Annotated in this window: 53 protein-coding genes and 2 pseudogenes (1 of these 55 running past the window's edge); 24 read left to right on the top strand and 31 right to left on the bottom strand. The window is 44.9% G+C overall.

Annotated elements, in window-relative coordinates; genetic code table 11:
* Together QUA56_RS01635 and dxr are read right to left on the bottom strand one after the other, a co-directional pair.
* A protein-coding gene (locus QUA56_RS01635) for a Uma2 family endonuclease (RefSeq protein WP_333352293.1) crosses the window boundary here: on the bottom strand, positions 1-95 show its beginning. 580 nt of this gene lie to the left of the window's left edge; 95 of the gene's 675 nt are visible here — the first part of the coding sequence; it begins with the start codon at positions 93-95; the stop codon falls past the left edge of the window.
* Between the two features lie 498 nt (positions 96-593).
* Positions 594-1,784, bottom strand: a complete 1,191-nt coding sequence (dxr, locus tag QUA56_RS01630) for a 1-deoxy-D-xylulose-5-phosphate reductoisomerase (RefSeq protein ID WP_333352290.1) — start codon at positions 1,782-1,784, stop codon at positions 594-596.
* Positions 1,785-1,911: 127 nt separating this feature from the next.
* Here dxr and QUA56_RS01625 point away from each other — a divergent pair, with 127 nt between their 5' ends.
* The 3 genes from QUA56_RS01625 (at position 1,912) to QUA56_RS01615 (ending at position 6,611) form a co-directional block, all read left to right on the top strand.
* Complete coding sequence (locus QUA56_RS01625; protein WP_333352667.1) at positions 1,912-3,495, top strand: DUF2079 domain-containing protein; 1,584 nt, start codon at positions 1,912-1,914, stop codon at positions 3,493-3,495.
* A gap of 8 nt (positions 3,496-3,503) precedes the next feature.
* Positions 3,504-5,054, top strand: a complete 1,551-nt coding sequence (locus QUA56_RS01620) for a DUF2079 domain-containing protein (protein ID WP_333352287.1) — start codon at positions 3,504-3,506, stop codon at positions 5,052-5,054.
* 63 nt (positions 5,055-5,117) lie between these two features.
* Complete coding sequence (locus QUA56_RS01615) at positions 5,118-6,611, top strand: DUF2079 domain-containing protein (RefSeq protein WP_445242865.1); 1,494 nt, start codon at positions 5,118-5,120, stop codon at positions 6,609-6,611.
* Between the two features lie 162 nt (positions 6,612-6,773).
* Here QUA56_RS01615 and QUA56_RS01610 read toward each other — a convergent pair whose 3' ends face one another.
* Positions 6,774-7,103 carry a hypothetical protein gene (locus QUA56_RS01610; RefSeq protein ID WP_333352283.1) on the bottom strand — a complete coding sequence of 110 codons (330 nt, stop codon included), beginning with the start codon at positions 7,101-7,103 and terminating at the stop codon, positions 6,774-6,776.
* A 300-nt stretch (positions 7,104-7,403) separates the two neighbouring features.
* Between QUA56_RS01610 and QUA56_RS01605 the strand changes: the two genes are divergently transcribed.
* The 5 genes from QUA56_RS01605 (at position 7,404) to QUA56_RS01585 (ending at position 11,414) form a co-directional block, all read left to right on the top strand.
* Positions 7,404-7,766 (top strand): ferredoxin-thioredoxin reductase catalytic domain-containing protein, encoded by a 363-nt coding sequence (locus QUA56_RS01605; RefSeq protein ID WP_333352280.1) that lies wholly within the window; start codon positions 7,404-7,406, stop codon positions 7,764-7,766.
* A 146-nt stretch (positions 7,767-7,912) separates the two neighbouring features.
* Entirely contained in the window at positions 7,913-8,320 is a 408-nt protein-coding gene (locus QUA56_RS01600; RefSeq protein WP_333352277.1) for a DUF309 domain-containing protein, read from the top strand.
* 442 nt (positions 8,321-8,762) lie between these two features.
* Complete coding sequence (locus QUA56_RS01595; RefSeq protein ID WP_333352275.1) at positions 8,763-9,272, top strand: LptA/OstA family protein; 510 nt, start codon at positions 8,763-8,765, stop codon at positions 9,270-9,272.
* Between the two features lie 172 nt (positions 9,273-9,444).
* Positions 9,445-10,173, top strand: a complete 729-nt coding sequence (gene lptB, locus QUA56_RS01590) for an LPS export ABC transporter ATP-binding protein (RefSeq protein ID WP_333352273.1) — start codon at positions 9,445-9,447, stop codon at positions 10,171-10,173.
* Between the two features lie 74 nt (positions 10,174-10,247).
* The gene (locus QUA56_RS01585; protein ID WP_333352270.1) at positions 10,248-11,414 is read left to right on the top strand and encodes an LptF/LptG family permease; all 1,167 of its coding nucleotides are present in this window, start codon (positions 10,248-10,250) and stop codon (positions 11,412-11,414) included.
* Between the two features lie 1,240 nt (positions 11,415-12,654).
* Here QUA56_RS01585 and QUA56_RS01580 read toward each other — a convergent pair.
* From QUA56_RS01580 to QUA56_RS01565, 4 genes and pseudogenes are all read right to left on the bottom strand, one after another.
* Complete coding sequence (locus tag QUA56_RS01580) at positions 12,655-12,999, bottom strand: DUF1815 family protein (RefSeq protein ID WP_333352267.1); 345 nt, start codon at positions 12,997-12,999, stop codon at positions 12,655-12,657.
* A gap of 319 nt (positions 13,000-13,318) precedes the next feature.
* Positions 13,319-14,050 carry a RadC family protein gene (gene radC / locus QUA56_RS01575; protein WP_172193060.1) on the bottom strand — a complete coding sequence of 244 codons (732 nt, stop codon included), beginning with the start codon at positions 14,048-14,050 and terminating at the stop codon, positions 13,319-13,321.
* Positions 14,051-14,172: 122 nt separating this feature from the next.
* The gene (locus QUA56_RS01570; RefSeq protein ID WP_333352265.1) at positions 14,173-14,799 is read right to left on the bottom strand and encodes an excalibur calcium-binding domain-containing protein; all 627 of its coding nucleotides are present in this window, start codon (positions 14,797-14,799) and stop codon (positions 14,173-14,175) included.
* A gap of 283 nt (positions 14,800-15,082) precedes the next feature.
* A pseudogene (locus QUA56_RS01565) lies at positions 15,083-15,807 on the bottom strand (IS1 family transposase).
* Positions 15,808-15,956: 149 nt separating this feature from the next.
* Here QUA56_RS01565 and QUA56_RS01560 point away from each other — a divergent pair.
* The 4 genes from QUA56_RS01560 to QUA56_RS01545 all read left to right on the top strand — a co-directional run bounded on the left by QUA56_RS01560 (position 15,957) and on the right by QUA56_RS01545 (position 17,991).
* Positions 15,957-16,082, top strand: coding sequence for a hypothetical protein (locus QUA56_RS01560; protein ID WP_333352262.1), 126 nt, complete (start codon positions 15,957-15,959; stop codon positions 16,080-16,082).
* Positions 16,083-16,185: 103 nt separating this feature from the next.
* A complete protein-coding gene (locus QUA56_RS01555) occupies positions 16,186-16,383 on the top strand; it encodes a hypothetical protein (RefSeq protein WP_333352260.1) in 198 nt (65 codons plus the stop codon).
* Between the two features lie 305 nt (positions 16,384-16,688).
* Positions 16,689-17,705 (top strand): succinate dehydrogenase/fumarate reductase iron-sulfur subunit, encoded by a 1,017-nt coding sequence (locus tag QUA56_RS01550; RefSeq protein WP_333352258.1) that lies wholly within the window; start codon positions 16,689-16,691, stop codon positions 17,703-17,705.
* Positions 17,706-17,799: 94 nt separating this feature from the next.
* Positions 17,800-17,991: a chlorophyll a/b-binding protein gene (locus QUA56_RS01545; RefSeq protein WP_172191677.1), complete on the top strand. Its 192-nt coding sequence runs from the start codon at positions 17,800-17,802 to the stop codon at positions 17,989-17,991.
* Between the two features lie 537 nt (positions 17,992-18,528).
* On the opposite strand, the pseudogene QUA56_RS01540 reads toward QUA56_RS01545, so the two are convergent.
* The 10 genes and pseudogenes from QUA56_RS01540 to QUA56_RS01495 all read right to left on the bottom strand — a co-directional run bounded on the left by QUA56_RS01540 (position 18,529) and on the right by QUA56_RS01495 (position 28,824).
* Positions 18,529-20,194 (bottom strand): annotated as a pseudogene (locus QUA56_RS01540) (IS1634 family transposase).
* 231 nt (positions 20,195-20,425) lie between these two features.
* Positions 20,426-21,052, bottom strand: a complete 627-nt coding sequence (locus tag QUA56_RS01535; RefSeq protein WP_333352255.1) for a pre-peptidase C-terminal domain-containing protein — start codon at positions 21,050-21,052, stop codon at positions 20,426-20,428.
* 143 nt (positions 21,053-21,195) lie between these two features.
* Positions 21,196-22,644: a trypsin-like peptidase domain-containing protein gene (locus tag QUA56_RS01530; RefSeq protein WP_333352252.1), complete on the bottom strand. Its 1,449-nt coding sequence runs from the start codon at positions 22,642-22,644 to the stop codon at positions 21,196-21,198.
* A gap of 109 nt (positions 22,645-22,753) precedes the next feature.
* Positions 22,754-23,878 (bottom strand): redoxin domain-containing protein, encoded by a 1,125-nt coding sequence (locus QUA56_RS01525; RefSeq protein ID WP_333352249.1) that lies wholly within the window; start codon positions 23,876-23,878, stop codon positions 22,754-22,756.
* Positions 23,879-24,598: 720 nt separating this feature from the next.
* Positions 24,599-25,207 (bottom strand): fasciclin domain-containing protein, encoded by a 609-nt coding sequence (locus tag QUA56_RS01520; protein ID WP_333352248.1) that lies wholly within the window; start codon positions 25,205-25,207, stop codon positions 24,599-24,601.
* Between the two features lie 165 nt (positions 25,208-25,372).
* Entirely contained in the window at positions 25,373-26,155 is a 783-nt protein-coding gene (locus tag QUA56_RS01515) for an MBL fold metallo-hydrolase (RefSeq protein ID WP_333352663.1), read from the bottom strand.
* A 261-nt stretch (positions 26,156-26,416) separates the two neighbouring features.
* On the bottom strand, positions 26,417-27,004 hold the full coding sequence (locus QUA56_RS01510) for an aminodeoxychorismate/anthranilate synthase component II (protein WP_333352245.1): 588 nt from the start codon (positions 27,002-27,004) through the stop codon (positions 26,417-26,419).
* A 180-nt stretch (positions 27,005-27,184) separates the two neighbouring features.
* Positions 27,185-27,697, bottom strand: coding sequence for a diacylglycerol kinase family protein (locus QUA56_RS01505; RefSeq protein ID WP_333352242.1), 513 nt, complete (start codon positions 27,695-27,697; stop codon positions 27,185-27,187).
* Positions 27,698-27,858: 161 nt separating this feature from the next.
* Entirely contained in the window at positions 27,859-28,395 is a 537-nt protein-coding gene (gene ybeY, locus QUA56_RS01500) for an rRNA maturation RNase YbeY (RefSeq protein ID WP_333352239.1), read from the bottom strand.
* 207 nt (positions 28,396-28,602) lie between these two features.
* Positions 28,603-28,824 (bottom strand): DUF3285 domain-containing protein, encoded by a 222-nt coding sequence (locus tag QUA56_RS01495; RefSeq protein WP_333352237.1) that lies wholly within the window; start codon positions 28,822-28,824, stop codon positions 28,603-28,605.
* A gap of 433 nt (positions 28,825-29,257) precedes the next feature.
* Here QUA56_RS01495 and QUA56_RS01490 point away from each other — a divergent pair, with 433 nt between their 5' ends.
* Both QUA56_RS01490 and QUA56_RS01485 read left to right on the top strand, forming a co-directional pair.
* Positions 29,258-30,073 carry a hypothetical protein gene (locus QUA56_RS01490; protein WP_333352235.1) on the top strand — a complete coding sequence of 272 codons (816 nt, stop codon included), beginning with the start codon at positions 29,258-29,260 and terminating at the stop codon, positions 30,071-30,073.
* A 216-nt stretch (positions 30,074-30,289) separates the two neighbouring features.
* Positions 30,290-31,225, top strand: a complete 936-nt coding sequence (locus tag QUA56_RS01485) for a DUF1350 family protein (RefSeq protein WP_333352232.1) — start codon at positions 30,290-30,292, stop codon at positions 31,223-31,225.
* On the opposite strand, the gene QUA56_RS01480 is transcribed toward QUA56_RS01485, so the two are convergent.
* The 4 genes from QUA56_RS01480 to QUA56_RS01465 all read right to left on the bottom strand — a co-directional run bounded on the left by QUA56_RS01480 (position 31,222) and on the right by QUA56_RS01465 (position 34,942).
* Positions 31,222-32,034, bottom strand: a complete 813-nt coding sequence (locus QUA56_RS01480; protein ID WP_333352229.1) for a DUF4058 family protein — start codon at positions 32,032-32,034, stop codon at positions 31,222-31,224. The genes QUA56_RS01485 and QUA56_RS01480 overlap by 4 nt on opposite strands.
* A 32-nt stretch (positions 32,035-32,066) precedes the next feature.
* Complete coding sequence (locus tag QUA56_RS01475) at positions 32,067-32,861, bottom strand: DUF4058 family protein (protein WP_333352226.1); 795 nt, start codon at positions 32,859-32,861, stop codon at positions 32,067-32,069.
* A 139-nt stretch (positions 32,862-33,000) separates the two neighbouring features.
* Positions 33,001-34,806: a threonine--tRNA ligase gene (gene thrS, locus QUA56_RS01470; RefSeq protein WP_333352223.1), complete on the bottom strand. Its 1,806-nt coding sequence runs from the start codon at positions 34,804-34,806 to the stop codon at positions 33,001-33,003.
* Positions 34,799-34,942: a hypothetical protein gene (locus QUA56_RS01465; RefSeq protein ID WP_333352221.1), complete on the bottom strand. Its 144-nt coding sequence runs from the start codon at positions 34,940-34,942 to the stop codon at positions 34,799-34,801. The genes thrS and QUA56_RS01465 overlap by 8 nt, the downstream gene beginning before the upstream one ends.
* A 254-nt stretch (positions 34,943-35,196) precedes the next feature.
* Between QUA56_RS01465 and QUA56_RS01460 the strand changes: the two genes are divergently transcribed.
* From QUA56_RS01460 to QUA56_RS01425, 8 genes are all read left to right on the top strand, one after another.
* Positions 35,197-35,526, top strand: a complete 330-nt coding sequence (locus tag QUA56_RS01460; protein ID WP_333352218.1) for a DUF2605 domain-containing protein — start codon at positions 35,197-35,199, stop codon at positions 35,524-35,526.
* Between the two features lie 606 nt (positions 35,527-36,132).
* Positions 36,133-36,444, top strand: a complete 312-nt coding sequence (locus QUA56_RS01455; protein WP_333352660.1) for a DUF2973 domain-containing protein — start codon at positions 36,133-36,135, stop codon at positions 36,442-36,444.
* Positions 36,445-37,009: 565 nt separating this feature from the next.
* On the top strand, positions 37,010-39,022 hold the full coding sequence (locus QUA56_RS01450; protein ID WP_333352215.1) for a DICT sensory domain-containing protein: 2,013 nt from the start codon (positions 37,010-37,012) through the stop codon (positions 39,020-39,022).
* Between the two features lie 1,012 nt (positions 39,023-40,034).
* A complete protein-coding gene (locus tag QUA56_RS01445) occupies positions 40,035-40,535 on the top strand; it encodes a peptidoglycan-binding protein (RefSeq protein WP_333352213.1) in 501 nt (166 codons plus the stop codon).
* Positions 40,536-40,833: 298 nt separating this feature from the next.
* Positions 40,834-41,259: a photosystem I reaction center subunit II PsaD gene (locus QUA56_RS01440; protein WP_333352210.1), complete on the top strand. Its 426-nt coding sequence runs from the start codon at positions 40,834-40,836 to the stop codon at positions 41,257-41,259.
* 176 nt (positions 41,260-41,435) lie between these two features.
* A complete protein-coding gene (locus QUA56_RS01435) occupies positions 41,436-42,299 on the top strand; it encodes a GNAT family N-acetyltransferase (protein ID WP_333352206.1) in 864 nt (287 codons plus the stop codon).
* A 146-nt stretch (positions 42,300-42,445) separates the two neighbouring features.
* Entirely contained in the window at positions 42,446-43,993 is a 1,548-nt protein-coding gene (gene trpE, locus QUA56_RS01430) for an anthranilate synthase component I (protein ID WP_333352203.1), read from the top strand.
* A gap of 197 nt (positions 43,994-44,190) precedes the next feature.
* Complete coding sequence (locus tag QUA56_RS01425) at positions 44,191-45,075, top strand: PhzF family phenazine biosynthesis protein (protein ID WP_333352201.1); 885 nt, start codon at positions 44,191-44,193, stop codon at positions 45,073-45,075.
* Between the two features lie 283 nt (positions 45,076-45,358).
* On the opposite strand, the gene QUA56_RS01420 is transcribed toward QUA56_RS01425, so the two are convergent.
* From QUA56_RS01420 to QUA56_RS01405, 4 genes are all read right to left on the bottom strand, one after another.
* Positions 45,359-45,985, bottom strand: coding sequence for a hypothetical protein (locus tag QUA56_RS01420; protein ID WP_333352198.1), 627 nt, complete (start codon positions 45,983-45,985; stop codon positions 45,359-45,361).
* Positions 45,986-46,100: 115 nt separating this feature from the next.
* The gene (locus QUA56_RS01415) at positions 46,101-46,826 is read right to left on the bottom strand and encodes a cadmium resistance transporter (protein ID WP_333352195.1); all 726 of its coding nucleotides are present in this window, start codon (positions 46,824-46,826) and stop codon (positions 46,101-46,103) included.
* A gap of 140 nt (positions 46,827-46,966) precedes the next feature.
* Positions 46,967-47,095 carry a hypothetical protein gene (locus QUA56_RS01410; RefSeq protein ID WP_333352192.1) on the bottom strand — a complete coding sequence of 43 codons (129 nt, stop codon included), beginning with the start codon at positions 47,093-47,095 and terminating at the stop codon, positions 46,967-46,969.
* A 105-nt stretch (positions 47,096-47,200) separates the two neighbouring features.
* Positions 47,201-47,506: a DUF1003 domain-containing protein gene (locus QUA56_RS01405; RefSeq protein ID WP_333352190.1), complete on the bottom strand. Its 306-nt coding sequence runs from the start codon at positions 47,504-47,506 to the stop codon at positions 47,201-47,203.
* A gap of 512 nt (positions 47,507-48,018) precedes the next feature.
* Here QUA56_RS01405 and QUA56_RS01400 point away from each other — a divergent pair.
* A complete protein-coding gene (locus tag QUA56_RS01400) occupies positions 48,019-48,495 on the top strand; it encodes a hypothetical protein (RefSeq protein ID WP_333352187.1) in 477 nt (158 codons plus the stop codon).
* 17 nt (positions 48,496-48,512) lie between these two features.
* Here the strand turns inward: QUA56_RS01400 and QUA56_RS01395 are convergent, their stop codons facing one another.
* The 3 genes from QUA56_RS01395 to petH all read right to left on the bottom strand — a co-directional run bounded on the left by QUA56_RS01395 (position 48,513) and on the right by petH (position 52,572).
* Positions 48,513-49,364 carry an alpha/beta hydrolase gene (locus tag QUA56_RS01395; RefSeq protein ID WP_333352185.1) on the bottom strand — a complete coding sequence of 284 codons (852 nt, stop codon included), beginning with the start codon at positions 49,362-49,364 and terminating at the stop codon, positions 48,513-48,515.
* Between the two features lie 369 nt (positions 49,365-49,733).
* A complete protein-coding gene (locus tag QUA56_RS01390) occupies positions 49,734-51,050 on the bottom strand; it encodes a homoserine dehydrogenase (protein ID WP_333352658.1) in 1,317 nt (438 codons plus the stop codon).
* 316 nt (positions 51,051-51,366) lie between these two features.
* Positions 51,367-52,572 (bottom strand): ferredoxin--NADP reductase, encoded by a 1,206-nt coding sequence (petH, locus tag QUA56_RS01385; RefSeq protein ID WP_333352655.1) that lies wholly within the window; start codon positions 52,570-52,572, stop codon positions 51,367-51,369.
* Between the two features lie 586 nt (positions 52,573-53,158).
* On the opposite strand from petH, the gene QUA56_RS01380 reads away from it, so the two are divergent.
* Complete coding sequence (locus QUA56_RS01380) at positions 53,159-54,163, top strand: phosphoribulokinase (RefSeq protein ID WP_333352183.1); 1,005 nt, start codon at positions 53,159-53,161, stop codon at positions 54,161-54,163.
* 91 nt (positions 54,164-54,254) lie between these two features.
* Here the strand turns inward: QUA56_RS01380 and QUA56_RS01375 are convergent, their stop codons facing one another.
* From QUA56_RS01375 to QUA56_RS01365, 3 genes are all read right to left on the bottom strand, one after another.
* Complete coding sequence (locus QUA56_RS01375) at positions 54,255-55,451, bottom strand: 5-methylcytosine restriction system specificity protein McrC (protein WP_333352182.1); 1,197 nt, start codon at positions 55,449-55,451, stop codon at positions 54,255-54,257.
* 56 nt (positions 55,452-55,507) lie between these two features.
* Complete coding sequence (locus QUA56_RS01370) at positions 55,508-57,160, bottom strand: AAA family ATPase (RefSeq protein ID WP_333352180.1); 1,653 nt, start codon at positions 57,158-57,160, stop codon at positions 55,508-55,510.
* A 73-nt stretch (positions 57,161-57,233) separates the two neighbouring features.
* Positions 57,234-57,671 (bottom strand): transposase (locus QUA56_RS01365; protein WP_333352178.1); only part of this gene is annotated, 438 nt, incomplete at its 5' end.

Here is a 57,671-nt window from a genome sequence, read left to right as displayed (position 1 = left end):
ATTTCCCAGCTAACGTTTTGTAACTGCACTTTATTGCCGGGGGGGACAATTAGTTGATTCAGTTCAAATACTATTGATTTGGTTTCAGTTTGCATAGGTTGCTTCTAGGAATGGGACTTATAGCTCTATTTTATCAAGGGATTGAAGAATGAGATGGCAAAACTTTGATTTGGTTTTAACTGATATTTTGCACTTTTTGGCATAGTCCGCCAGGAGTTAAAAACCCCTGTCTCATAGCTAAAGTCCTCTGAAAGAGGACTGGATATTGATCCAGGTTGGGCAGTCGGTTTCAACTGAGATATTGTAGTATTGTCAGGAACAGGCAAGATGCCTGTTACACAAGAAATTCATTCTTTGTGGAACGGGCATCTTGCCCGTTCATAAAAGCCTTATTGAAAATGGTGCAATATCTCAGTTACAACCAAATTTAGCTATAGCAATCCTCGCATCAGTCGCAAAATCGAGCGAGACCAGAATCCTTGCAGTGCGAGCCAGAAAGCTCGCGTATAATGCAAGCAAATCATTTAGGATTGCTATATGAGACGGGGAATTCCCCGGCGGGCTTGTGGGTAAGTGCAAGTCTGCTGATACAATTAGCGAACCGAAAGAATGCGATCGCCCAATTCCACACTCTCTGCCAAAACTTCCTGTCTCGCCCACCGATCCGCCGCCAAAATATCATCTAAAGCCGGACTTTTACAGTTATCAGCTTGATGTTTGTCGCACGCCTTCTCAATCAACTTCGGAATATCCAAAAACTGAATTTTCTCCTCCAAAAATAGCGCTACAGCCTGTTCGTTTGCCGCATTCAGCACCGCAGGCATCGAACCGCCCGCACGTCCAGCCGCATAAGCCAACTGCATACAAGGATACTTTTCGTGGTCGGGTTCTCGGAAAGTCAAATCCCCAGCTTTTACCAAATCCAGCCGTTCCCAATCTGTATGAATTCGCTCCGGCCAAGACAAAGCGTAAAGCAGCGGCAATCGCATATCCGGCCAGCCCAATTGCGCCAAGACAGACGTATCTTGCAGCTCAATTAACGAGTGAATTATGCTCTGGGGATGGATGACAATATCAATGTCGTCATAATCCATCCCGAACAAGTAATGAGCCTCAATTACTTCTAATCCTTTATTCATCAAAGTAGCAGAATCAATTGTGATTTTCTGCCCCATCGACCAATTCGGATGTTTCAAAGCATCGGCTACTGTTACTCCTGCTAATTTGTCGATCGGCAAATCTCGAAAAGAACCCCCCGAAGCTGTGAGAATAATTCGCCGCAACCCGCCAACCCGAACACCTTGGAGGCACTGAAAAATAGCCGAATGTTCCGAGTCAGCAGGCAATATTTTAACGCCGTATTTTTCGATGAGGGGGTTGACAACGGGGCCCCCTGCGATTAATGTTTCTTTATTGGCTAAGGCGATATCTTTACCTGCTTTGATAGCCGCAATTGTTGGCAGCAAACCGGCACAGCCAACTATGCCGGTGACGACGGCTTGAGCGTCGCCGTATTTGGCAACTTCAACAACGCCTGACTCGCCAACAAGTAAAATAGGTTGAGGATCGATGTCTGCGATCGCCTCCTTCAATTCCTGTAATTGATCTTCGTCGCAAATCGCCACAATTTCCGGTCGAAACTGGCGAATTTGCTGGGCCAGCAACGTTACATTCCGTCCGGCGGTTAACCCGACAATCCGAAATTGATCGGGGTATTGAGCTACAATATCCAGAGTCTGAGTGCCGATGGAGCCTGTGGAGCCGAGAAGAGTTATTGCTTTCACAACTTTTTAATGTTTTGTGGATTATTCTAATATTACGATTGCGGGGATAAAAATTAGTGGTTAACTATTGCGTGGAAAGCACCTTCGATGGAATCATATTTTGAGTGACCACCTAGTGCCAGATTTCATGCAGAATAGGGAAAATTTTGCTGATTCCAGTGAGGACATCAGTGTCTCGATCGCGGAAAATATAGAGGAAAGCCGATCGCAGCTACCGTCGAGTTTGGTTTGGGCGATCGCTACTGCTGCGGCAATCTTCTTTTTGTTTAGCAGTTTACGGCACGGTTTATTCCAATCCACTGCTTTCGATTTGGGAATTTTTGACCAAGCAATTTACTTGATCGGCCAAAACCAAACGCCTTTTTCTTCTTTAATGGGGATTCATATTTTGGGCGATCATGCAGCGGTAATCTATTATCCGCTAGCTTTGCTGTACAAAATCTACCCGGATGTGCATTGGCTGCTGTTGGTACAAGCAGTTGCTTTATCCCTGGGGGCTTGGCCTAGCTGGAGTTTAGCGCGTTTGGCCGGTTTGAATCAAGAACAATCCCGTGCGATCGCATTGATTTATTTGCTTTATCCCGTGGTATTTAACATCAATTTATTTGATTTTCACCCGGAAGTAATCGCTTTACCCGCACTTTTGGCAGCAATTTTGGCGGCGCGTTTAAATAAAATTGTGTGGTTTTGTACCGCTATTTTGTTAGTTTTGAGTTGCAAAGCGGTTTTGTCCCTAACAGTTGCTGCTATGGGTTTCTGGCTGTTTTTTTGCGAGAAAAAGCAACGGTGCGGGGCGATCGCACTTTTGCTCGGTGCAGCTTGGTTTTTGATTGCTTCCCAGAAAATCATCCCCTTCTTTAGCGGCAGCGAAGTAGCTGGAGTCGGGCGCTACAGCTATTTAGGCAAATCCGTACTAGAAATTGCCATCAATCTCATCTTAAAACCACAGTTAGTATTAGGAAAAATCCTTTCCTTCGATACATTCAAATATTTATTTATCCTCACCTTACCTGTGATTTGGCTGCTGTTTCCATTCTCCCGCAAAATAGGGCTGCGATATTTAACAGCGCTAATTCCTGCCATCCCTACCCTGCTCATCAATATCCTCTCTGACTTGCCATTTCAACGCAGCTTAGCCTATCAGTATTCAGTGCCTGTAATTCCATTCTTATTTTTAGCCGTTATCGCCAAAGAAGAAACAAGGAACAGAGAAGAAATAAAAGGCAACAAAGAAGAATATCAAGCAAATCAGCAACTATTTTTAACACGAGTCAATCTGCCACAATTTAAAAACTTCCGAATTTCTCAACTCTGGCGCGGAATTCAATTGCCGAGACTCATGATAATTTGGTCGTTAATAATTTTCCTGTTTCTGGGTGAATATAAAGATTTTTATCTGTACTTAAATAGACTAGATACCTGGCAAGCTACACGCGAAGCAGTCGCACAAGTTCAACCCCAAAGCAGTATTTTAACAGACAATAGACTTGCGCCTCACTTTGCCCACCGCCCAATAGTAAAATTGCTTTCACAAATTTCGCCCCAAACAAATTTAGTTGAATTTCAATACATATTATTAAACCTGCGCCATCCGTGGCCAGATACTGAAAAAAATGGTTATACCTTAGCAAATCAACTAAAAAACTCTCCAGATTTTAAATTAACTTATCAAAAAAACGAAGTTCTGCTATTTAAACGCATCGCTGATTAACCCATAAAATGCTAACTTTAAAATCCCTCAAATCCCATCCAGTATTTTTAATGATTGTCGTGACAACGATAGTCTTATTTGCCGCCAGCAGCGCGCGGCACGCTTTGTTTCATTCAACTGCATTCGATTTAGCAATTTTTGACCAAGCAATTTATTTAATATCTCAAAATCAAACCCCATTTTCCTCTTTAATGGCAATCAACATTTTGGGCGATCACGCAGCCTTTATTTTCTACCCGCTAGCTTTACTTTACAAAATATATCCCGATGTTCATTGGCTTTTATTAGTGCAAGCTGTTGCCCTAGCGTTAGGTGCTTTGCCTAGTTGGAGTTTAGCGCGTCAAGCGGGATTAAACGAACCAAAAGCAATTGCAGTTGCAGCAGTCTATCTGATTTATCCCGCAGTATTTAATGTCAATCTTTTTGACTTCCACCCCGAAGTAATAGCTTTGCCCGCAATTTTAGCAGCCATTTTAGCAGCTAGACTCGATAAAATATTGTGGTTTTGTGCAGCCATTGTATTGATTTTAAGCTGCAAAGCTGTGCTATCTTTGACAGTTTTGATGATGGGATTCTGGCTGTTTTTATTTGACAAAAAGCGCAATTACGGACTCATTGCTATATTTCTCGGTGCCGCTTGGTTTTTGATAGCAACTCAAACCATTATACCCTACTTTAATCAGGGCAAGCAACACGCAGGTGTGGGGCGATATCATTATTTGGGCAACTCAGTTTTTGAAATTGCGATTAACTTAATTTTGAAACCTCATCTAGTAGGAAGCCGGATTTTTTCGGCAGATACTTTGGAATATTTGATTTTGTTATTTTTGCCTGCAATTTGGTGGCTTTCCCCGCGACATCTCGCGCCGTTAATTGGTGCTTTACCCATGCTAGTGATGAATATTCTGTCGGATATTGAGGCTCAACGAGATTTGATCCACCAGTATTCTGTGCCAATATTTCCATTTCTGTTAACTGCCGTAATTTCTACCCTAGCAGACAGACAAACCAGAGGCTTGAACTTTTGGAAAAACGCAACTAATTATCTCTGGAATCGTCGCGGCTGGATTCACAAAATTTGGCATCGCATTTCTCTTCAACATATCTGGAATCACCGCATTTGGCTGCACCGCGGTTCGAGATGGGGAAGATCGCTATTCGCCAATTCTTTATTGTCAAAGTTGTTGATTTTGTGGTCGATCTTAACCTTTTTAGTTTTGGCTAAGTACGGCTATTTTTGGACTGTTTATTTAGACTCGATGGATACTTGGCAAGCAACGCGACAGGCGATTAATCTCGTGCAAACTCAAGGCAATGTTTTAACAGATAATTCCCTAGCAACTCATCTCGCTCACCGTTCAACAATTAAATTGCTGCATCAAGTTGCCAACGGACAAAGTTTGAATGAATTTGAGTACATACTGCTAAATTTGCGCCATCCTTGGCACGATACGGCGGATACTGCTGCGAGTATAGGTGCTCAACTTAAAAAATCTCCTTTGTTTCAAATAAGTTATCAGCAAGATGATGTTTTTTTGTTTGAAAAAATCCGCAATTAGTATGATAATAAGTCATATAAAGTCCGGTGAATCAACCGCAATTTCTGTAGGGCTGGTTCACCAATGTCTTTCAAAAAAGCCCATCAATTTAGTAAACCCGCCCCGGCAAAGACTGTGAGCAATTTTAAACATCTAAAATATCATCCTGTAATTTGGTCGATCGCCCTCGTATCCCTAATATTTTTCCTTTGCAGCAGTATACGGCACGCTTTGTTTGAATCCAACGCTTTTGAACTAGGAATTTACGACCAAGTAGCGTATCTAATCAGTCAGGGACAAACGCCATTTTCCTCATTTCTAGAAATTCACCACATGGGAAATCATGCTGCTGGGGTGATGTATCCTGTGGCTTTGCTTTACAAAATATATCCCGACGTTCATTGGCTGTTGTTAGTGCAAGCTGTTTCCCTAGCTTTAGGTGCTTGGCCAGTTTGGAGTTTGGCGCGTCAAGCCGGATTAAATAATAGCATATCTCGGGCGATCGCCTGTATTTACCTCCTCTATCCATTAGTATTTAATGTCAATCTCTTCGACTTCCACCCAGAAGTAATTGCTTTACCAGCACTGCTAGCAGCAATCTTAGCCGCAAGACTCAATAAAACCTTGTGGTTTTGTGCTGCTATTGTATTAGTTTTGAGCTGCAAAGCCGTGCTATCTCTAACTGTGGCTGCGATGGGATTGTGGCTGTTGTGTTTTGACAAAAAACGCAATTGTGGGCTGATAGCTCTATTTCTCGGCGCGGGTTGGTTTTTGATAGCTACTCAGGCAGTTATACCGTATTTCAATCAGGGAAGAGAACACGCTGGAATCGCGCGCTATGGATATTTGGGTCATTCAGTTTTAGAAATTGCTGTTAATTTAATATTGAAACCTAATCTAGTTTTAGGGCGTTTGTTTTCTTTGGATACTTTTGAATATTTAGCGTTATTGGTATTGCCTGTAATTTGGTGGCTTTCGCCACGTCACTTGTCACCTTTAATTAGTGCTGTGCCGATGTTGGCGATGAATATTCTTTCCGATATCCCCGCTCAGCGAGATTTGATTCATCAATATTCTATTCCAATATTGCCATTTTTATTGGTTGCCGTAATTTCCAGTTTAGCAGCTAGTAATCAGGAAAAAGGAAAGACTATATTTGATACATTGCCAATTTCTAATTATCCATTGCCTAGAGTCATTGTAATTTGGTCGGTGATTGGTTTCTTAGCTTTAGCAAAATACGGCTATTTTTGGACTATTTATTTGGATTCGCTCGCCAGTTTGCCAGCTACCAGAGAGGCAATTTCTCTTGTGGAAACCAAAGGCAGTGTTTTAACAACTTCTCACATTGCTCCGCACTTAACGCACCGCCCTGTAGTAAAATTAACTCAGGCTCACGCGCCGCCGACAAATCTCGCAGAATTTGAGTATGTATTGCTGAATTTGCGCTATCCCGGCTGGATGAGCGATCGAGAATTTGTTAAAAACTTAGTAACTAAACTACAAAACACCCCTCAATTTCAACTCAAATATCAGCGAGACGACATATATCTATTTACCCAAAATCCTCACAAATAAATCAGGTTTTCCTCCTGCGCGCCCTTTGCGCCTTCGCGGTTCGTAAAACAAATCTCATTCAGTCCTGGACGCACGCTAACCAGGACTGTGTAAAAAACTTTTTCTATAACTGGCAAAGGGAAATGATTGCCTTTGCTACGAAACCTTGTAGGAGTAACAAAACTAAGAAAGTCCTGTTACGTACCAGCGATAAATTCGATCGCCCAAAAGCTGAAATTCTTTGCCGCCGATTCGCAAATCACCTTCCAATCCCGAAATAGTAAAGGCTTTTTCTGATTGTTCATCGTGCAGAAGTTGCGATAAATCCGGGTCAGTTTGGTGTACTTGACCTAAAAACCAAGCGTGCAAACCCATAGCATATTGCGCGTACAGATAGCTAGCAGCGCGGGGAGTCAATTCAAACACTAATCCGACTAACTCCGCCTCAGCGGGCCAAATCAGCCCAGAGAAAGGAGATTGTCGATCGCGGGTGCGGTTTGGGGAAGTTGCCATCAGATGCCGTGCCTATAGCCGTCACAGAAAGAGCGCCGTGCTATTTTATCCCGCCAAGGGGATGATTTTTGAGGGCGATCGATTGCCCAAATCTTTGGGCTGCTCCAAAAACCGGGTCTGCAGCCAGTTTCCCGCACCCTCCGGGATAGAGAAAAACCACTAAAAAAGCGACAACCTAAAACTAAATCTTTGTCAAGGTTTTTCTCCTTGTAAGTAAACAGAAATATACAAGTGTTTAAAATCACATTCTGCGCTACAATTATCAAAAGCTCGTAGCATCCTCAACTCCGATCCTAAACTATGAACACAACAGAAAAATCTAAACTCTCCAACGAAAAAACTTTGGAGGCGATGAAGAATTTCTCCGAAACCTACGCCAAGCGCACCGGAACTTACTTTTGTTCCGAGCCTTCCGTCACTGCTGTCGTGATAGAAGGACTAGCAAAACACAAGGATGAACTAGGCGCTCCCTTATGCCCTTGTCGCCATTACGAAGATAAAGAAGCCGAAGTAAAAGCCGCCTACTGGAACTGTCCCTGCATTCCCATGCGCGAGCGCAAAGAGTGTCACTGTATGTTATTTCTGACGCCAGATAACGATTTCGCTGGAACTAATCAGGAAATTGCAATGGATCAGATTAAAGCTGTCAGAGACACTATGTAATCGGTTAAGTAGGCGGTCGTGAAATGGCAGCAGTTTGGAAAACAGGTCGTTATTTTTCCTCTTTTTAAGACTTAGCTATTTAAAAAAACCGATCGCCGCCTACTCAAACACACACCCTCAATCGAAAATCCCCAATCTCCAATCGAATGACAGAGGAAATCCCGCTCGAATTTTGGCAAGGTATCGAACAGTTTAACAGCCAAGAATTTTACGCTTGTCACGATACTTTAGAGGCTTTGTGGATGGAAGCTGGCGAGCCGGAAAAAAGGTTTTATCAGGGAATATTGCAAATTGCAGTCGCGCTTTATCACTTAGGAAATCAAAACTGGCGCGGGGCAGTAATCTTGCTGGGAGAAGGAATAAATCGGCTCAGTTATTATCAGCCGAGTTATGCCGGAATTGCGGTTGAAGACTTGCTCGGACAAAGTGCTAAACTTTTGAACACTTTGCAACAAGCTGGCCCGGAAGAAGTAGCTAAATTTGTACCGTTGTTCGCAGGTACAGAAGTTGCAGGCTTGCAATTGCCGCGAATTATCAAAGTACCAAAAAGTTAAATTAAGGTTAAATAAATGTTTGTATTAGGGTGTGCAGCAGACTTTGCCTCTACACAGAGGAGGGATCGCTTTCTTGCCCGCTCTACAAGCAGATTGATTTGCTGTGGAACGAGCATCTTGCCGGTTCCCGGTAAAGACAGTTCCAGCCACTCAGCAAAACAGCCAATAAAATTCGCTGCAGTCTTGCTAGGATAATTGGTTGAGACTCTCGGGTCAATCGATCGACAAGTCCGAAAGTCTTTCCAGCCGTTAAAATAAAATATCTAACTGATAAGCTGTTGTGGATCTAATCTCCATCCAGAAAAATGTCCCGGTTGCCGTGTCCGCCGTACTTCACTCAGTCTCAACAGGCAAGTTAAATGCTCCCGGTTGCCGATCTGTCAGTGTCATAACTGGAGGTAATGCCCTTCAGCAGTTTTACAAATTTTGAGGCTTGCAAGCTATGATGCCCTCCGCTAAACTACTCAATTCCCGAATATTCAAAGGATTATCGCTGCTGTTGCCCCTGACTCTGGCAGGCGCGATCGCCTCTCCCACCTACCCGCAAGCCGGGCCGCCGCGCACTCTCAGCGTGCGATCGGACATTCAAGAAGCCGACTCCAAAACCGGCATCGTGACAGCCCGCGGCAACGTCCAAATCAACTATCCAGCCCGCCAAATACAAGCAACTGCGGCTCAAGCTCAATATTTCAGCCGCGAGCGCCGGATCATTCTCAGCGGAGATGTTTACGTATTGCAGCAGGGCAACAGCCTGCGCGGCGAAACCATAACATACTTAATCGACGAAGGGCGGTTTATTGCCCTGCCAGACAACCCAGGACAGGTAGAATCGGTCTATCTGGTTGCCCCGGAACAAGATGCAGCAGCCCAAAATTCAGTTGGCCCCAAACCAGCCCCGGTTAATCCCAATCCCGGTGTTAAACCGCCTGCAAGTCGAACAGCTCCCAAGTAAAAGCCGCTGGTAGCAGCGAAATTTCGCATCGGCAGAAACATACTACTTGGGATAGATGCGAAGTTTCGTATTGAATAAGTAAAAAGCTGGAGATTGTAAAATATCAACTTAAAACTCGATCGCACAAAGCCGCAGTCTGAAATTTAGCTTGTAGAGGTTGCCGGGAGCGAAAATGAAAATTGTACTCGAAAATATTCACAAATCCTACGGAAAACGCAATGTAGTCAGTCGCGTCAACCTGTCGGTAGCCCAAGGAGAAATCGTAGGACTGCTCGGCCCCAACGGTGCCGGTAAAACCACAACATTTTACATAGCAACCGGATTAGAAAAACCCAATCAAGGGACTGTTTGGCTCAACGATTTAGACATCACTAAATTGCCGATGCACCAGCGAGCGCATTTGGGAATTGGCTATCTCGCTCAAGAAGCAAGCATTTTCCGCAACATGAGCGTGCGCGACAACATTTTGTTAGTCCTAGAACAAACTCAAGTGCCGCGCTGGGAATGGCGCGAGCGAGTCGATTTCCTGTTGCAAGAATTTCGCTTAGAAAAAATAGCATCCAGTTTGGGAATTCAAATCTCGGGGGGAGAAAGGCGGCGGACTGAACTGGCCAGAGCATTAGCCGCTGGGCGAGACGGGCCGATGTTCCTATTATTAGACGAACCGTTTGCAGGCGTCGATCCGATCGCCGTAGACGAAATTCAAACCATTATTGCTAAACTGCGCGATCGTAAAATCGGCATCCTGATCACCGATCACAACGTCCGAGAAACCCTCGAAATTACCGATCGAGCCTACATCATGCGAGACGGCCAAATTTTAGCCTCCGGGGCTGAAGAAGAACTCTACAGCAACCCTTTAGTGCGGCAGTATTACTTGGGCGACAGCTTCGTGCGATAGTCTTTTGAAAACATTCCACATTCTGCATAATTTTAGATTTTAGATTGAGGAGCAATCTGCGAGAACGCGCAACTATGAAAATAGCAATATCCAAATCTTTCAATCCCATCAACTGGCTGCCGAGAATTTCTGTAATGGACTGGTACATTACCAAAGAACTAATCGGCCCATTTCTGTTTGGCGTCGGACTCTTTACATCCGTCGCCGTCACAGTTGGAGCCTTATTTGAATTAGTCCGCAGAGTCACAGAATCCGGCCTCCCCTACGGCGCCGCCATAGAAATTTTTCTGCTGCAAATTCCCTACTTCGTAGTATTGGCTTTCCCGATGTCAATGCTGCTAGCAACGTTAATGGCATACAGCCGAATGTCCAGCGACAGCGAACTCATCGCCCTCCGCAGTTGCGGAGTTAGCGTTTACCGATTAATACTGCCCGCAGTGATTATGAGTTTAATTGTTGCCGGCTTCACCTTTGCTTTGCAAGAGTTAGTCGTACCCGCCGCCAGCTACAGAGCTACTCTGACTTTAGACAGAGCCCTAAAGCGAGAAAAACCGACATTTCAGGATAGAAATATTATTTACACAGAATTTAGCAAACCACAAAAAGGCGGCGACGAAACCCTAGCCCGCTTTTTTTATGCAGAACAGTTTGACGGCAAGCGAATGAAAGGTTTAACAATTATCGATCGCTCCACCCCAGGCCTCAATCAAATTGTTTCTTCAGAATCAGCTACTTGGAATCCCTCAGAAAACACCTGGGATTTTTTCAACGGAACCGCTTATCTAGTCGCTCCTGACGGCTCTTACCGCAATATAGTTAGGTTTCAACACCAGCAGTTGCAACTCCCCCGCACGCCCTTAGATTTAGCTGCTAGAGTGCGGGATTTCAAGGAAATGAACATTGCCCAAGCTTTAGAGCGTTTGGATATCATTAAAAACAGCGGCGACGAACCGCAAATTCGCAAACTAAAAGTGCGAATTCAAGAAAAATATGCTTTTCCTTTCGTGTGCATGGTATTTGGTTTAGCGGGAGCCGCTTTGGGAACTCAACCGCGCCGCTCGGGCAGGGGTACGAGTTTTGGTATTAGCGTGGTTGTGATTTTCACTTACTATGTATTTTCTTTCATCACCAGTTCTATGGGCGTGAAAGCTGTTTTGACTCCGATTCTGTCGGCTTGGCTGCCGATCGGGTTTGGCTTGGGAATCGGGGGATTGTTATTGGTAAGAGCCGCGTCGCGCTAGTGAATTAACAGATATTAGTCTGAGTCTTCTAAGTCTTCTGACTTCTCAGATTCCTCTGAATTCTCTAATTCCACAATATCTTTCACTCACCGCATACTCTTTGGCTAAAGTGGCAAAGGGGAAGGGGAACGCCAGATAAACTGCATCCGCAAAACACGGCCAGCGGTCTCTAAAATTGTGGACGAAACAAGCTAATTTGCTGCCCTCAGTTCCTGGGAATGAACGACGGCAATCTCTAAAGGTTTGGGATTTCCAGCTTGTCTGCTGCTACGATCGAGTCGAGACTGTAACTGACTTAATAACTCACATTCCGCACCCCCAACTGGCACGCTGCTTGAGGGGGTAAAAGTGAATCAGGAGAGATAATAGTCAGTAAAAACACCAAAAAATCTGTGCAACTAAGCATCACCCAGTTAGGAATTCCTAAAAATTCACGTTCGGGCGTCAATTAAAGATTCTTAATCTATAAGTTTTTGCGGCATTTAAATTGTCTGTCAAAAAACAATCAAACAATGAGTGGGGTGTCCCGCCCGCCTCTAATATACAATTTAAATGCGCGACAGCTTAACATATTTTTGATATAGGCTAGCGTATAACAACACAGGCTGCCTATCTTTTTTTAGCACAACGCTGCTCAATCTTTACCCCGTATGGGTTTGGGGCGGGTTGTCACCCCCAGAGATTTACACAAAACTTAGCCGGCTTTAGCCGGCTGTGAGATTTTTACAGCAGTAATGCTGCTTCAAGTTAATTATTAGCCTTATCGGCTAAATCTAAAAGCAAAAATAAACGCAATTTACCCGCACGTCACAGCCAGTGGGCTGCCTTTCGCCCAATCTTCACAGCCTGATCCTCACTCTGGATGTTAAATTTTACCTGCCTGCTCAAAGTTAATTTCAATTCCTTGACTTTTGAATGCCAAAGTGAGAAATTAACATCGCCGACGAGCAGTCGCACTTCTACATTTTGCTAATGGCTCTCAATGGAAAATCAACTGCTGAAAAAAAACTAGAGGTTCCAAGTTTGACACTTTTTGCATAAAGTATGCCGTCTGCTCGGGCCCACTTCGATCGACTGAGCGCTAAACAGAGCATCTGAAGGCACCCTGGAAGCACCCTTGTCTGTTAACTTGCCATCGCTGTGCAAGGCGTGAACCCTCTCAACAAAGTTGCTGGGGATTCGCTCGCTTCGCACGCAAGCAGGGACTTTCGCTGTCGCCTTCCTCGGAACCGTGCAATCGCTAAACTCGCTGCGCCGTCGTTAAAGTAGCTTCCGAAGGTTGGATTTGATACTTTACGAGATTAGCCAGTTCTTGTAACTGACTAATAGCTTCTGCACCTTCAAGTTTCATCAGTTCGCGGTCGTCCCGCATCTCAGTCCAAGTGATACCGTAATCTGACACTAAAAATCGAATCAGATGGTTGTCCGTCAAACTGACCATAAATGAGGCACTGTTCATCTGACCGCCGCAAGTGTAGCAGGATGCCAGATAACCCCGATGCTCTAGCACGATCGCTAAAGCTTGGAGGTTCATTACCAAATCTTGGACGAATTTACGGTGTTGTTCTGCAAGTCTCAGAAACACGTTCTCCTCCTATCACCACACCGTGTGTTTTACATCCCATTTAAGAATTTCTTAATAACTGGGTATTTATTTAGGTGCTGGTTCAGTATACGTTTAGTATGCTCAAAAAAAATCGGATTAGCGACCTCTTCAGCCTACCTATACTAGATTAACCGAGTTGCGCTAGAAACTAAGTATCAGCAGCGACATTCAGCCAAAACACGCTCTCGCTGAGGACTCCAGCCCGAGCATTCGCCTGCTGTCACGGGTGATTCAGCCGTCGGCAGCCCAAAGATACAAATAACTAATGACAGCCATCAAATTAGTTAAGTATAAGAGTTCAATCCCCCTGGGGATACTCGTCCCAAAGCGTCGTAGTCTGCCGCAAGCTCCGAAAATCGCCATTCCCCAAAATCAAGTGATCCAGTAGCGGAATCGACAAAAACTGCGCTCCCGCCAGCAACTGCCGCGTCAAAGCAATATCCTCCGGGCTCGGCTCCACTATTCCCGAGGGGTGATTGTGCGAGATAATCGCCCGCGTCGCCCCTTGGCGGATCACCTCCCGAAATATATCCCTCGGGTGAGCCAAAGTTTCCGTGGCTGTGCCGATCGTAATTACCTGAGTACCCAGCAGCCGATTTTTCACATCCAGCAGCACCACAGCAAAACGTTCCTGAGACTGCCACATCAAATCCTGACTCAGAGCATCCGCCGCCGCTTGCGGAGAGTCAACCACAGCCATTTCCGGCGGCCGCGACTGAAACACCCGCTTCCCCAACTCCACAGCAGCCAAAATCGAAGTCGCCTTAGCAGGGCCAATCCCGTGAATCTGCGTCAACTCCTGAACGCTAATACTGCGTAGCACAGCCAGAGGATCGCGGGAATGCAAACTCAACTGATTTAAAATATACTGTCCGAGCCCGACGGCCGAAAGTTTGCCTTGTCCCTGTCCGGTACCCAGCAGAATCGCAATCAATTCCGCAGTCGCCAAACTTTTGGGGCCACCCGCCATCAGCCGCTCCCGCGGCCGTTCACTCGTTGGCAAATCCACAATTCTCAAGCTGTAAGTCATAGCTGCACCGGCACCGCAAGCTCAACAATTACACAATTTTAGCCGATCGATTTGGGTTCTTAAAATCAGTACGATCACCGAAAAAAGCCAAAGCATTAACCGAGGTTTTTGGCAGATCAAATCTAACGCAACGTTTCACAAGCGATCGAGTCTTTATCTCGATCGAGCTTAAACGGATCGCCCGGATATGCCTCTAACACTTGTTGCGCTTGGGCTTGAGTCGCAAAGTCAGAACAGTTGCAATCCGAGTTAACGCAACTCGGAAAATCGGCACTTTTAACCTTGGGTTTAGAAGACTCGTAAATAACTTTCTTGGTATCTTCCTTTGGCTGCTGTGGTGCATCAAGAGCAATCTCTGCGGTTCGTTCAACAGATTTGACTGAAGATGGCAATTTGCGATCGGGCTCTGGTTTGGCAAGTGCAGGTACCTCCGCAGAAATTGCAGGTTTCGGTGTTGGTGTCGGCGTTTTCACAGTCTCCGGCTTCAGTGTCGGCGCTGCCGAAAGCGGTGACGGCTTAGCGGTTTGAGATGATACTAGCGGATCGCTTGGGGCCGGAAGCGCCACTGAAACTTCCTGAGACGGAGGGGGTGCGGTGACGCCAACAAGTACAAACGAAGCCGCCATCAACCCGCCGTACATCGCGGCCGATCGCTTGCGGGTTGGTGCGGCCACCCATTTCGGATTAACAATGCCCAGAAAGAAGGCAGGGATCGACAATAAAAAGCTTAAAACGAAAAAATTAGACATAGCGACCTTTACCAGTAAAAATATAGAAGTAGTTCAGGACGCAGAAACCGGGTTTTTTTTACCAAAATACGAGGTGAAGCACGAAGGATATCTGTTTAAAAAACCCGATTTCTTTAATCCCTGTGCGTAAGTCCTGAGAAGTTAACTTCCTTCTTTATCGGTAGACCCAATCCCAAATCCCTATGATTTACAAAGTAAATAGAACGCTGGATATCCTACGCGGGTGAAACCCGGCTGATGAGTGTATTTCTCGGGTAGTGATAAATATGTAGTGATTAGATATTCATTGGCTCAAAACATAGTTGTAATGATGGATAAAATACCAAATAGCACCAATATGGTTTTCTAACTTTTTAGAAAATGAAAGAGTCTTTCTTACTAGACGACAAACACGTTGGCGCAATGTATTATTAAATCTTTCAATGTGATTAGTTTTTCCACTGTCTTTACCAACTGGCTGATGACGTAGCGAAGGAAAAATACAAGCATATGCCGCCCAAAAATCTGTATAGCAAACAGCACATTGTCTATATACAGGAGGTAGAGAATTCCATAATTGTTTGGCTCCTTCTTCGCTACGATCGCCAATATAAACACCAATAATTTCTCTGGTCTCTCTATCCATTGCGGCGCCACACCCATTGCTTGTTTTCTTTACAATCTACAAATGACCACAGTTCATCACATTCAACATTCAATCTGACTTTTTTTTTAGGTTTAACCTTTACTGTGCGCTCGATTGAGGCATATTTATTATTTACGTAATCCTGTAACCATTTTTGAGAAACACCCGTGCTTCTAGCTATACCAGCCAACGAAATCTTCTCCAAAAGAAGTCGATCGATTAAATATGATTGTTTGTGAGCTAATTACTTTGTTTGTCGGATTTTCTACAAATTGGCGGCCGCAACTTTGACATTTGTATTTGGGTTTTTTATTATGAATTCTACCATTTTTAACTATGTGATTTGAACCACAATCAGGGCAGTCTGGTCGTAAAAATAGCATATTACATGACTAAACTAATGTTGGCAGGTATCAAGGATTCCAGCAATAGTTACTTATGATAGCATAAGTGTAACTAAATCTACATTCGAGCGCGTAAAAAAAAATATTAAAATCACAAAATTTGATTGTGTTATTTATAAAATTATCCTATGTATTCAATTACTGTAATTAAACTTCACTACATATTTATTACTACCTATTTCTCGTTACTAAACCCGCGACTTTTTCCTACAGTTCGCGATCGCACTCCGACGCCGAGAAACCGGGGTTTTTAATTGCAGTAAATGAAGAGAACCAAGTATTTTCCTTAAAAAACTAGGTTTCTCGCCCCAACCGGGCGTAAGTCCTGGTAAAATTTCTTGTAACGCTGCCATAAAAGTGATATGCATACCCAGCTACGTTCAGCGCAAAAGTGCGCGTACCCTAAATTCTGGCCATTCAGTTGAGGCCAGCAGCCCCGAGGAAACTGGTTGCGGCGGCTTAGATGCTGTAACCCCAAGCAAAACGAACGAAACTGCCATCAACCCGCCGTACAAGGCAGCCGATCGCTTGCGAGTTCCCTGTCCCACCCATTGAGGATTTAGCAGACCCAGACAAAAGGCCGGCGTTGAAAACATGAAAGTTAATACAAACAAGCTGGACATCACGCACCTCCGACTCGCGAACTGCAGCGATTAATTACTTTTATATCCAATTAAAATCTAAAAAATCCGCTTAAAAAAGTTGCTATTTAGGATTTATAACTTTAGGATTATTGCTGTTTATCAAACAAAAATAAAAGTGGTTCAATCTACTACTTTAGGTAGTTGTTAAAAAATACTAGCTTTTTGTAAAGCCAGAAAATCCTGCTTAAAATAGAAACTAAATTCTTCACTCAAAATATGCAAGTCCGTTTTAACGTAGTCCGCCAAAATCAAAATGAGGTTCCCCGGGTTCACGCTTACACCCTAGACGTGGAAGAGAGCAATACCATCCTCGACTGCCTCAACAGCATCAAGTGGGAACACGACGGTACTTTAGCTTTTCGCAAAAATTGCCGCAATACAATTTGCGGCAGTTGTTCTATGCGGATTAACGGTCGATCGGCATTAGCTTGCAAAGAAAATGTGGGCAGCGAACTCGCCAGACTGCAAAAAATAGCCCATTCCAGTTCAGCAGAAAAGCCTGCCGATTCGATTCCCGAAATCACCGTCGCCCCAATGGGAAATATGCCAGTAATTAAAGATTTGGTTGTTGACATGACCAGTTTTTGGGACAACCTAGAAGCGGTTGAACCCTATGTCAGCACCTCCTCGCGAGCAATTCCAGAACGCGAATTTCTGCAAACTCCCGAAGAGCGATCGAAACTCGACCAAACCGGCAACTGCATCCTCTGCGGCGCGTGCTATTCTGAGTGCAACGCCCGCGAAGTCAACCCGGAATTTGTCGGCCCCCACGCCCTCGCCAAAGCTTACCGCACGATCGCCGACTCCCGCGACAGCGAAACCGAAAATCGGCTCGAAAAATACAACGAAGGCACTGCAGGCGTTTGGGGATGCACCCGCTGTTACTACTGCAACTCGGTTTGTCCGATGGAAGTCGCGCCGATGGATCAAATTGGTAAGATTAAACAGGAGATTCTCGATCGCAAAGACGACCAAGCCAGCCGATCGATCCGCCACCGCAAAGTCTTAATCGATCTCGTCAAAGAAGGCGGCTGGATAGACGAGCGCAAGTTTGGCATCGAAGTAGTAGGAAACTACTTCCGCGACGTTAAAGGTTTGCTGAGTCTGGGCCCGTTGGGTTTGAGAATGATCGCTCGCGGCAAGTTCCCGCTGTTTTTTGAGCCTTCAGAAGGTACCGAAACCGTGCGAAATCTGATCGAATCGGTTCAAAGTTTAGAAAAGTCAGCAGATTAGCGATCGGCTGTCATTTTCCTGGTAAATTACAAGTTGTGCGATCGCCAAGCTTCCCAAAAATCATCACTCAAAACTCGAAACTCAAAACTTTTAAATGACTGCGAAAACTCCTCCATCCCCAAAACCGACAACCCCAAATACCCCAAAACAACCAGAACCAGCGTTTGGGTGGAATGCCTATGCAGAACAAATCAACGGCCGATTTGCTATGGTGGGATTCGTGGGACTTTTGCTGCTAGAATTCTTCACCCGCCAGGATTTTTTCACCTGGCTGGGTCTGCGTTAAATTAGTCAAAATCAATTAAAAAGGGAAGCTGAAAAATTATCTATATTTCAGCTTCCGTTTGATTTTTAAGACTTATTTAAAATACAGTTTATCAAATTAGAGGTAGAAGATTATGACTTTTATAGTTGCACGCAAACATACAGCGTATCCCAGGTTTATTAACAGCAGTAGGGACACGGCGAGTGCCTAAGTCCCTACGGGGATTGAGCGATCGGCGGGTGTCCTTCCTCAACGTGGAATCTGCTGTATGAATTTCCAACCCACATTCCGCAGATGTGGGTCGGATTTTTTTATCAGTTGTGAAAACTTGGAAACCAAAGGATTTTGGGTTGAACTTATAAGGTCTTAGCGTTACAGAATCTTGTCAAATTTACCTAAATTAAGTAAGTTGAAATAATTGACTTTTCCTCACATATTTATGTTGCTATTTTATTGCTATCGCTCATCTTTTTAAGCAAGACAACTTATGCCAAGAGCAATTTGTCTTGACTAATTAATGAAAATTATTCACAAATATCTACACCTAGTTATCGATCGCTATTCACTTGAAAACATTAAATAGTATTGACAGCAATACTCTCCTAAATGCCGCAAGATATCTTGACGTTCTTGGGTTAAATTGCTGACCTGCTTCGCTCCATTTATCGTCACTAAATGCACCGCCTGAAACACCTGAAATATCCAGCGCATTGTCGGCCGATCGGTCAATTTCTTTACCTGATTTTTCACTTGCTCATTGGTAGCTGATAATTGTTGTCTCAATTTCCTTTGCGCTAGATTATACACTAACAAACACAGTCCCATTATCATTCCGATTGCTTCAACTCGCTCCGGCTTTTTCACGAATACGCTGGAAGTAAAAAATAACGGATCTTTGATAAATCTAAATCCTCTTTCATTACTTTGCTGCGCTTTGTATTCCGATAATACCTGTTGATTGCTCACTGCTTCAGTCTCTAAGATATTTGTGGCTAATATAAATCTCCCAGCTTTGACTTGTTCCACTTCAATCGCTGAACTTCGGGGTTCTATTTCACCCGTTACTTGATAAACTTTTGTCTGTGTCTGGTTCAATTTGTTGAGCTTACTTTTTGTTGCTTTAACTGATTTTTCTTGGGATTTGATTTCTGTTATTTGGTGATATTTCCATGAGTCTGATAACTTTATTTAGTGCAACTTCCGCATCGGCAATACAAGCAAAGTTTTGCCTGGATAGCCTATGCAGCTTGGTTTTAGCTGATTCTAATTGTTTCTCTACTTGCTGGGTTATTTTTTTAAGGTCTGCTTGCTTTCTGATTTCACTTTCTATCACCAGCCATCTTTGTTTTATGTCGGTATATTCACTCGTTCTGGTTGCTATTTTATAGCCTTTTATTTGAGAGTCTTCCCAGTCACTATCTTCAATGTTGCAGATTTTATTTTGAGCTTCTTTTATGCTTAATGGTACTCTGGTTATCCATTTCATTCCTGCCATTGCTGACAAATTTTCTGCTGTGTATAAGGCACTGTCTGCCACACAGATCCCGTCAAATGTCCACTGATTTTTAAATTCTTTCAATCTCGCAACAAAGACACTTTTATCATCGGCGTTTCCGTCATCTATTTTGAGATACAATGGTACATCTCCATCCCCACTTACGATCGTGTCAATCATAAATTGTTTGAGGTCTGGTCTTTTATCTCTTGAATAGCCGTGAACGATTTTTATGGTTTTCATGGAAGATTCTATATCCTCAGATTCTATCTCAACTTCCTGGCTTTTTCCCTGACAGTTTTTGTATGCTCCTTCTACTGATATTGAACTGCTGTCTAGGTGAACGCTTTTCATTTCTACTTGAAATTTTAGAGCCGCTTTCATGGCAATTGCTGTGAATAATTTTGTCGTTCCAGCTTGATGATATTTGTCTAATGCTCTCCCGATTCTGTCATCATTTAATTGTTCGGGGGTCACTCCTTTTCCAATTAAATGTTCTGTTGCTTTTCCGACAAAAAACCTGTCGAATAGGTAGATTGGGGCACTCAAAAATCCTAGTCCGTTCAAAATCATTGCTTTCATTACTTGTCCTGGACTGATGGTTTCTTTTATTCTTAATCCCACCTTTTTGTTGACTTCTTCTACCAATTCCATTTCATCTATTATCCCTGCTACTATTCCCAAATGGTCTAAATTTACGATATTTATAGCTTCAGATGGCTTTTTCATGATTTTTATGGTTGGTCTACTTGCACAAATTATTATACCTTAAAAAAACCTCAAATGATTGCATAGCAATCATTTGAGGTTTTGACAACTCTGAATCTTTTTGAAATTAAATCCGATCGAATATCTGCGGAATGTGGGTTCCAAAGTCGATCGCAGTTACTGGTAGTGCGATCGTCCTAGAATTATAGGGACACGGCATTGCCGTGTCCTGACTCCGAAGTTTCGTTCAAACTAATTTCCAGTTGTTTCGCGGACAGTCAAACTGTACTTGCCTCTACCTTTTGGAGGCGGATCGTAAGCATTGACAATGACGCGGTAGCGACCGTTCGCAGACAAGGTAACAGTAAGCTCAGAATTGGAATTTTGCTGCGTGGCATCATCATTTTCTGCAAGTAGCTCGCCTTTGGAGTTAAAAATAGCGAGATAAGTATCAAACTCGGTACTTTCTACGGTAACAACCACTTTCTGACCCTGAGTTCCTTCAAAGGTATACTCGTCGTACAAACTGCTGTCCGAGGGCAGTACAGAAGACTTAGCAGGGGTGAGTTCTCCGTTTTGCTCTAAAATGACCTTAGATGAACCCGGATCGGGACTCGGCGAAGGTTGTACAGTTGGACTTTGAGTTGGCGAACTCTGTGGAGATGGAGATGGCGACGGCCTGGGGCTTGCTTGAGCTAAAACAGCCTTGCTCGCAAGGGTCGCATCAAGTGACTTTTGAGGAAATTCTGCTGAAATGAAGGTGGAACTGCTGTTAGCAACTCCACTTGAATTTGAAACTGGCAGAGAGAGAGTCGGTTTGCCAGAAAAAGTAGCTAGTAGAGCAATTGGCGCGATCGCCCAAAATCTAACTTGACGCATGAATTACCTCGATTTGCAACGAAGAAGGAAGGAAGAAGTCAGTAGTCAGTAGTCAGTAGTCAGTAGTCAGTAGTCATGAGTTATTCGTTAGGTGCTACCAATGCCCAATGCCCTGTTTGGCCAATGCCCTGTTTGGCCAATTTTCACCGGACAGTTAGAGCGTAACGACCCCGGCCCGAAGCATCATAAGCATTGACAATTACGCGATAGCGACCCGTAGCGGGCAAAGTAACACTCAGAAACGCATTTTTAGTCGAATCGCTCGCATCGTCATTTTCTGCCACTAATCGGCCGTTAGGGCCAAAGATAGCCACATAGGGATCGAAATCTGTACTTTCGAGGGAAATGGCTACAGACTGACCCGATCGACCTTCAAAAGTATACTCGCGATACAGACTGTTGTCAGACGGCAATACCGGGCCGCCTGCGACTAAAGCGCCTTCTTCTTGCAAAATCGCCCGAGAAGGCTCGGTAGGAGCACTCGCTTTCAGTTCTAACGTATAAGCCCCAGACTGCCTAGCTTCGTAGGAATTTGCCACTAACGTGTAAGTCCCGTCTGCTGGCAGCCTGACTGTAATTCTGGCGTCTTTACTGCCGGCCCCGTCATCGTCTTGCGCGATTTCGCGCTGGTTGGGCCCGAGCAAAATTAAATAAGGGTCAATTTCTTGACTTTTCATTTCTATTGTGATTTGCTGGCCCGCTTTTCCTTCAAAGGAGTAGAGGTCAAAAAAGCTGTTGTCGGTGGGCAGAACGCTAGACTTGTCGGTTAGCAAGCCGCTGACGGCGGGCCCGTTTAACGGAACTTTTTGAGGTGATTTGCTGCCAAAGGGCGATCGGGCTTGAGCCACGCGGGGAGCTCGCCCTTCTCGCACCGCTGTCAGGAAAGCGGGTACTTTGTCTGCTGAAATTGCAAAACCGATACCGATACTGCCACCGCCCCGACCGCGAGTAAAAATAGAAGTATTGACGCCGATTAATTCTCCTGAACTGTTGAGCAGCGGGCCTCCTGAATTGCCGGGATTGATGGCGGCGTCGGTTTGAATTAAGCCCCGAGAAAGGTCGATGCGGCTGACGATTCCGACTGTAAAAGTACCTTGAAATTGACCGAATGGATTGCCGATCGCAAATGCTTGTTGCCCGACTTTCACCGAACCGGGAGGGGCTAAAGGAATTGTGGGCAAATTGTTTTGACCGCGAATCTTAACCACGGCTAAGTCTAGACCTTCTTCGCCGAATCCGACGACATCGCCGACAAGTTTTCTGCCGTCTGACAAAATGATATTGACGGTACCGCCGGCGGACACAACGTGGGCGTTCGTTAAAACCATGCCGTCGGGGCTGATAATTGTGCCGCTGCCGTTAGATTTATCGGTATCGACGGTAACAACGGCCGGACTGGCCTTTTCGTAGACCCGAATATTGGTTTGTTCTTCGACATTTTGGGCGATCGCACCTCGGGAATGCACCGAGTTAAATTCCGTTAAATCTGCCTCCGACCGTCCAAGGGGCGCCGTAACAACCGCAGCAGCGCTGGCTGTTACCCCAACGGTTAAAATTCCCGATACTGCTAAACTTAGAAGTTTTAAATTCATGGCGATCGATTATTATTTAGCGATCGGCAGCTAGGAATTAGGTTTGGTTGCTAACCGCTAACTACCTTCTGTAATTATTTTAGGACTTGCACTGCGGTAGTGACTTTCCTCACGCCGGTTCTCCAATTCGGGAATCTGAGTCAGCAGCAAGATACTTAAAATTAGCTTGTCGTACTGCAGCATCCTCATTGCCGTAGAAAAAAGACAGCAAAGCAAAACGCTGGCCGCTAATCACGGGAGTCGCTTCGTGCAGCAAAGAACACGAAAAAATAATTGCCGTGCCAGAATCGCCTTTATAACCGTGCGGCGCGTACTCTGGAAACCGTAAAAATCCCCCCGTGTACTCCCCCACATTCAAGTTCAGCGTCATCGCAAACCGGCGGTGCAGCGTAGCTTTGCTCGTGTTGTCGCGGTGCGGCTGAAAATAACCGCCAGTCTCGGCATCATAACAACCTATCAAATACCGTTCAAACCTGGTAATTGTAAACTGAAAAGCTTTTTCTATTTCCGGCCGCACCCGGCGGAAAATAATCGCACTCAATTGTCGCTGGAAATCCTCATCTTTAATAAAGAAATCTCGGCGCTTCTTGAAAGTGTCGTCGTGCAGGCCAACAGTTTTCCCGTCTATTTGCCTCATAAAGCCCGATGGACTGCCACCGTCAGCTTTGTAAATATCGATCAAACTACGGCAAAAAGCTTTGTCCAAAACGTTAGGAATTACTAACACCGGGGCGTGGCGAGTGGCGGCTCGGGCTTCCTCAATTGGGGGCCAAGTTTTGAGAAAATCTAATACTTGCTGGGCGTGTTGGTGCGGTTCGCCGATCGGGAAAATGTTAATTACCTGAAGGTTCTCGTTGAGAACAAAAGTTTGGGGTGCATAGTGAACTCCGGCAACTCCATTTTGTTCGACATCTCGGCAAACACCGTACTGTTGGCTGAGTTTTTTATCAAAGTCCCAGAAAAAGATGAATGACGGAGCAATTGTTGTCGGTCTGTTTTGTTCTTTGTCTGCTGGGTCAACGCTGACTCCGAACTGCGGTACTTGCAAGCTTTGGAAGTCCTCTGATAGCTCTTGAAAGCTTTTGAGGATAACTTGGATTTGTTCAAAAGCTGTGCTGGCAAAGAAAAACAGCACGACTCGCCGGCCGCCAACCGTCGAGAAATGAAATAAGGGGTTATTTGTCGAAGGAATGGAAAACCAGGGAGCCGGATCTCCTATTTCGAGTAATGGCATCTTGATGATTTGAGATTTTAGATTTTAGACTGTGGTACTTTTGCTTGGTTCCGCAGGTTGTATTGTGTGCGATCGAACAAGCGCAATCAAAACTGCTGATAGTAGGCTTTGAAATTCCGATAGCAAGATTGGTGAAAGCCAATTAGAATCGTCACGATCCGCTCAAGCATAAGCTGCGACTGCGATGAAGTTTTTGCAGTCCGTTGTCTAACAGTTGGGGTTCCCACTGCGGTTCAAAACTTTGGCATTCGTCATCGACGGAGCACAATAGTTCTTCTAGACTCAAAATTGGGCAAGCAGATGGATGAGAATTTAGCACTTTCAGCCTATCTGTTTTCCCCCTTCTTTATCCCGAACTCACGTTATAGCCTTTCTCAGGTAGATGAGGTATGAGTATTAATTGGTAATCGGAGTTGTTAGGTAGGTGCTTACCTCACTTATAGCGGTTCTCAGATAAATGAGGTATACAGAAACCCTGTATTGTCAAGCTTTCCAGGTCAAAATTCGTACCTCACCTTTTTGAGAAAGGCTATAGCTCTACATAAGCACAATTAAGAGGGCTAGAGCATCGACTACGTACCTCACTTATTTGAGAACTGCTATATCTATATTAATTCTGAATTGCCTACCATAAAAATAAGGACACAATAATAATGTTGTGTCCTTACTTCGCGTTCATTTAACCGAATCTGATATCATTCGATCGAAAAAACGCTAGTCCTACTTGACATCAGGGGGCATCAACACCTTGTCAATTTCGTGAATAACGCCGTTGCTAGCTTTGATATCAGCTTTCACAACATTAGCGCCGCTGACAGTAACTTTGCCTGCGCTAACAGCCACCTTCAGCGAGCTGCCTTCGACACTTTTAACATCGCCGGATTTCAGGCTAGTAGATAAAACCGAACCAGGAACAACGTGGTAAGTTAAAATCTTAGTAAGTTTGGCTTTGTTGGCCGGTTTGAGCAAATCATCCAAAGTTGCTTTTGGCAAAGCAGCAAATGCGGCGTCTGTCGGTGCGAAAACAGTGAAGGGGCCTTTTCCTTGCAAAGTTGTCACCAAGCCTGCTGCTCCCAAAGCCTTTGTCAGAGTCTTGAATTGAGCGTCGCCAGATGCAATAGCGACAATATCCTTCGCTTGAGCCATTGGTGCCGGTGAGGCAGCGGTTTTCACATTTCCTGCAACTTGTTGAGTTTGAGCTGCATTAGCAACATTGGTGTTGGAGGTGATGTGAGCCCAAGCTGGGAAACCAATCAACGCGCTAGCGCCGATTACTCCTGCGAAACCTGTGAGTTGTTTGATCCAGCTAGGTAAATTTTGATTTTTCATTGCGCTTGCATTTCCTTATGAGATAAAACAGTGAACATGAATTGTTATGTTAGCCAAATCTCGACAAAAAGCAAGGTTGCCAGAGGCTAAGATAGAGAGAAAATTGTCTTGCATCCCCGATCGACCAAAACTTCCTTACTATAGCGCAAGCTGAGCAATCGGGCATCAACCGCTAAATCTGTAACTCAAAACCTCAATCACCGAACCAGTTTGGGGTAAGTCAGCAGATTTGATCGAAATCGTGTCATTATTCAATCGGCGCACAGGCGTACCATCCATCAGCGCCAAGAATTCATCTAGGGGCACCAAATCGCACGCAGCAGCATCGGCGGCTTGGGTTTTGAAATGTGTCGGAATCACCATCTTCGGTTTAAGAAGCTGCAAAGTTTGCTTCGCTTCCGCCGGAGTGTAAGCTTTCGGCCCTCCGCCCACGGGAATGAGCACTACATCCGGCCGCCCGATTAAGATTTGCTCTTCAATGCCGATCGGGCCAGCAACTCCGCCCAAGTGTAAAATCTTAACGCCCGCTTGCTGCCACAGCCAAGCCACATTGACCCCAAATCGCCTTCCTCCCTCACGGTCTTTTTGCGTCCGAATCCCTTGAATCCGCAGCCCGTTAGACCTGTAAGCCCCTGGCTCGTACAAAAGACCCGGATTGCCCGCAAATCCGTCGATCGCCCCTTCATCGAGCAACCGACTGCTAATCAGAATCAAATCTGTTTGCACTTTAGGAGAGCGATAGCCTGCCGTACAGCCGATCGGGCGAAAAGGATTCACCAGCACCCTCGCACCGCCTCCGGCGAACAAGAAGCAAGTGTGGCCCAACCACTGAACCGACAAAGAATCAGCAGTTTGAGCTTGATAGCTTTCCCATCCAGAGGGCAAACCAGTTGCTAAAGCTGCTAGCAAACCCGTCTGTGCGTAACGTATTAATTGTCGCCGTTTCATCTTGTGGTTGCGGTTGTCGGGTGTTGGTCGTTTGTTGTTATACCACAAATCCATGAAAAAACTATATATTCAATTTGTTGAATCTTTCAGAATCAGATCGATCGCCCTGACAAGTTACCCGAAATCAGGACACGGCAGTGCCGTTTCCCTACAATTAGTCGGGTGATGTTTTGGGGTAGGGACACGGCAATGCCGTGTCCGACCTTGCCGGGTTATTGATGGTTATATCCGATCGCACTTTTTACGCAATCCAAAAAAGCTCTAAAGCCGTTCCAAGAAATTTCGCAATAATTGCTTTCCCGAAGTCGTCAAAATACTTTCCGGGTGAAATTGCACACCTTCAATGTGCGGATATTCCCGATGCCGCACGCCCATAATAGTTCCGTCTTCAACCCAAGCCGTAATTTCCAAAACTTCTGGACAACTCTGCTTTTCAATTACCAAACTGTGATAGCGAGTTGCAATCATCGGCGATTCCACGCCCTGAAAAACTCCGACTCCTGCGTGTTCTACCTGAGAAGTTTTGCCGTGCATTAATATCGGTGCAGAAACAATTTTGCCGCCGAATACTTGACCGATACTTTGATGTCCGAGACACACGCCTAAAATTGGTAAAGTCGGGCCCAATTCTTTGATTAATTCCAGAGAAATTCCTGCATCTTCCGGCCGCCCCGGGCCTGGAGAAATCACCACTGCTGCCGGCTGCAATCGGCGAATTTCTGCTAAGGAGATTTGGTCGTTGCGGTAGACTTGGACTTCGCTGGCTACGGGCAACTGGGCACCGAGTTCTCCTAGATACTGTACCAAATTGTATGTAAAGCTGTCGTAGTTATCGATGACTATAATCACGGGTTAAGTGGGATTTTAGGTTTTAGATTTTAGATTTTAGATTGACTCGCTGCCTGAAAGCAAGCGCTTGCAGATTTTAGATGGATGCCGAAGATAAAAATAGCTGCAATATATACGACGAATAAAACTAAAAACCTCAAATTGGTTATCTAAAACCTAAAATTTGCCCGATCCAATAAGTTAGTGACGGGCGATCGCAATTTGAACGGCTGCCCACAAGGGAGGGAGTAGAAGTGCAGCAGCAACAATTGCTGCGGCCATTGCCGATACCAGAACTGCTCCGGCAGCGCAATCTTTGGCAATTCTGGCGAGTTCGTGATAAGATTGCCCGACGGTCAAGTCTACGACCGATTCGATCGCCGTATTCAAAAGTTCCATTGCTAAAACTATGCCAATGGTGACGCCGATCACAGATATTTCTACAGGTTTCAGTTGCAAAAATAGCCCGAGTCCGATCGCCAAAGTGCCAATAACAGTGTGAATGCGAAAATTTCGCTGAGTTTCAAAAGCATAAGTCAGACCCCCCCAAGCGTATCTAAAACTCGTAGCTAAGCTAGATGCGATTTTCCACGACAGCTCTCGGTTGTATTTCAAGGCTTGTTTAGACTCGTGGACTGTCTGGCTAGAAGAGTCTGGAGGCATGGGCAGAAACTGTGCGATTTTTGATGAAATTGAGGGTTTATCTAGTGTCATAAATAACCAACTTTAAGTTACAGAGATGAATGAAAGCTAGACTTTTTAAATTGACTTAATCAAGTCTAGGTAACTTTCCTAAGTTTTTACTAAAGTTTTGGTTTAATTTCAGAAAGTTATGTTGGGCTTGACATGAATTGTTAAGTAACCATCAACTTCAGTTATGCTGTTTGGATCGCAATACCGATCGCCTGCAGCAATGTTTCTTGTCGATCGAGCATTTGAGTCAGACTCTCTTCATCCGGGTGATCCCACCCCAAAAGATGCAGAAAACCGTGGGCTGCGAGCCAAGCTAGTTCGGTCTTCAGGGAATGTCCTTGCTGCTGGGCTTGTCGCTGAGCTGTATCGATCGATATCACGATATCACCCAAGTATAGGGGTTCAGATGACTGGATTTCCTCTAGCTGAGGACAGTCTACCTCTAAAGCTGCGAAAGCTAGTACATCGGTCGATCGATCGAGCTGGCGGTACTGGAGGTTGAGGGCTTGCATTTCGGGATCGGCGGTTAAACGCAGACTGACTTCGTAGCCCGGGGCAACTGGTACATCCGCCGCCTGGTTTTCTAGCCAAACGCTAAACCAATGTTCCCAGGTTTCGGCTGAAATCTCCCCGCTGGCTGCACTCTCAGGGAGGTTGGAAGCGTCCACCGACTGCTGGGCGATCCCGTAACAGTCTTCGACGTTCACCTCAATTAACATTTTTTGGTTCTCATGTCAAGGGCTGTATTCAATTCTTTTACAAATTTCAATTGCGCGATCGAGCTAATAGACTTTTTGCTTTCAGCAGGAACATTACAATAATTTGTTGAAAATTGCAACTGGCCGGGAACACAATCAGCTTAACTCCCGATTGTGAAAGATGAAAAACATCAGCGAAAATTAGAGGCTGATTGTTTGAATCCCCGATTAAGAATTGAAATATCGATCGAGAAAAGCCAAACCGACGAGTACGCCTAAAAGTCCCGCCGCTGTCAAAGCAAAGTGAAACAAAGAAGTCGCCCGCTTGCGAACCATGTTCCGCATCGCCAGCTTGACATAACTCGGTGGAGGTGGATTGTTTGTCGGCGGTGTTGGAGTTTCGGCGGCGGACTCTTCGGAGGCGGGAATTGCTGAGGGAGGTTGACTCATAGCGGTTAGTTTAGAAGGTTAACAGAGGGGCTGCTGAAGACAGACTCGCCACGATATTAACAAATATGTAACGTTTTGTGTAGGATTTTTTAGGTTTCAGAGTGCCGCAGGTCTGTTTAACGGGAATTATACCAACAGATTAATGTGCGATCGGGCTGATTATCAATTCGATATTTTATCTTCATCCCCGGATACACAAGGATAAATTAAATTCCCGATCGGCCTTCATCAGCCGTTTAACAAAAATTTTTAAATTGTCAAGTCGCACGATCGAGCGACACTCACTTGAGTTAACTAAAACGAGTGTCACCAGAAAAAGCGACTGTTAACCAATCGCGACGGGCAGTTATTCATAGATATAGCCACGGAAAAACACAAACAAAATTTTCCGGCTAAAGACCAAACCACAAAGTTAAATTACTCTGACAAAAACATGGAAGTTTCCACCTTTGAAATCCTCACAAAGCCGATCGCACCTGTGATTGGCATCCCTCCAGAACTCATCCCAGTTGCTCGCCGAGTCGTTCAGGGATACTTTCTCACCATCTCCAATCTCGAAGCGATCGACTTGCGATATCGGATTGAGTTTACCGTCAGCTTACCCGTGCCGGCAGATCCTAATAAAATCTTGCTCAACAACGCTATCTTAGTTGTTGACGTTGAAGGCAATAACACCCCTGTAACTCTGACTCAGCAGCCGGGGAAACCGAAGGTATATCGAGGATTTTTCACAATACCCGCTCACAAAACTGCATCTGTTGAATTGTTGCCAATTCTGCCAGCAAGTCTCAACCCAGGTTTGTTGGAAGTGCGCGGATATGTCTCGCTGTTTTTGCCAGCAATCTTGAAATTTCCCAAGTCTGTACCTCAAAGCAAAACACCAGTCAAGGTGTTATTGAATCCCGAAATTCGCGGTACTTTCTTGCCGAATGATTTCCCATCACAAACTAAAAATCCACCAGACTTCGATCAAATCAATTACACTTTAGCGATCGCCAGTGGAAAAGGCTTGAACGAAATTCCTCCTGAACCAGGCAAACCAATTATCATCGGGCCAATCCTTGAGCCGATTTTGGAAAAGTTACGCAACGGTACTTTGGACTTGGCTAGTTTGGAAGCTGACAATTCAGAAAAAGCTCAAATGCTAGTGCAACTGCTAGCCGAACTCGATGCCAATGATGTCAATTTGAAAGACCTAAATACACTGATGGACAAATTCGATATCCCTGTCAGAATGTCTCGCAGCTAGAACGGTTAAAGGGTAAGTAACTGTAGGGTGGGCGATGCCCACCTTACATTTAATTATACTCACATCTTGCACCATTGTCAAGAACAGGCAAGATGCCTGTGAAGCGAGAAAATTTATCTTTTGTGGAACAGGCATCTTGCCTGTTCCTAAGCAAGTAATTGAGAATGGTGCAAGATATCAGTATACCCACTTATACACTCACTGAGCTTTATTAAAATGTCGAACTCATTTAGATTTCAGCCCGTTTCTTTTAGTTGGGTAGCTATCCATCCGCAGCCAAAAGGTGTTGTGCAATTTATTGGTGGAACTTTTTTTGGTAGTTTGCCAACTCTGTTTTATCGATATTTTTTACAGCAGTTGTTTGAAGAAGGTTATACCGTAGTTGCTTTGCCATTTAGATTTACTTTTCGTCACTGGCCGATCGCTATTGGGTTATTAAAAGAGCAGGAGATACTGAGAACAGAACTGACCGAAATTGCTCAAAAGTTAGGCTATGAAAGCGAAATTTATCAGGATTTATCGAGTTATTTTTGGGTTGGTCACAGTCTAGGATGCAAGTACATTGCTCTTTTAGAATTTTTAAGCGACGATCGGTATCCAAATATTGTGAATAAATTCTGCGATCGCCCTGACTGCGAACAGATTCAAAGCTTAATCGAAAACCTGGGCATCGACCGACCTTCAATTAAAGACCAGCCCTCCTTATTAATTGCTCCTGATATCAGCAATACAGAGAGCGCTATTCCAGTGCGATCGCTAGCACAATTGTTAGACAAATTCCGCTTAGGAGTGCTACCAACCAGAGAACAAACTCAATGCTTTATTGCTAATAGTTCTCTGTTTAATTTAACAGCAATAATTTCTTTCGATCGAGATGATATTGCGGGTTCTACCAATGATATCAACAAAAGTCCAGAACAACAAAAAATGAGCGATGTACTGTGGCTCATTGAACAGCTAAGCAATAGAAAATTGCCTTTATTGAGCCAGGAAATAGCAGGCAAACATTTAGAGCCGATTGGCATCAAAATTGGCAATTATATTGTTGACCTAAATCCTTGGGATAAATTCATCAAACCTCTAAAAAGCCGATTTCTTGAATATTGGTCTGTTCATTTTTTGGAGGAGTTGAAAAAGCGGTTAGGCGCTTAACTATCAGTTGTTATTTGCGATCGCCCTTTTAATCCCCTCTCTTCCAACAAAGCATCGGCCCAAACAGCATCGGCTTCCGACAGCGCAGGTACGGGTGCGGCGGTGTAATCTATTCTAAAGTCATAGGCTGCGCGATCGTAAACCCCATTTAATAACGCTTGTAAATCTACAATTGGTTCTGCATCGCCTGCGCGCAAAGGCAAGGGAAACGGAGGAATAATATCGGGTAAATTGAAAAGGTACAAATCTGCCACAGGCCTTTGATTTCCCCGACTCACTAAAATTCGATAACTTGCCTCAACATCGTTACCAAAAACTAACATGGGTTGGTAACTTCGCAGCAAGTCAATTTCAACCAGATGAGTGCGACTACCAAACACTTTTTCTCGCTTTCCTTCATACATTTCTCGCCCTTTGCCAGGGCGCTTATTTGTTGGATAAAGCACTTCAATTACAGTCACTACCTTTTTAGTTTCAGTTTCAATGACCTGCAAATAACTTTCTTTTACTTCCACTGGCCAAGGTATTCTCACCTTCAAAGATTGGGCTGGCGGAGCAGCAACGGCGACATTAGAATTAGTTTCGGTTGCTGGAGTTGGTGAGCGCTGTATCGTAACATCGGGAATTCCAATTAGTAAAGCATCTTCGCCGCTGATTTGATAAATTCTTTGTTCGATATCTACTAAATATTTAGGTAGCAGTTGCGGAGTCAGCAAATCTGCGATCGCCACTATTAACCTATTGTGAACAGAACGCCACAATTCAGGACTTTCTAAATAAGGATTCATCCCCGGAAATGGATTAGGCATTAATCTAGCTCCTGTTAATTTACCTACTTGTATTATCCCCTTAACGCTCTGTCCCGCAACAGAGAATCGACCCAAACAGCATCCGTTTCTGACAGCGGGGGCACTGCATCGGCTGTGTAATCAATTTCAAAATCATAACCTGCGCGATCGTATACTTGATTAATCAGCGCCTGTAAATCCAGAACAGGCTCTACATCTTCTGGACGCAAAGGCAAGGGAAATGCAGGAATTGTATCGGGAAGGTTAAATAAGTATAAATCTGCGATCGGGCGTTGATTGCTGCGGCTGACTAAAACGCGGCAGTCGCTTTTATGGGAATGTCCGAAAACTGGCAAAGGTTCCCCACCCCGCAACAAGTCTATTTCGACTAAATGGGTACTGCTATCAAATATTTTATTTCGCTTATTGTCATACTTTTCTCGACCTTCCCCCCGGCGTTTATTTGCAGGCGAAAGCACTTCAATAACCGTGACAACTTCCTTGGTTGCCATATCGATTACTTCTAAATATCCTTCTCTAAATTCTTCCGACACTGGGATTCTCACTTTTAAAGGCTGCACAGTTCGGGAAGCGACGGCGACAGCATTAGATGCGACGATCGCACTTGCGGGACGGCGTTTCTGTTGGATAGAGACATCAGGAATCGCTACTAATAGAGAATTTTCACCTTTGATTTCGTAAATTCGCTTTTCAATAGCGACGCGGTATTTAGGGCGCAATTGCGGAGTTAACGACTCCTTAATCGCACTAATCAGTAAATGATGGACTTCTGGCCAAAAATCAGGATGTTCTAAATAAGGATTCATCCCCGGAAAAGGATTAGGCATGAGCGTATAGCAGTTGACAGTTGACAGTTGACAGTTGACAGTTATTTTAGCAGCTAAATTAGAAAAACGCAGACAATATTCAACTATTATCTGCGTTAATCTGCGTTAATCCGCCTTCATCTGCGGTTAAAAAATCATCCTAAAAATCCCCGTAACTACTAATCGCCCCCTGCAACCTCCCAATCACTTCATCAACCGAAATTGCCCCCAACTCCCCAGAAGCCCGAGTCCGAATATTCAAACTATTCGCCTCAACTTCCTTCGCACCCACAACACCCATCACCGGAATTTTATCCTTCTCAGCATTGCGAATCAACTTGCCCAAACGCTCGCTACTCTCATCAGCTTCAGCGCGCATTCCGAGCATTTTCATCTTCGCCGCCACTTCCTTCGCAAAGGGCAAAAAATCGGCGCTGACAGGCAACAACCGCACCTGAATCGGCGCTAACCACAGCGGAAAATCCCCGGCATACTGCTCGATCAAAATCCCGATCAAGCGTTCCAAAGAACCGAAAGGAGCGCGGTGAATCATCACCGGACGCTTGCGAGTGCCGTCTTCAGCAACGTATTCCAAATCAAAACGTTCTGGCAAGTTGTAATCTACCTGAACAGTTCCTAGTTGCCATTCGCGATCCAAGACATCTTGGAAAATGAAATCGAGTTTCGGGCCGTAAAAAGCCGCCTCCCCAATTCCCTCAAAATAATTCATTCCCAAAGTTTCTACCGCGCGGCGGATTGCACCTTGAGCCTTTTCCCAAGCTTCATCGGAACCGATATATTTCTCTAAATTGTTCGGATCGCGGAAACTCAAACGCGCCTTAAAGTTTTTCAGTTGCAGACTCTTGAATACTGACAGAATCAAATCCACCACATTCAAGAATTCCTGATCCAACTGTTCCGGCGTGACAAATAAGTGAGAATCATCCACCGTAAAGCCGCGCACTCTGGTTAAACCACTCAATTCTCCCGATTGTTCGTAGCGGTAAACTGTGCCGAATTCCGCTAAGCGCATCGGCAGTTCGCGATAGGAACGCAATTCGCTTTTGTAAATTTGGATGTGGAAAGGGCAGTTCATGGGTTTCATCACAAAACCCTGTTCGTTTGCTGCCGCTTCTGCATCTTCTGCCATCAGCGGAAACATATCTTCTTTGTATTTCTGCCAGTGTCCAGAAATTTTGAACAAATCAACTCTGGCGATGTGTGGAGTCACAACTTGCAAATAGCCGCGCTTGATTTGTTCTTGTTTCAAGAAATCTTCTAAAATACTTCTCAAAACAGTACCTTTCGGCGTCCACAAAGGCAAACCGGGGCCCACCGCATCGGCAAAAATAAACAAGCCTAATTCTTTGCCTAATTTGCGGTGATCTCGCCTTAATGCTTCTTCTTTGCGGTGTTTGTATGCTGCTAGCTGTTCGGGAGTTTCCCAAGCTGTGCCGTAAATTCGCTGCAACTGAGCTTTGGTTTCGTCGCCGCGCCAATATGCGCCTGCTAGGCTTTCGAGTTCGATCGCCCTCGCATTCAACTCACTGGTATTATCCAAGTGAGGCCCCGCGCACAAATCCCACCATTCGTCGCCCAAATGGTAAAGAGTAATCGGTTCGATCAAACCTTCTAAAATTTCTAATTTGTAAGGTTCGTTAATCTCCTTAATTCTGCGTTCCGCTTCTTCGCGGCTGACTTCTTCGCGAGTGACAGGCAATTTGCGGTTGATGATTTTGATCATCTCTTTTTTAATGGCTTTTAAATCCTGTTCCGTAAAAGGTTCGGGAGTGTCAAAGTCATAATAGAAACCGTTTTCGATCCAAGGGCCAATTGTCACTTGCGCCTTGGGAAATAACTTCTGCACCGCCATCGCCATAACGTGGGAGGTGGTATGGCGAATTTTTTTTAGTTGCTCCGGGTTGGCGGGCTGTTCTGGAGAGGAGAGGGATTCTGAGCTAGACATCGGCTGAATTAGCAATTAATTTAGTTGCAGTTGCTTCTATCTTACTCAGAATGGGACAGCAACCGCCGACTTCCGGCTGGGGGACACTCCTGGAAATTAGTGATTCTGGGCATTGGGCAAACAGGGCATTGGGCATTGGGCATAGTTTTTTTCTTGCTTCTTGCTTCTTGCTTCTTCCTTCTTCCTTCTGCTATGAGCTGTCGCTAGCGAGTCTGAGCGGATATTTAGCAGAATTTTGGGATTGCAAATCAAAAATCGCTGCTGACATGGTTAAATTTGTTCAAACTCATTTGCTAATTGTGGTTAAATCATTGAATTTTTGTTATAATTATGTTACATTTTGTAAAGAGCGTCTAAGATTAAAATAAATAAATAACCCAATTTTAATCCATGCTTCACTCCAACTTGCCCGAATCAGAATTGCTCAAAACGTTACTGGAACCGCTGTTAGAGGATTTAAATTACTGGTTTGACCGATCGACCAACCTCTTAGAAACTGATGAAATTCCGTTTCTGAGCGACGAAGATCAATCAGACTTGCTGGCGCGAGTCAAACAGGCTCAGCAAGAAGTAGGCGCGGCTAAAGCTCTATTTCAAGCAACCGGAGGTCAAGTTGCAATTGAAACCGCAGCACTGATGCCGTGGCACAGACTGCTCGCCGAATGCTGGCAAGTATCGGCGCGCTTTCGCTCATTGCAGTCGGCTCCCCCTGGAAAATAAAGAAGCGAGTTCAAGTTAAACTTGCAGTTAAATCCCAAACCTGTGGAAATGTGGCGGCTGGCTTGACAACCTCAAACAGATTTCCAGTTAATAAGTTATCAGAAAATTGGGTTTAAAACCCCGTCCTTTTAGGAAGGCTTTATTTCCAAAAAGTTCTAAAAGTTTCCCAAATAGTACCCTATACTACAAATAGATACAGGTAGAATAACCGCGAGCATCGAATGGATCACCAACCCCAAAATGACTGGCTAGGAAACAATAATGTCTCGTGGGTGGCGAAAACCACAAAAACATAGCTAGGGTAGCCATCGCGCACCCATACCAGAAAACTCAAAATCTTAGTAGTTAGATGTACCGTAGGGCATACGGGAACAAAGGGAGCGATCCCTTAACGCTTGGGGAGACAAGCCCTCTGGGACTATTCAAATTAGGCTCGAAGCTTCGTTCAATTGGACGGGTTTTTGGTTTAAATATTGCCGAAGGGATGAATAGTTTAAAGGTATGTCAGTGAACCAAGAATCCCCGCGTTTACGCCCGGGAGTGTCAATACTTGCTGAAACACATTTGTCAATTGCTGTGTGGCTGTTTAGCCCGGAGGAGAAAATAATGTTGCACCTGCTTTATATTTTAGCTTTTACCGTTCTTGCCTTTCTGGCCGTCGGTAACTTAATTCGCAGTCTAGTCACGGTAGGTATGGAGTCCCAGCGCCCTCAACAATTCAGGGCAAACAATCGCTACGCATCCTATCCTCGCTCTCAACCGGTACCCCATCCAGAACTGTTAGATGAATACGGAAACATTGTCAATGAGCCGCTTTTAGTGATGCGTTCGCTGACTGTCCAAGACGCTCGCGAACAATTAGATGCTCTCTACAAATCATCTCCGGGCGGCAACGACGAAGGAAGCGAACTAGCCTAAGAGAACCACATCCGCAGCATTTATACTCAGGCGCGATGCCGCAAAAAAAATATAGGACTTACAAGCTAGTTGTCCGAAACCCTGTTTTTTCATAGATTTTTGGTGAAAATCGGGTTGGTTGGGATAAGTCCTCAAAATAATTGGTCGTTAGTTTTTAACTAATAGCCAATTACTTGTGCTTTTATAAAGTTTAATTACCAAGTAGCGATCTCGCCAAAAACCTATACCGATCGCACTGATATCAAATAGCTCAAGAATAGTATAATGCAAGAGATCCGCAAGCGGTGCCTAACAAGTCTGAATGGTGAGAGTGCTAACGCCCGAATTCAAGTCTGAATAGATGAGTTAGCGTCAAAACCTAGACGTAAAAGCAGGTGACTTTGGGACGAGCTCAAGGTCTTGGAGGGATACCTCTGCTTAGATTCGTCTAAGTGATATTGCTAGCATGATATGACTTAAACAGTCGTGTTATGACGCATAAATGTATCAGATACTGAAAAGGGATCGATCTAAACCTCCTATCGATCCTGTTTTGTCATCGGCAAAAATGCACGTTTAAGGCTAGATGATCGTCCCTATTTCGCTACTGGCAGAACTTCTGCAAGCTTTGCCCCAACTGCGGGCACAAATTTATTTCAAATCTTCCATGACAGCCCTGTCTCACGCTATGGAAGACTTGGTTTTGGCGGGTTCCGACGAACCGCTAGTCATTGCAAGCTTTCAGCGAGAGCGCTTCTACCGCCAGGAAGCTCACCGTTACCGGCGAATTGCCTCACGCTCATCTCAGGTATACGTGCTGGCAGCACCGGAAACAGACTTTAAAAATGCTTCGGAGTGTCACGAAACTGTGGCGTTTGCACCGGATGACGGATTAAGTAAAGAGTGGCACTTAGTGGTACTGGGGGAACACTACTCAACTTGCCTGATTTGTCAAGAAAAAATTGTGCCGATCGAAAATCAGGACGAGCGCGGGCCGCTGTTGATGGATCAAGCTCGCAGATTTGAAGGAATTTGGACGTTCGACCGCGAGGTAAGCTCCAAAGCTGCCGCATTGTTGCTCGATAGAATTGTCAATTATCGCCCGGAATTGGCCGAAAAGATCGATCGAGCGCGAACTACTTACAAGCTAGTCAAAACACCGAAAAGAACGAGGAAATCCGCCGCCTCCAAAGCCGCAAAACCCGACACAAGTGCGCCAAAAAACTCAAATATTCCCAATCCAAAATTGAGCGACGCTTTTACCGAACGCTTAGTAACCTACTTGCAAGCAGGCCAGCACAAACTGCTCAAAGCATACGCCGCCATTGCCGCGCAGGAACGCAAAGAACGCCTCGTAAACTTAATTACAACGGCAATGCGGCAGTCTCTCAACCCGCAAGAAATCGTCGAAGTTGCAGTGCAAGAACTCGGAACTGCCCTGTCAGCAAGCCGCTGTTTGATTTATCGGTGCAAGGCTACAGATGTGGCGGTCAAAATCGATCGCGAGTTTTTGCGTCCGGGTGCTAGTTCTCTACTAAATCAGACTTGGGTTTTGCAGGAAAATCAAATATGGGGCGACGCGGTGGCGCGGCAAGAGCGAGTTTACATCCAAGACACAGCACAACACCCGCTGATTGTCAATACAAAATTCCTGATGGAAACTGTAAAAAATTGGCAAATTGTCTCTTGGTTAATGGTGCCGGTGCTTTATCAGGGGCGGGTTTTGGGGATGGTGGAAATGCACCAGTGCCGATCGGCTTTGCCTTGGGAAGAAGACGAAATTTCTTTAGTAGAGGCGATCGCCACCCAACTCGGAGCAGCCTTAATTCAAGCCGAAACCTACGCTCATTTAGAAGAACTCAACCAACAATTAGAAGCATTAGACCGCACTCGCAGCAATCTAATTGCCATCACCGGACACGAACTCCGCACTCCACTTTCTACGATTCAAGTGTGTCTGGAAAGTTTGAGTTCCGAACCAGATATGCCCGCAGAATTACGGCAAATTATGTTAGAAACTGCCCTCGGCGATGCCGATCGAATGCGGAAACTCGTGCAGGATTTCTTAACTCTTTCTCACTTAGAAAGCGGGCGAGTTCAATGGAATGTAGAATCGCTGACGCTGCAAGAATGCGTTGATTTGGCCCTCAGCAGCGTGCGATCGCGCACGGCGGATCGACAGTTGCCGGAAATTATCGCCGAAGTGTCCGCAGAATTGCCTTTAGTGCAAGCTGACGGAGAGTGGTTGGTGGAGGTGCTCTCGAAACTGCTAGACAACGCTTGCAAATTCACCGCACCTCCAGGAAGCGTGACAGTGCGAGCGAAATGCAACGGTTGTCAGATGGTGGAAGTGATCGTAGCCGATACGGGGAGGGGAATAGAGGCGAACAGTTTAAAAGTTGTGTTCGATCGATTTTATCAAGAAGAAGGAGCATTGCGGCGCAGCGCCGGCGGTACCGGTTTGGGATTGGCAATTTGCAAGCAGATTGTTGCCGGCTGGGGCGGTAAAATTTGGGTAGATTCCGCAGGAAAAGATAGAGGGAGTGAATTTCACTTTACTATTCCCACTGTTGAGAATCAATTGACAACTGTTAACTAATGACTAATCACTAATGACTAAGCTGTTCGACATTTAAAGGACGATTGTAGGGTGCGTCAGTACATAAGCGTTTCCCGCATCAAGCGTAAGTGTTCGCTTCTGACGCACCTTACCCGGTTCATTAGTCGTTTAAATGCGTAACAGCTTAATCACTTAGACAGTCCCAATCCCGTACCTTTGCCTTCTGCTTTAGTTGTAAAAAATGCCGCAAACAATTTGTTATGACAAAAATATTTTGATGGTACCCGCCACGTGATTTATCCGTGGAATCAATCCAAAATCTAAAATCCTCAAGCCCCCGAATTTATCCGTGGGGTCAATCCAAAATCCAAAATCTAAAATCTAAAATCGAATGACTGATTCCGGCATTTCCAGTCCGCTGTCAGCAATCCGAATCAAAATCGTGTGGATTATTTCCGGTTTTGTCAGGTAACGAAAATACTTGCTTAAAGCCCTCGAACCCAGTTAAAAAACAGGGTTTCTGAGCGTCTGAGCGCGCAAATCTCGATCGAGTTAATCGATCGACCGATACAGAATAGCACAGAAAAGTCTTCACAGCAGAACCCGCCTCCGCTGCTACACCCCCTCTTACCCTCAACCCTCACCCTGTGATATCGGCCTTAAAGGTGATGTTGCCATGCGGTGTTCAGCTTTAGGATCGAAAGTATCAAAGCAGATTCAAGACGCGCTTGCCGTCTTAAACCCGGTTTGGCGACAGAATTCCTAGGGAGGCTGCCGAAAATTAATATCAGTTTAAAAAAAGAATCCAACTGTAGGTAAGCTGCAAACCCCGATAGTAATCAGTCATGCCGAATCTAAAATCTCAAATCTCAAATCTAAAATGGTATAAGTCTCCTGTGCACAATTTCTGAGATGGTAACAGTCGATCGAATCTGTTGAGGCACTGCCGGCGCCAGTGTTGATTCGTCAAAAATTTAGGAGGCAAATGTTTCGCCAGGAAAAAGTTTTTTCCCAAAATAAGACTCAAACCTAGAGGTTAGGACAATCGATTATGTCACCTACAACCCAGATGAAATCTACTCAAGCTATAGACAACAAGCCGCAACTGCAATTAGGTTCTCAAGGTAAAACTGTATTGGAACTCGAACAACTGCTAACGAAGTTGCGCGTTTACCGGCAGCCTGCTAAAGGAATTTTTAACAAAGCAGTTGAATTTTCTGTGAAACTGTTTCAGTTTCGGGTTTTCTTGCCACCGGACGGCATTGTCGGGCCGCTCACTTGGCAGGCGCTTTATACTGAAGCTCCAGTTAATATGCCAGTAGTTAGATTCGGCAGTTCTGGGCAAGCAGTCGCTACTGTTCAGGAAGTTCTCAAGATTTCCCAGCACTATGGTGGCGAAATTGACGGAGACTTTTCTACTTTGACGGAGAAAGCTGTTCGCGCATTTCAAAAAAGCTTTGGGATTGAGGCCGACGGGATTGTCGATCGAGAAACTTGGACTGCTTTGAGTCAAATTCCGCGCGGCTATGACCCTAATTGGTTCTTGACTTAGGGTTGACGCGGTAAATTATTCGATCGTGTGCGGGGGGAAACTGGGGGAATGTGCGATTATTCGGGTGCGCCGCAAGCACCGGAATAATTGCTGTTTTTTTTTATGGTTTTTTCGGGATTCGTGCTTGATAATTCTGTTTTCTAACTTTGGTAGAAATTACCAATTATCCATTATTAATTACTAATTATCAATTATCAGAAAAGATCGATCGCCAAATAACTGTTAATTTTCCTTACAATTTCGACAACAGTGCACAGTCTCGATGATACGATGCCGTAAAAATCCTTTGGATATATCTATGGCAGAAGAACTCACTGGACAACCCCCCATCTTCGGCGGCAGCACCGGCGGCTTGCTGACTAAGGCGCTAGTTGAAGAGAAGTACGCTATCACTTGGACTAGCCCCAAGGAGCAGGTGTTTGAAATGCCGAGTGGCGGCGCTGCGATTATGCGTCAAGGCGACAACTTGCTGCATCTGCCCCGGAAGGAGCAGTGCATCGCTTTGGGCGGCCAGCAACTGCGGGCAAAATTCAAAATCTCGAATTACAAAATTTACCGCGTCTTTCCCGACGGTTCTACTGAGTACCTGCATCCCAAGGATGGCGTGTTCCCTGAGAAGGTGAACGAAGGTCGTCCTTTCGTCGGTAAGATTGACCGCAATATTGGCAGCAATCCCAATCCGATTAAGGTGAAGTTCACCGGTAAAAAGACCTACGAAGTTTAGGTTTTGAGCGAATTGCTGAGTTCTCATCGGGTAGTATTTCCTGAAAAGCTCAGCTTGCATTTTCTGGTTTGTAGTAGCGCTTGGGCGGCAGAGGCTTGTTCTGTATCGCCCAAGCGCCACTGCAAACTTCAAATGCAATTAAAAATAATTAATAAAAATTAATAATTAAATTAACCATGAATCTGGTAATCAGGCGAGCGCAGCCTTCTGATATCGATGTTTGCGCTGCCATTACTTATGAAGCTTTTAAAGGTATTTCCGATCGGCATCAATTCCCTAATACAGATTTTCCGACGCTGGAGTTTTCAACTGAAATTATAGACTTTCTGATCGAAAGTCCGTTGTTTTTTGACACAGTAGCCGAGAGTTCCGGTGCCGTTGTCGGCTGCGGGTTTATGGACGAACGCAACCCGGTTCGCGGTATCGGGCCCGTCGGTGTCGATCGAACTTTTCAAGGCCGCGGCACGGGGCGGGAAATCATGAAAGCTTTGCTGGAACGGGGACAGGACGCTGTGGGCATCCGTTTGGTTCAAGAATCTTTTAATATGGCGTCGCTGTCGCTGTACGCTTCTTTGGGTTTTGAGGTGAAGGAACCTTTCGTGTTAATGCAGGGCAAGTTTCGCAGCCAGCCGCAGTATGGGTTTGAGGTGCGGCAGATGACAAGGGAGGATGTTGGTGAATGTGCGGCTTTGTGCGAAAAACTGTGCGGGTGCGATCGAACTTCGGAGATTGAACACGCCCTGAATGACTTTTCTCCCTTCGTTGCTTGCAAACAAGGTCAGATTGTGGCTTATACTTGTGCGGTGTCTGCTTTGGGCCACAGCATCGCCCAAACAGAGGCGGATATGCAAGCTTTGCTGTTGGGGGCTGCTGCGTACAGTTCCGAAGAACTGGTTTCTTTTCACTTGCCGCTGAGGTACGCAAGTTTGTTTCGCTGGTGCTTGCAAGAGGGGCTGCGCGCTATCAAGCCGATGGCTGTGATGGCAGTTGGCGAGTATCGGCCCCCGGAGGGATGTTGGTTTCCGTCTTTTGTTTATTGAACCCAAGACGGTTAGGACGCTTTTAATCGTTGAAATTATTGCCAGGATTGCATTTTCCTACTTCCCTCTTCCTTCTTCCCTCTTCCTTCTTCCCTCTTCCTTCTTCCCTCTTCCTTCTTCCTTCTTCCCTCTTCCTTCTGATATATATGATATTCCCCGATTTCTCACAATTTTCGGAACTGGCGAAACAAGGCAATTTTGTACCCGTGTATCAAGAATGGGTTGCTGATTTGGATACGCCGGTGTCTGCGTGGTATCGGGTTTGTGCGGGTCAACCTTACAGTTTTCTGCTGGAGTCGGTGGAAGGTGGGGAAAAACTCGGGCGTTACAGTTTCTTAGGGTGCGATCCGCTGTGGATTTTGGAGGCTAAGGGCGATCGCACAACTCAAGTTTACCGCGACGGTTCCGAAAAAGTATTTACGGGCGATCCGTTTGCGGCTTTAACTGAATGTTTGCAGTCTTACAAACCCGTGAAATTGCCGCAGTTACCGCCGGGAATTGGCGGGCTATTCGGTTTTTGGGGTTATGAGTTAATTAAGTGGATAGAACCGCGAGTTCCGGTGCATCCAGCCAGCGAGAATGATTTGCCGGATGGGTTGTGGATGCAGGTGGATAATTTGCTGATTTTCGACCAGGTGAAGCGAAAAATTTGGGCCCTCGCCTATGCGGATTTGCGCGAGGTTGGCGTTGATTTGGCGGAGGCTTATCAGCAAGCGTGCGATCGGGTTGGTAAGTTAGTTCAGAAGCTGCAATCGCCACTTTCCCAGCAATCTACTCTCATAGAATGGACACCTCCCAATAACGGGCAAGATGCCCGTTCCACAACCGGAAATACAGAATTGGCTTACACGAGCAATATTACCCGTGAAAAGTATTGTGCCAATGTTTTAAAGGCTAAGGATTATATCAAAGCGGGAGATATTTTTCAAGTAGTTATTTCCCAGCGTTTGGAATCTGAATACAGCGGCGATCCTTTTGCACTTTACCGTTCTTTGCGTCTGATTAATCCTTCTCCGTACATGGCTTATTTTAATTTCAGAGATTGGCAGATTATCGGTTCGAGTCCAGAGATTATGGTGAAGGCGGAAAATACTGCTGACGGCAAGAAGATTGCAACTTTGCGGCCGATTGCCGGCACTCGCCGCCGGGGTAAAACTCCTCAAGAAGATGATGCTTTGGCGGCTGAATTGCTGCAAGATCCGAAGGAAATTGCGGAACACGTCATGTTAGTTGATTTGGGCAGGAACGATTTAGGCAGAGTGTGCCGAAACGGTACTGTAAAAGTTGACGAATTAATGGGAATTGAGCGTTATTCTCACGTCATGCACATTGTGAGCAATGTGGTGGGAGAATTGGCTGAGGATAAGACTGCTTGGGATTTGCTGAAAGCTGGTTTTCCTGCGGGTACGGTTAGCGGTGCTCCGAAGATTCGGGCGATGGAGATTGTGCACGAGTTGGAAGGTTGCCGCCGGGGGCCGTATTCTGGGGTTTACGGGTATTATGATTTTGAGGGGCAGTTGAATAGTGCGATCGCAATTCGGACTATGGTTGTTCGATCTCAAGGAGGCGATAAACATTCGGTTTCTGTGCAAGCCGGTGCTGGTTTGGTGGCCGATTCTAACCCCGATCTGGAGTACGAAGAAACTCTCAATAAAGCGAGGGGAATGTTGGAGGCAATTCGCTGTTTGAAGTAGGGAATTCGGGCATTGGGCATTGGGCATTGGGCATTGGCAAGGCGGAGCCTCTGGATCTGCGTTACTAGGCAGAGCCTGGTAACGAGAAAACGACAAATCAGGAGACGGCAGTGCCGTGTCCCTACAAGATTATTTGGGAGTAGGGAAACGGCATTGCCGTGTCCGACTTTGCTGACCATTTTACCAAAGGCATAATTATGAATTTTTATATAGTTGACGTGTTTGCCGAGTCAAAGTATGCTGGCAACCAGCTAGCTGTATTTTGCGGTGCGGGAGTTGCCGAACTATCTGAGGCCCAAATGCTGCTGATAGCGAGGGAAATCAATTATTCAGAAACTACGTTTATTCGATCGCCCGATCCGCGAGATGGCGGCTATGACGTGCGGATATTCACGCCCAAGAAGGAATTGCCCTTTGCCGGTCATCCGACTTTGGGGACTGCGTTTGTGTTGCAGCAAGAGATTATTCGCGAAAAGGTCGATCGAGTAATTCTCAATCTAGCCGTCGGTCAAATTCCAGTTACTTTTAATTATCACAATGAATCGGCAGATATTTTGTGGATGCGACAAAACCCCCCTAGTTTTGGTCAAGTTTTATCAGCGGAAACTCTGGCAAATGTCCTAAATTTAGCACCCGATGAAATTGATGCCAACTTCCCAATTCAAGAAGTTTCTACGGGAGTCCCCTTTATAATTGTCCCGTTAAAAACTCTCGCATCGCTCAAAAAAGCTCAAGTCAACTTAGATAAATATTTTGAGCTAGTTGATACAATGGAAGCGAAAGAAATTTTGATATTTTGCCCAGAAACCTACAGCGATCTTAATGATTTGAGCGTGCGAGTTTTTGCCCATTCATTAGGAATTCCTGAAGATCCGGCGACTGGCAGTGCTAACGGCTGTTTGGCCGGATATTTGGTAGAATATGCTTATTATGGGGAAGCAAAGATTGATGTCAGAGTTGAGCAGGGTTATGAAATCGATCGACCTTCTTTGCTGTTGTTACAAGCAGCCCAAAATGAAGGGGAAATAGCAGTTTTGGTTGGTGGTAAGGTGGTGATGGTTGCTAAGGGAGAATTTGTGTAGAATATTTAAGGGGAAATTATTAACCGCAGATGCACGCAGATAAGCTGTTGTGCATTTAATACCATTTTCCTAAAAATCTGCTACTTAGTTGAGCTACTTAGCGACGATAAAACTATCAAATTACGAGATATAGCGGTTCTCAGAAAGATTCGCGGACGTAGTTGGGCCCCGGCCCTCAAGCGTCTGGGTGGTTATGTAAGCTGTCAGTCATACCTCATCTTTTTGAGAAAGGCTATAAATAGGAACGGTTAACAATTAACTATTAACCGTTCCTAAATAAACATTAATCAATCAGTTGCGGCGTAGGAACTTGTCCGTTAATCTCCGCCTGAGTATACGAGGGCAGCGCCCAAGTTGTCTCACCCGCTTTAAAAACTTTAGCAGGAGCAACGTTCAATTGAATTCCACCCGTTGCGGCAGTCGTTCTAGCAATTAGCTGCGTACCATCTACAACCTTAATAGCAACAGGTTCAGTCAAAGAAAGCGCCTCAGCCGCCGGGCCTAAAGTAGCTTGAGTCCCTGCTGGTAAATAAATACCATCGCAGTCCCAATCATCATCTGTAATCTCACCAGCTCCTAGGAAATAAAGTTGCGTGGGCGATTTTTTCGGCTTATTAGCATAAACTGCCAGCGTTTGCCCGGTTTCATTACGGCACTGAGCCCGCTTTGTAGCAGTTTCGATTACGTACTTCTGCTGTTGCAATTCTGCCAACCGCTGTTGGTACTGTTCAGGCGTATAACCCGCAACGGAGGGATCGCTCTGAGCTGACAAAAGTTCAGTCAATGCCTGTGTTACTTCCGCATAGTCAGTCCCCTTTGTGAAATCCTTGGCGGCCCAAGAAGGCTGAGCTACAGCTAAGTTTACTAACAGCACTAAAACCACCAGAACTACCTTGAAAAACTTCATCATTTTCGTTCTCCTTTGTGTAAATAATCAGAGTTTGTTCCTAGAAAAACCCTCCAGTTTGAGTGGAAAATTATTTTCCAACTTTAGCAAACTGGAGGAAACTTGAACCCTAGCTTGCCTAAAGATTTTCCACTTTAGGTGCAGTCTGTAACGATGGATAACTGTCTTTAAGCAATATCAGCAGCCACAAGCAACTGATAGCTAAAGTAAGTACAGTTAAACTGCTATTCTCTAGAGTATGGCTATCGAGCAGGATCAGCGTACCCAGACCCATTAGAACGAAGGGAACAAGGGAATTACCGTAGCGGACAATTAGGGTCGCGATCGCGCTCATGCGAGTTAGTTGATAGGCAATATAGCACCAAACACCCACTAGCAAGAAAAAGACGCTCAGAATCACTAGCAGGCTCTCCCAAGTGCAGTTGGCAAACAATGGGACATAAATCCCCACATTATCACCTCCATTGGCAAATGTCACCGCAGCTACGCTATAAGTTTGTGGCGATAAAATACTAGAAAAGAGAGTGGATTGAGGCGAATCTGTAGCTGTATTTTCATCATCTGCCTCTGTATCTCGATTTAGCAGGCGGCTGACTCCAATGGCAATTGGTACTAGCCCCAACATCCCCACCCAAGGGCGCGGCACCATCATACAGCCAAAGAAGCTAGGAACACTAAGCATCACCAGTGCTGCGAACCCAAGGTATTGCCCTGTAACAATGTGTTGCCGTCGGAAGGCAGCATTGACTTGAGAGAAAAACAGCAGCAAGATGACAATATCATCTAAATTTGTGGCGGTGAAAGCTGTAATACCTGTGGAAATAGCGGTAATGAAGTGGTTCATATCTAACTGCCTCGATTGTGATGGTAGGATGGCTGGAGCCGTGCCGGAGATTAATTGATGTTGAGGTGTTTCGTTGGTCGAATAATGTTACTAAACTGCTTGCTATAAAGACGCTATAATTCACTGATTATACCAATTCTCTAACATTTTGCAACAATGATGAGTGTGGGTTTGTTTACGCTCACCTGAACTCCGGGTGCGTCGCTCAAAGATTGTGGATATTCTTTAAGATTTACGGGTGGCGACGCACCATACAGATACTGTTGCATGAGTTTTGAGAATTAGTATTAGTAACGTGGGTTATCACAGTTTGAAATAGGTTGACCCGGATACTGAATGTGTTGATGGCTTTGGAGTTTGAAGTAAACCCGGCATCAATTCTGCATATTTTGATGAGTCAAAATTTGATTTAGATACTTGGGGAAGTTGAGTAGGATGAAGGGCTGCTGAGCCCAGTGAGGAATGCCCGGTGTCAGGTTCGCGCCCACCCACCCGGCAAGGATTACTTTCTGTCCGATCGAGAAAGGCCACGAACCCACTTTTGCTGCTAGGGTATCTGCTAAATGTTGCCCGCGAGTTAAGGCTTTTTCCTCTGGTTTTTGAGGCGTAAGCTGTAACGGTATTTGATGACTTGCGGTTTTCACATCTGCGTTAACACTGTTGGATTGAGTGGATTTCATGGCAAACCTCACGGATGAATGTCTCGTTAAAGCTAACTGGTTAATGTTCGCTTGCGTTTTTCTTTGATGACTTTACTTTAGTCCAGCTCCACCCATAAGAGCAAATGTTTAATTTTATGAAATCAATCACTTCAAGTTATAGCTGTTGCAATGCTTTGCCAAGCCTATGTCATATTGTTTCCGGTTGCATCGGAATAATATATTTGGATTTTGTCAGTGCGATCGCCCCAGCCCTGTCAAGGTGTAGTATTTTGTGCAAGTGAATAGGGCATTCTGGACTTGGAATAAGGGTTTTAGCTGTGCTGATCTCAACGGTCAACTTTCCGCTTGATGTATTTGCCAAACTCAGATGCACCCCTCCCCATGTCTAAAAACATGGGATTCTAAAAATCACTTTTTAGAGTTCCTCCTGACTCAGCAGGAAAATAAAAATTGCTAATATGAGCTAGCTCACATTTATTAATGCGCGTTATTGTTATAGTTAAAGTGTTAACTACACCAGATACTACTTAATGCTGCAAACATTTTCGCGGACTTTAAATTTATCCCCAGACGCTTCAGAAGTCCTGCTTTCACTCCCAATAACCAGCTTGCTCGATTCACCGGAACTCGCTCAACTTTTGGGAAGTCTGGATAGTGGTTTGCTCAAAGAAACTTTGCCAACGGCTGGCACTGTTTTAGCTCAAAAGCTCCCGCTTTTTTACGATTGGTTGCAAACAGAACTAGGAATTAAAAAAGTCCCTGACAGTCCCGATCATGCTACGAAATGGGTAGTCGGTTTTTTGAAGAATCAAGAAAGTTTAACTCGTTTAGTCGATCTGCACAAATCAATTCCCAGAGAAGCATTAGAGCGATCGATCCCTCGTTTAGTTAGCGCCTTTGATGAGGTTCAACCCACCGCTGTAAAGCAAGAATGGGAAAAGGCGGTAGCGGCACTTTGTCTGGTTCTCGCAGTCGCAGCGCGGGAAAATCAGCCATCTGCGGCCTGAAGCAATTCTGTCTGAGTTTACACAAAGCGGTTTTTTCGGAAAACTTGCAATTGAGTGCGATCGATCTGAACGACTACCGGCCGCCGCTTGTTCAGGACGATCGCATTGTGTCTGTTTACCAACAGCAACTGAGCCAATACTACCACCAGGGCTCGTCTTTTCTGAAAATTGCCTTCAAAACGCGCCATTCGGACGATCGCCTCTTCGATGTTATAACAACTGTTGTTGCCTTTCTGGGAGATCACAAAAATCGTTCCCGGTATGTAATCGCCTTCATTTGCCCAGAAAGCATACCTTTCGCCTAAAGTAAAGTAGTGAAAAACATTGTTAGCGGTGGAACTTTGAGCTAACTTTTCCGAAACGCCCAAAGAATTAAAAATTACAGTCGATCGAATATAATCCGGGTATTTTGCGGCTATTTGCTGAGCAACTTTGCCGCCCAAACTTTCTCCGATGACATCAGCCGGATTCCCGCTGTGAAATTGCTGCTCGATCCAATCAATAGCACCGGCAGTTTCCGCCGATTTTAACTGGCGTTCTAGTTTTGCCATAAATACATCTGGCGTATCTTCTAAAACGCGCTCGAAAGGATACCACGAACCGTATCCGCGAATCACGAGAACAGGCGGATTATTGCCAGAAATGGGAAGGCGACTTTCAGCATAAAAACCTGTGCGAGAGTCTTCAAACACTTTTTTTATGATATAATTTCCATCAATAACTTGCCCTTCCTCGTGCCGAATGTAAATAGACGGGTTATTGGGTTTAAAAGTATCGTGCAGTTGGGGTTTTGCAAATTTTTCGTATAGGGAATCTAGCAAGTGCCTTCCCGTTTGGCGATCGACAAAATCTGATTTTGTTATTTTCATCCCAAATCTCATTTTTAACTGCTTGTGGGGGGAAAACCCGGTATTTTTACAAAATACCTTTACCCAGAGTTGGTAGGGGCGGGTTCACCAACCATATCTAACGATTACCGACAATCTAGATAAACCCGCCCCCCATCACCGATAACCTACGTCAACCCAAAATTTGCATCGCATCGGAAAATGTACGTGATGATTTATGGTTCGGTTCGGGCGGGTTTTCGAGATTGTTTGTTTCAGGCAATTATTGTTTGTGAACCCGCCCCTACAAGCACCCGGCATATTCTGATTTATGCTTGGGTTGGGGCGGGTTTTATAGATTATCAATTATTGGGAAAAATTGTTTGTAAAACCCGCCCTACCAAATCACTTTTACAAAACTCGCAACGTGCTAGCAATACTATGGACTGCTTCCATCGCGCGAATTTCATCGAGTGCTTGTTGAAAATTACCTTCCCTAACATCGTGAGTCACGACGACAATTTCTGCTAAATCGTCGTGAATCCCCGTCTGCACAATTGATTCCAAACTAACTTTGTGGTTGCCGAAACAAGTGCCGAGTTGGCCAATTACCCCCGGAGTATCGCGCGTCAGAAAACGGGCGTAAAAGCGAGTAACAAGTTCCTGCATCGGAGCAATTTTGCAGTAGTGTTGGTGACTGCAACTCAGCAAAGGATGGGGAATCGGAACAGTTTCGGTTTTCAGGATGGCCGCCACATTCATGATGTCGGATACTACGGCGCTAGCTGTGGGGCCCGCACCGGCGCCGCGCCCGTACAGCATCAATTGCCCGATCGGCTCTCCTTCGACTAAAATTGCATTGTAAACCCCGTTGACATTGGCTAGCGGATGAGTTTTTGGCACAAAAGTAGGATGCACTCGAATTGACAGCAGTTCGCTTTCTCCCTGCGCTTGTTCGCCATTGCAGCGGGAGGTTTCTCGAGCAATAGCCAACAATTTGATCGCAAATCCCAGCTTGTCCGCGTAGTCAATATCGGCAGCACTAACTTGTCTAATACCTTCGCAGTGAACATCGGCTAATTTGATGCGTCCGCCAAAAGCTAGCGAGGCTAAAATAGCAATTTTATCGGCCGCATCTAATCCGTCTACATCTGCTGTGGGGTCAGCTTCAGCATAACCTAATTGCTGGGCGTCAGCGAGGACTTCGGCAAAGTCTGCGCCTTCTGTTTGCATCCGCGTCAGGATGTAATTAGTTGTACCGTTGACGATGCCGGTGACACTTTTAATGCGGTTTGCAACTAAGGATTGTTTGAGGGTTTGAATGACCGGAATGCCGCCGCCGACAGCAGCTTCTAGCATTACGTAAACGCCTTTTTTGTTGGCGGCCTCGAAGATTTCATTACCGTAGCGGGCGATAACTGCTTTGTTGGCAGTGACGACGTGCTTGCCGCTGGCAATAGCTTGCAGAATGAGCGATCGCGCCGGTTCCAATCCGCCAATCAATTCTACTACAATATCAATTTTCGGGTCAGTTGCGATCGCTTCTAGGTCAGTTGTCAGCACATTTTCTGGCAATTGTAAAGACCGAGTTCGAGAAATATCGCGCACTCCCACCCGATAAATTTCCAATTCCTGCAACAGCGGATGGCGACCGTCTGGGGAGAGCAAAATCTCTGCTGTTCCCGCGCCAACTGTACCTAAACCTAGCAAACCAATTTTGAAAGCCACAACTTTGACCCGTAGAAACTCAATTAAGCCACAACCATTGTAGGCTATTAGCGTACCGGAGCAATCAAAATAGTATTGTAGGGTACGCATTCCCTACCTTATATCAAATCCGTTAGCATCGGAATAGTAAATTCGAGTTCACTGTTGACTGTTGACTGTTCACTGTTCACTGTTCACTGTTCACTGTCAACCGTCAACAGTCAACATCATTCCGGTGTAACCGGAAATGATATTACAAGTCGGATACAATTGCCCTACAAACAATTGTAGGGCGAGCCAAGCCCACCCTACAAATCAGATTAAATCAGGTAACACATTAATAAGTTTCAACGTGCCAACGGTGCTCTTTCTTCAACTGTTTCTGATAGCCAGCCCAGTCAACACCGTACTTGCTAGATGCGGCCGACATTCCCTCATCAATTCCGCCTTCCATACCCTTCAAACCACAGATATAAGTGTGAGTATTCGGCTTTTGAACCAATTCCCACAATTGGTCTGCGTTCTCTTGAATCCGGTTTTGAATGTACATCTTGCCGCCGTCAACATTTTTTTGTTCGCGGCTGATGGCATAAGTCAAGCGGAAATTATCGGGGAATTCTTGTTGCAATTGCTCCAACTCTTCCTTATACAGAATGTTGGGAGTGTAAGCAACTCCAAAGAACAGCCAAGCTAAACCTTTGAACTTGTAATCTGGATTGTTTTCCTTGAACATCCGCCACAAATAAGCCCGGAAAGGAGCAATACCCGTACCGGTAGCCATCATAATCACCGTGGCTTCTTCGTCGTCGGGCAACAGCATTTCCTTGCCTACGGGGCCGGTGATTTTGACATCATCTCCAGGTTGCAAAGCGGTGAGAAAAGTCGAACAAACACCAAAGACTTTTTCACCGGTTTCTGGGCTTTTGTACTCTAGGCGGCGGACGCACAGAGAGACTGTTTTGTCGTCTACATCGTCTCCGTGACGGGTGGAGGCGATCGAATAAAGCCGAATTTTGTGAGGTTTGCCGTTTTTATCGGTCCCATCGGGAATAATCCCGATACTTTGACCTTCGAGATAGTGTAACTTGCCTCCAGAAATGTCAAATTTGACGTGACGGACTGTACCCTCGCCGCCTTCTCTGACCATTTCTTCTGTAGAAATGCACTTACCAATATAGGGATTGGCCGGCTTGTAGAGGTTAACAGGAACCTGAACTTTTTCCTTGGCTTGAGTCATGGGCTTAGTTTTTTCTCCAGATTTCTGACTCTGTAGCCCTGCTTCTGGTGCGACTTTGCCATTATTAGTTTCGGGAGCGCCGTTTAAGGGGCGGATGCTGATGATTTTGCCACCCATGCGAGCAATTCGGCGCATTTCCTGATTCATGCGATCGTAGGGCACGGAGATAAATACGCTGCCGCTACGGCGAATCGGGCTACTTGTTTGGTCAGTTTTGCTCTGACGCATACCCTCCACTTCGTAAACAAAGATGCGGCTGCCTGATTCTGAGTTGGCCGCTACACCAGAGATGCTCGGGCTGTACATTTGTTGCTTGTCCTTCACGATACAGAGTTATAAAGAGAGAGAATGTGACGTTAGACTCAATTTACTTTTTTTTTAAGGCCATCTAGACTAATTGGCCGCGCCAATCTTTGGGCCTCCCCACGCCGGCGGGAGTGTCAAGTTGCGATCGCTCGCGTCTGGAATTTCCAATTAGCCGAACATCACGCTTGCCGAGTCCGGCTGCGTTCAGGTGTTGACCTATAGCTATTGTTGTCTGCGTACTGCCAATATTTTACCCGATCGGGGGATCTGCCCCGATAAGTCCTTCTGATTTGGGAGCGCCCCACCAGAGAAAGGATGATTCGAGCAGTTTAATGAGGCTGAGCTTGTAGGGGGCGAACGCATTCTGGTAAGATTAACCACTAAACTTAGTATTAATTACTTGCGTTGAAGATTGCTTGGGTCTTCCCGGGCAGGCAGTCAACTGACTGCTGTATGCTGGTGAGAACTCGATCCTCTCGGAGTAGCAAAGCAGCATAAAGCCTGCTTGTCGATACCTGCGGGCTGAAATTTTGTGGAATCTAGACTTGAGTTAGTTAGTAAACAGTGATTTTGTTAGAGGGAAACTATGACCAGTAAGCCGGATCGCGTGGTTTTAATTGGCGTTGCCGGAGATTCCGGATGCGGAAAATCTACTTTTTTACGCCGATTGACAGATTTGTTCGGGGAAGATTTCGTGACTGTAATCTGCCTCGACGACTATCATTGTCTCGATCGCAAGCAGCGCAAGGAAACAGGGATTACAGCCCTTGACCCCAGAGCGAACAATTTTGACCTGATGGCCGAGCAAATGAAGGCGCTCAAAGAAGGTCACGCGATCGACAAGCCGATTTACAACCACGAAACCGGTCTGCTCGATCCTCCTGAGCGGGTAGAGCCGAATCACGTGATTGTGATTGAGGGGCTGCATCCCCTTTACGACGAGCGAGTTCGATCGCTCCTCGACTTCAGCGTCTACCTCGACATCAGCGACGAAGTAAAAATTGCTTGGAAAATCCAGCGCGACATGGCGGAACGGGGCCACCGGTACGAAGACGTGCTGTTTGCGATCAATGCTCGCAAACCTGATTTTACAGCCTACATCGACCCGCAAAAGCAATATGCTGATGTGGTAATTCAAGTGTTGCCGACCAACTTGATCAAAGATGACAAGGAGCGGAAGGTTCTGCGCGTGCAGATGATCCAGCGCGAAGGCATCGCCAATTTTGAGCCTGCGTATTTGTTTGACGAAGGTTCAACAATTAACTGGGTTCCTTGCGGCCGCAAGCTGACTTGTTCTTATCCCGGAATTAAGATGTACTACGGGCCCGATGCTTTCTACGGACACGAAGTCTCAATTTTGGAAGTAGACGGTCAGTTTGAAAATCTCGAAGAAGTGATTTACATCGAAAGCCATTTGAGCAAGATTTCTGCGAAGTATGAAGGGGAGTTAACTCACCTGTTGCTCCAGCACCGCGAATATCCCGGTTCCAACAACGGAACTGGTTTGTTCCAAGTGTTGGTGGGATTGAAGATGCGGGCGACTTACGAGAAGTTGACTGCAAAAGAAGCGAAAGTGGCTGTTAGTGTTTAGAACCCTGACATGAAAGATTTGAGAGGCGCGATCGCGCCTCTTTTTTTGTGGAGAAATGAACCGCAGAGGGCGCAGAGGGCGCAGAGAAGAGTTAGGGGAGGGTGTTTGGAAGTAGAGAGTATAAGAAGGTTTTTCCGGCTTCATGGAGGTCGCTATCTAGGGAAAAAGTTAGACTGCGAACTCGAATATCGTCATTTTTTATGTCTAGTGGCTGTTGGAGGTTTTGCGGGTAGACGAGAATTGCATTTTGGCACTTTAACGCATTTGCGTAAGCAACTATTTGATGAATGTCATTATTGGCTACTTTATCGGGAGCTTTGTATTTTGTATCGAGGACGTATTGGACTTTTTTTGTTTCACTATCGCGTATAATTAAGTCAATCTTATCGAAATAATTTGTGTCATGTTCAACTCGGTGTTGTGGTTCGACCTCAAAGCCTTTTGGTGTATTTGCTTTGAGCCATTCAGCGACAAATTGTTCATATAAATTAGCCATGTCTATGAGAAAAGGGAGCATTTCGCGATCGCCTGTTTCGTGACTGGGCCCTGTGTTATCTAAAAAGAATCGACATAAGGCGTGTAAAAGTTGATAATCTTCATTCAAACGGTGATAATTTCTATCAATACAAGCTTCTGATTTAAAAGGTTTTAATGTAACAAATCCTTGGAGTGCGTGAAAGGCTTTTCGCACTGTGGATGAAACAGATTCACGGCACAAACCGCTGCGGCCAATGATGAATAGTGTCCAAGCCAGAATTTGATTGTCTTCGATATCGCCTGTTTGTTCGTTGTAGTGGCATTTTAGTTTAACATCCCAAGGTTTTTGCAGGGCTGACCGCAAATCGACGCGGCCGCGAATGTAGGCGAGTTTTTCAGTTTTGGATAAGTAATCGCGATATAATCCTTTGCGACAGCGTTCTAGAATTTTTTGGGCAAGAATGTTAGCTAATCTCTCGTAACTTTGTTCTAAAGATTGGCACTGAATCGCTCCTTGGGGAAATTTTATCTTAAGGTTGTAGGCATAGTCAAGCATTCCGAAGAGGTTGTTTATGGGAACCTTGGGGCGGATGGCGATGTGAAATTCTGGAGTGATTGGAATGTTGCCCACTCTGCCTTTAGATTTTAAGTGCCATTGATATTTTGTTTTAGGGTTGGGAAATTCTATCTCTATTTCCTTGGCATAATTATGGTATATTTTCTGTCCTACTGATTCGGGGATTGAGTCTTGGTCAAAAGTTGCTAATTGATATTCTGTAAGTTCGATAATTCGGCGGGATTCTGGTTTCATAATTGTGGTGGATGCGGTAACGCCACCGTATCGGCGTTAATGACGGCGTTAGATTGTCAATAGCCCAATTTATTCTTGATATTCTCCCAGAGAAACTCATCCATTTTTTCCAGGTTATCAAAGAAGTATTCTTCGAGGTATGGCTCAATTTCCATTTGCCAAATATCTCGGATATCTTCAGCTAAGGTTTTTGTCAAAAAGAAGGAGATGCCTAGTTCATAGTGTTTATTGTTAATTGCGCGATTGACATCTTCTAGAATGCTAGTTAATTTATCAACTGGAAAACCTGTTTCCTCTCTCTGGTGATACTGTCGCAGGACTTCATAGTTTGGAGAGACGGGAATGAATGCGAAGCGGCGGCGGAGTGCGTTATCGACTAAGGCAATAGAACGGTCTGCTGTGTTCATGGTGCCGATAATGCGGACATTTGTAGGGATTCTAAACTTTTGACCGCTGGCTAGTGTAATAAAGCGTTTTGTGTCCTGTCGGTCATCTAGGAGATACATTAATTCTCCAAATACTTGAGATAAATTTGCCCGGTTAATTTCATCAATAATCAGAACGCAAATGTCTTGACAAGACTCAGCTTTTGTGCAAAATTCTAGGAATCTGCCGGGAACTATGGGATAAGTTAATTCCCCATCTTGACTTTGCGGACGGATGCCTTGAATAAAGTCTTCATAAGTATAAGCTGGATGAAATTGGATAATGTCTGAAAAGCCGTCACCGCCACCGATTAAGTATTGGGCGAGTTTTTGAGCGAGGAAGGTTTTTCCGGTTCCGGGCGGGCCTTGGATGATGGCTTGTTGCTTGCGGTTAATGGTGCGTATCCAGCGGTTTAGTTCAGATGTTTGAAAACCAGTAAAGTAAGAAATTTCTTCGAGGCTATGATAGAATCGATTAAATTCTTTTGTATATACTGAAAAATATTGACTGATAAGCAGAGGTAACTCATTATCATACAGATTGCAACATAAAAACAAGGGAAATATTTTTTTAAAAGTTTGCGCTATTATTTGAATTAACTGTTTAGCAGAATATCCTAATACTTGTTCAGATTCAAGTGATATAGCGATCTGAATATTAGTAATTTTATGTGTTTTAACTTCCGGTGGTTGTTCGGCTAAAGAAATAATACTTTCCAATAATTCATAAATACATTTTTGACGTTTCATGATTATGCTACGCGATTCCGGCCAAATGGAATTAACACGAATTATTTGCTGAGTTAAATAGCAATGATGTTGATTGGGAAGCTCGTAACGTTTAAGCATTTCGATTACACCTGGTTTATCTTGATAATTACATTGATAATTATCTATTATGCAATCAACATACTCACTTTTTGCATAAAAACCAAAAGTTAACTTTTCGCTGTCAAATCTTAGCATTAACTGAGCATCATCTAGAGAATTGATATCTTCAAACCCAAAAGCTACACTGTAAGCTATTGATTGGCAAAAGTCTGTTGTAATGATAGAGCCCAGTCTTTCCCACTTGATATTTATATGTTTTTTGATAAAATCTGGTAACATCTGTTCCACCTGAATTGAAACAGACTTTAATGGTTCTTCTACATATTTTAAGAAATCTTTTTTGTGTGCCAGGTAAAAATCTGAGCTTTCATCTGCTGTAGTATAAAATTGTGCCAATAAGTTAAATGTGTTTTCTGAAAAAGGACATTCAGGATGTACAAAAACTTTTTCCATTTTTTATGTAGGTTTAAGATGACTCAATTGTTGTTCTTAAATTATTGGGTTCTTCATTAGTTGGTATGCTAAACTAACAATTAAATGCTTGCGTAAGCAAACATCTATTTTTGTAGTTGTCAAAATTCCTAAACCCATATGCCGAACGTTTTATTAACTTAAGCTTGTTGTTAATACCCTCAACAATACCACTTGTTGTTCTATTATCAAAGTAAGCAATTATCTCATCAATCCAATTGGTAATAGTCTTCACACTATCAGGAAAATATTGTTTAGCTCTTTTCTGCCAGATCCCAATTCTCAACAATCCCCTCAACCAATTTGTTTTTGGGTTGTTAAATATTTGTCGGAATTTTTCTTTTAATTTATGCATTTCTGCAAGAGGGGGACACACTTTTTTCACTTCCATTAACTTGATATTTTGCTTTTCATTTAAATCCTCTTGATTCTTTAATAATGAATATTTACTGTCGTTTATCCCCTCTAATATTTCTTGATACTCTTCTAGTTT

It is taken from the genome of Microcoleus sp. N3A4, assembly GCF_036701805.1.
GTDB lineage: Bacteria > Cyanobacteriota > Cyanobacteriia > Cyanobacteriales > Microcoleaceae > Microcoleus.
The sequence above is the reverse complement of the archived record's forward strand: the minus strand, read 5'-3'. Positions and strand labels throughout refer to the sequence as shown.

Bases quoted from the DNA above. Each gene is read 5' to 3' on its own strand.
- QUA56_RS01600 (WP_333352277.1), top strand. From the start codon at position 7,913: ATGACAGAGGAAATCCCGCTCGAATTTTGGCAAGGTATCGAACAGTTT.
- QUA56_RS01625 (WP_333352667.1), top strand. From the start codon at position 1,912: ATGCAGAATAGGGAAAATTTTGCTGATTCCAGTGAGGACATCAGTGTC.
- QUA56_RS01440 (WP_333352210.1), top strand. From the start codon at position 40,834: ATGGCAGAAGAACTCACTGGACAACCCCCCATCTTCGGCGGCAGCACC.
- QUA56_RS01560 (WP_333352262.1), top strand. From the start codon at position 15,957: ATGTATTCAATTACTGTAATTAAACTTCACTACATATTTATTACTACC.
- QUA56_RS01435 (WP_333352206.1), top strand. From the start codon at position 41,436: ATGAATCTGGTAATCAGGCGAGCGCAGCCTTCTGATATCGATGTTTGC.
- QUA56_RS01490 (WP_333352235.1), top strand. From the start codon at position 29,258: ATGGAAGTTTCCACCTTTGAAATCCTCACAAAGCCGATCGCACCTGTG.
- QUA56_RS01530 (WP_333352252.1), bottom strand. From the start codon at position 22,644: ATGAATTTAAAACTTCTAAGTTTAGCAGTATCGGGAATTTTAACCGTT.
- QUA56_RS01450 (WP_333352215.1), top strand. From the start codon at position 37,010: ATGATCGTCCCTATTTCGCTACTGGCAGAACTTCTGCAAGCTTTGCCC.
- QUA56_RS01480 (WP_333352229.1), bottom strand. From the start codon at position 32,034: ATGCCTAATCCATTTCCGGGGATGAATCCTTATTTAGAAAGTCCTGAA.
- QUA56_RS01615 (WP_445242865.1), top strand. From the start codon at position 5,118: ATGTCTTTCAAAAAAGCCCATCAATTTAGTAAACCCGCCCCGGCAAAG.
- QUA56_RS01585 (WP_333352270.1), top strand. From the start codon at position 10,248: ATGAAAATAGCAATATCCAAATCTTTCAATCCCATCAACTGGCTGCCG.
- QUA56_RS01610 (WP_333352283.1), bottom strand. From the start codon at position 7,103: ATGGCAACTTCCCCAAACCGCACCCGCGATCGACAATCTCCTTTCTCT.
- QUA56_RS01595 (WP_333352275.1), top strand. From the start codon at position 8,763: ATGATGCCCTCCGCTAAACTACTCAATTCCCGAATATTCAAAGGATTA.
- QUA56_RS01495 (WP_333352237.1), bottom strand. From the start codon at position 28,824: ATGAGTCAACCTCCCTCAGCAATTCCCGCCTCCGAAGAGTCCGCCGCC.
- QUA56_RS01620 (WP_333352287.1), top strand. From the start codon at position 3,504: ATGCTAACTTTAAAATCCCTCAAATCCCATCCAGTATTTTTAATGATT.
- QUA56_RS01425 (WP_333352201.1), top strand. From the start codon at position 44,191: ATGAATTTTTATATAGTTGACGTGTTTGCCGAGTCAAAGTATGCTGGC.
- QUA56_RS01485 (WP_333352232.1), top strand. From the start codon at position 30,290: ATGTCGAACTCATTTAGATTTCAGCCCGTTTCTTTTAGTTGGGTAGCT.
- QUA56_RS01375 (WP_333352182.1), bottom strand. From the start codon at position 55,451: ATGAAACCAGAATCCCGCCGAATTATCGAACTTACAGAATATCAATTA.
- QUA56_RS01605 (WP_333352280.1), top strand. From the start codon at position 7,404: ATGAACACAACAGAAAAATCTAAACTCTCCAACGAAAAAACTTTGGAG.
- QUA56_RS01570 (WP_333352265.1), bottom strand. From the start codon at position 14,799: ATGTCTAATTTTTTCGTTTTAAGCTTTTTATTGTCGATCCCTGCCTTC.
- lptB (WP_333352273.1), top strand. From the start codon at position 9,445: ATGAAAATTGTACTCGAAAATATTCACAAATCCTACGGAAAACGCAAT.
- thrS (WP_333352223.1), bottom strand. From the start codon at position 34,806: ATGTCTAGCTCAGAATCCCTCTCCTCTCCAGAACAGCCCGCCAACCCG.
- QUA56_RS01380 (WP_333352183.1), top strand. From the start codon at position 53,159: ATGACCAGTAAGCCGGATCGCGTGGTTTTAATTGGCGTTGCCGGAGAT.
- QUA56_RS01520 (WP_333352248.1), bottom strand. From the start codon at position 25,207: ATGAAAAATCAAAATTTACCTAGCTGGATCAAACAACTCACAGGTTTC.
- QUA56_RS01395 (WP_333352185.1), bottom strand. From the start codon at position 49,364: ATGAAAATAACAAAATCAGATTTTGTCGATCGCCAAACGGGAAGGCAC.
- ybeY (WP_333352239.1), bottom strand. From the start codon at position 28,395: ATGTTAATTGAGGTGAACGTCGAAGACTGTTACGGGATCGCCCAGCAG.
- QUA56_RS01525 (WP_333352249.1), bottom strand. From the start codon at position 23,878: ATGCCATTACTCGAAATAGGAGATCCGGCTCCCTGGTTTTCCATTCCT.
- petH (WP_333352655.1), bottom strand. From the start codon at position 52,572: ATGTACAGCCCGAGCATCTCTGGTGTAGCGGCCAACTCAGAATCAGGC.
- QUA56_RS01535 (WP_333352255.1), bottom strand. From the start codon at position 21,052: ATGCGTCAAGTTAGATTTTGGGCGATCGCGCCAATTGCTCTACTAGCT.
- QUA56_RS01550 (WP_333352258.1), top strand. From the start codon at position 16,689: ATGCAAGTCCGTTTTAACGTAGTCCGCCAAAATCAAAATGAGGTTCCC.
- QUA56_RS01465 (WP_333352221.1), bottom strand. From the start codon at position 34,942: ATGCCCAATGCCCTGTTTGCCCAATGCCCAGAATCACTAATTTCCAGG.
- QUA56_RS01405 (WP_333352190.1), bottom strand. From the start codon at position 47,506: ATGAAATCCACTCAATCCAACAGTGTTAACGCAGATGTGAAAACCGCA.
- QUA56_RS01455 (WP_333352660.1), top strand. From the start codon at position 36,133: ATGTTGCACCTGCTTTATATTTTAGCTTTTACCGTTCTTGCCTTTCTG.
- QUA56_RS01545 (WP_172191677.1), top strand. From the start codon at position 17,800: ATGACTGCGAAAACTCCTCCATCCCCAAAACCGACAACCCCAAATACC.
- QUA56_RS01410 (WP_333352192.1), bottom strand. From the start codon at position 47,095: ATGCAACAGTATCTGTATGGTGCGTCGCCACCCGTAAATCTTAAAGAA.
- QUA56_RS01475 (WP_333352226.1), bottom strand. From the start codon at position 32,861: ATGCCTAATCCTTTTCCGGGGATGAATCCTTATTTAGAACATCCTGAT.
- QUA56_RS01515 (WP_333352663.1), bottom strand. From the start codon at position 26,155: ATGAAACGGCGACAATTAATACGTTACGCACAGACGGGTTTGCTAGCA.
- QUA56_RS01445 (WP_333352213.1), top strand. From the start codon at position 40,035: ATGTCACCTACAACCCAGATGAAATCTACTCAAGCTATAGACAACAAG.
- trpE (WP_333352203.1), top strand. From the start codon at position 42,446: ATGATATTCCCCGATTTCTCACAATTTTCGGAACTGGCGAAACAAGGC.
- QUA56_RS01420 (WP_333352198.1), bottom strand. From the start codon at position 45,985: ATGATGAAGTTTTTCAAGGTAGTTCTGGTGGTTTTAGTGCTGTTAGTA.
- QUA56_RS01400 (WP_333352187.1), top strand. From the start codon at position 48,019: ATGCTGCAAACATTTTCGCGGACTTTAAATTTATCCCCAGACGCTTCA.
- QUA56_RS01415 (WP_333352195.1), bottom strand. From the start codon at position 46,826: ATGAACCACTTCATTACCGCTATTTCCACAGGTATTACAGCTTTCACC.
- radC (WP_172193060.1), bottom strand. From the start codon at position 14,050: ATGACTTACAGCTTGAGAATTGTGGATTTGCCAACGAGTGAACGGCCG.
- QUA56_RS01370 (WP_333352180.1), bottom strand. From the start codon at position 57,160: ATGGAAAAAGTTTTTGTACATCCTGAATGTCCTTTTTCAGAAAACACA.
- QUA56_RS01460 (WP_333352218.1), top strand. From the start codon at position 35,197: ATGCTTCACTCCAACTTGCCCGAATCAGAATTGCTCAAAACGTTACTG.
- QUA56_RS01505 (WP_333352242.1), bottom strand. From the start codon at position 27,697: ATGACACTAGATAAACCCTCAATTTCATCAAAAATCGCACAGTTTCTG.